The organism is Phycisphaerae bacterium (genome assembly GCA_012729815.1).
In the GTDB taxonomy this organism is placed as follows: domain Bacteria; phylum Planctomycetota; class Phycisphaerae; order JAAYCJ01; family JAAYCJ01; genus JAAYCJ01.
Genome location: JAAYCJ010000089.1, coordinates 1 through 42,114, shown reverse-complemented (window position 1 = coordinate 42,114; position 42,114 = coordinate 1). Strand labels below are relative to the sequence as shown.

At 62.9% G+C, this 42,114-nt stretch carries 30 protein-coding genes and 1 pseudogene; 12 read left to right on the top strand and 19 right to left on the bottom strand.

Features of this window, described 5'->3' with window-relative positions:
- The 12 genes from GXY33_06855 to GXY33_06800 form a co-directional block, all read right to left on the bottom strand.
- On the bottom strand, window positions 1-715 hold a 715-nt coding region (locus GXY33_06855), incomplete at its 3' end, for a class I SAM-dependent methyltransferase (protein NLX04845.1).
- Between the two features lie 21 nt (window positions 716-736).
- Entirely contained in the window at window positions 737-1,195 is a 459-nt protein-coding gene (locus tag GXY33_06850) for an NUDIX hydrolase (protein ID NLX04844.1), read from the bottom strand.
- Window positions 1,196-1,323: 128 nt separating this feature from the next.
- A complete protein-coding gene (gene amrS / locus GXY33_06845) occupies window positions 1,324-2,352 on the bottom strand; it encodes an AmmeMemoRadiSam system radical SAM enzyme (GenBank protein NLX04843.1) in 1,029 nt (342 codons plus the stop codon).
- Between the two features lie 78 nt (window positions 2,353-2,430).
- A complete protein-coding gene (locus tag GXY33_06840; protein ID NLX04842.1) occupies window positions 2,431-3,543 on the bottom strand; it encodes a hypothetical protein in 1,113 nt (370 codons plus the stop codon).
- Window positions 3,540-5,033, bottom strand: a complete 1,494-nt coding sequence (locus GXY33_06835) for a hypothetical protein (protein NLX04841.1) — start codon at window positions 5,031-5,033, stop codon at window positions 3,540-3,542. The genes GXY33_06840 and GXY33_06835 overlap by 4 nt, the downstream gene beginning before the upstream one ends.
- A 128-nt stretch (window positions 5,034-5,161) precedes the next feature.
- A complete protein-coding gene (locus tag GXY33_06830) occupies window positions 5,162-6,439 on the bottom strand; it encodes a hypothetical protein (protein ID NLX04840.1) in 1,278 nt (425 codons plus the stop codon).
- Window positions 6,436-8,181 (bottom strand): TolC family protein, encoded by a 1,746-nt coding sequence (locus tag GXY33_06825; GenBank protein ID NLX04839.1) that lies wholly within the window; start codon window positions 8,179-8,181, stop codon window positions 6,436-6,438. The genes GXY33_06830 and GXY33_06825 overlap by 4 nt, the downstream gene beginning before the upstream one ends.
- A gap of 213 nt (window positions 8,182-8,394) precedes the next feature.
- A complete protein-coding gene (locus GXY33_06820) occupies window positions 8,395-10,653 on the bottom strand; it encodes a polysaccharide biosynthesis tyrosine autokinase (GenBank protein NLX04838.1) in 2,259 nt (752 codons plus the stop codon).
- Between the two features lie 112 nt (window positions 10,654-10,765).
- A complete protein-coding gene (locus GXY33_06815; GenBank protein ID NLX04837.1) occupies window positions 10,766-15,697 on the bottom strand; it encodes a tetratricopeptide repeat protein in 4,932 nt (1,643 codons plus the stop codon).
- 102 nt (window positions 15,698-15,799) lie between these two features.
- Window positions 15,800-16,576 (bottom strand): exosortase-associated EpsI family protein, encoded by a 777-nt coding sequence (locus GXY33_06810; GenBank protein NLX04836.1) that lies wholly within the window; start codon window positions 16,574-16,576, stop codon window positions 15,800-15,802.
- Window positions 16,569-17,573: an exosortase/archaeosortase family protein gene (locus tag GXY33_06805; GenBank protein NLX04835.1), complete on the bottom strand. Its 1,005-nt coding sequence runs from the start codon at window positions 17,571-17,573 to the stop codon at window positions 16,569-16,571. The genes GXY33_06810 and GXY33_06805 overlap by 8 nt, the downstream gene beginning before the upstream one ends.
- A gap of 5 nt (window positions 17,574-17,578) precedes the next feature.
- Complete coding sequence (locus GXY33_06800) at window positions 17,579-19,054, bottom strand: hypothetical protein (GenBank protein ID NLX04834.1); 1,476 nt, start codon at window positions 19,052-19,054, stop codon at window positions 17,579-17,581.
- 396 nt (window positions 19,055-19,450) lie between these two features.
- Between GXY33_06800 and GXY33_06795 the strand changes: the two genes are divergently transcribed.
- Both GXY33_06795 and GXY33_06790 read left to right on the top strand, forming a co-directional pair.
- Window positions 19,451-20,143, top strand: coding sequence for a hypothetical protein (locus GXY33_06795; GenBank protein ID NLX04833.1), 693 nt, complete (start codon window positions 19,451-19,453; stop codon window positions 20,141-20,143).
- A 332-nt stretch (window positions 20,144-20,475) separates the two neighbouring features.
- Entirely contained in the window at window positions 20,476-20,781 is a 306-nt protein-coding gene (locus GXY33_06790; protein NLX04832.1) for a hypothetical protein, read from the top strand.
- 9 nt (window positions 20,782-20,790) lie between these two features.
- Here the strand turns inward: GXY33_06790 and GXY33_06785 are convergent, their stop codons facing one another.
- Together GXY33_06785 and GXY33_06780 are read right to left on the bottom strand one after the other, a co-directional pair.
- The gene (locus tag GXY33_06785; protein ID NLX04831.1) at window positions 20,791-22,218 is read right to left on the bottom strand and encodes a HAMP domain-containing histidine kinase; all 1,428 of its coding nucleotides are present in this window, start codon (window positions 22,216-22,218) and stop codon (window positions 20,791-20,793) included.
- Window positions 22,219-22,305: 87 nt separating this feature from the next.
- Entirely contained in the window at window positions 22,306-23,238 is a 933-nt protein-coding gene (locus GXY33_06780; protein NLX04830.1) for a prolyl oligopeptidase family serine peptidase, read from the bottom strand.
- A gap of 197 nt (window positions 23,239-23,435) precedes the next feature.
- Here GXY33_06780 and GXY33_06775 point away from each other — a divergent pair, with 197 nt between their 5' ends.
- Window positions 23,436-23,606, top strand: coding sequence for a hypothetical protein (locus tag GXY33_06775; GenBank protein NLX04829.1), 171 nt, complete (start codon window positions 23,436-23,438; stop codon window positions 23,604-23,606).
- Window positions 23,607-23,663: 57 nt separating this feature from the next.
- On the opposite strand, the gene GXY33_06770 is transcribed toward GXY33_06775, so the two are convergent.
- Together GXY33_06770 and GXY33_06765 are read right to left on the bottom strand one after the other, a co-directional pair.
- Window positions 23,664-25,478, bottom strand: coding sequence for a response regulator (locus GXY33_06770; protein NLX04828.1), 1,815 nt, complete (start codon window positions 25,476-25,478; stop codon window positions 23,664-23,666).
- 13 nt (window positions 25,479-25,491) lie between these two features.
- Window positions 25,492-26,412 (bottom strand): HDOD domain-containing protein, encoded by a 921-nt coding sequence (locus GXY33_06765; GenBank protein ID NLX04827.1) that lies wholly within the window; start codon window positions 26,410-26,412, stop codon window positions 25,492-25,494.
- 401 nt (window positions 26,413-26,813) lie between these two features.
- Here GXY33_06765 and GXY33_06760 point away from each other — a divergent pair, with 401 nt between their 5' ends.
- A complete protein-coding gene (locus tag GXY33_06760) occupies window positions 26,814-28,952 on the top strand; it encodes a hypothetical protein (GenBank protein NLX04826.1) in 2,139 nt (712 codons plus the stop codon).
- A gap of 21 nt (window positions 28,953-28,973) precedes the next feature.
- Here GXY33_06760 and wbaP read toward each other — a convergent pair whose 3' ends face one another.
- A complete protein-coding gene (gene wbaP / locus GXY33_06755; protein NLX04825.1) occupies window positions 28,974-30,383 on the bottom strand; it encodes an undecaprenyl-phosphate galactose phosphotransferase WbaP in 1,410 nt (469 codons plus the stop codon).
- 228 nt (window positions 30,384-30,611) lie between these two features.
- On the opposite strand from wbaP, the gene GXY33_06750 reads away from it, so the two are divergent.
- The 6 genes and pseudogenes from GXY33_06750 to GXY33_06725 all read left to right on the top strand — a co-directional run bounded on the left by GXY33_06750 (window position 30,612) and on the right by GXY33_06725 (window position 37,825).
- Window positions 30,612-32,006, top strand: a complete 1,395-nt coding sequence (locus tag GXY33_06750; protein NLX04824.1) for a sugar ABC transporter substrate-binding protein — start codon at window positions 30,612-30,614, stop codon at window positions 32,004-32,006.
- Window positions 32,003-33,373 (top strand): ABC transporter permease subunit, encoded by a 1,371-nt coding sequence (locus tag GXY33_06745; protein NLX04823.1) that lies wholly within the window; start codon window positions 32,003-32,005, stop codon window positions 33,371-33,373. Before GXY33_06750 ends, GXY33_06745 begins: the two co-directional genes overlap by 4 nt.
- A gap of 494 nt (window positions 33,374-33,867) precedes the next feature.
- Entirely contained in the window at window positions 33,868-34,899 is a 1,032-nt protein-coding gene (locus tag GXY33_06740) for a DUF1559 domain-containing protein (GenBank protein NLX04822.1), read from the top strand.
- A gap of 42 nt (window positions 34,900-34,941) precedes the next feature.
- A complete protein-coding gene (locus GXY33_06735; GenBank protein NLX04821.1) occupies window positions 34,942-35,850 on the top strand; it encodes a prepilin-type N-terminal cleavage/methylation domain-containing protein in 909 nt (302 codons plus the stop codon).
- Between the two features lie 61 nt (window positions 35,851-35,911).
- Window positions 35,912-36,055 (top strand): annotated as a pseudogene (locus GXY33_06730) (prepilin-type N-terminal cleavage/methylation domain-containing protein).
- Between the two features lie 822 nt (window positions 36,056-36,877).
- Complete coding sequence (locus GXY33_06725) at window positions 36,878-37,825, top strand: prepilin-type N-terminal cleavage/methylation domain-containing protein (GenBank protein NLX04820.1); 948 nt, start codon at window positions 36,878-36,880, stop codon at window positions 37,823-37,825.
- A gap of 100 nt (window positions 37,826-37,925) precedes the next feature.
- On the opposite strand, the gene GXY33_06720 is transcribed toward GXY33_06725, so the two are convergent.
- Together GXY33_06720 and wecB are read right to left on the bottom strand one after the other, a co-directional pair.
- Window positions 37,926-38,888, bottom strand: coding sequence for an NAD-dependent epimerase/dehydratase family protein (locus tag GXY33_06720; protein NLX04819.1), 963 nt, complete (start codon window positions 38,886-38,888; stop codon window positions 37,926-37,928).
- Window positions 38,889-38,924: 36 nt separating this feature from the next.
- Entirely contained in the window at window positions 38,925-40,022 is a 1,098-nt protein-coding gene (gene wecB / locus GXY33_06715) for a UDP-N-acetylglucosamine 2-epimerase (non-hydrolyzing) (GenBank protein ID NLX04818.1), read from the bottom strand.
- A gap of 185 nt (window positions 40,023-40,207) precedes the next feature.
- Here wecB and GXY33_06710 point away from each other — a divergent pair, with 185 nt between their 5' ends.
- Together GXY33_06710 and GXY33_06705 are read left to right on the top strand one after the other, a co-directional pair.
- Window positions 40,208-41,314 carry a DegT/DnrJ/EryC1/StrS family aminotransferase gene (locus GXY33_06710; protein NLX04817.1) on the top strand — a complete coding sequence of 369 codons (1,107 nt, stop codon included), beginning with the start codon at window positions 40,208-40,210 and terminating at the stop codon, window positions 41,312-41,314.
- 162 nt (window positions 41,315-41,476) lie between these two features.
- A partial coding sequence (locus GXY33_06705) for a UDP-glucose/GDP-mannose dehydrogenase family protein (GenBank protein ID NLX04816.1) occupies window positions 41,477-42,114 on the top strand: 638 nt, incomplete at its 3' end.

Here is a 42,114-nt window from a genome sequence, read left to right as displayed (position 1 = left end):
TCTTCTCGTCGTCGCGGAATACGTTCACAACGTTAAATCCGGCCCTCTCCAGCAAAAGCTGCAGTTCGTACCGGAACGTGTATCGGGTGTCCATCGGGATCGTCCGCTCGCGGACCAGCGAACCGTCGGCTGCGTATTCCTGGAACTTCCGCTGGCAGTGCTGTATCTGCCTGACCGGGTCGTGCGAGACAAAGCGGTCACTGCGAACGACGTGGCGGCCGCTGGGCAGGTCGTATTCCGTCGTCACCGCAAACGGCGCATCCGGCTCCTGCGTCAGCGCGGCAAACGACGGAGCGTAGACGTCGACGATGAAGCACCCGCCCAACCGCAGGTGCCGCCACGAGCAACTCAGGCACCCGATCTTGGCCGGCTGATCGAACAGGTGCATGAAGGAGCGGTAGGGGACGTAGATCAGGTCGTAGTCCTTGCACGGCAGATCAAACCGGGCCATGTCGCAGCGGAAGAGCTCCGTTCGATCCAGCAGCCCTCGCACCGCAAGCTTCTCGCGGCAGACCGAAAGCATGTTCTCGGAGAAGTCCAAGCCGTCGATCCGCACGCCCTCCTCGGCAAGCGGCACCAGAAGCCGACCGGTCCCGCACGCCAGTTCCAGCACCCGCGGCCCGTACGCTGCGGCGCACTCGCGGTAAAACGCAAGGTCAAGGCTGCCGCCCTGCTCGTAGTCATAGTACTCAGCGTAATCTTCGTAGTGTGCCATTGCCATGTCCTATCGGTAAGCTTACACCCTCTCCCTTTCTGCAAGCAACTCCAGCAGGCCATCCGGATACAACGGTGGCGTCTGCGGGCCTATGGTGGCAGTGTCGAGCCAGATTGCGCTGAACTGCGATCCGTCGTCCTCGGTTCCGGTGAAGCGGTCGATTTCGTACAGGCTCCGATCGAGAAACTCAGCGTCGTAGACGAAGATGATCTCATGCTTCGGCCGGCCTTCGAAAGTGAAACGTTCTTCCAGAACGCCGAGCAGGTTCGGATCGGCGATCTCCGCTCCGAGTTCCTCCTTCATCTCCCGGCGAAGGGCCGCCGCGCTCAGTTCTCCGAACTCGATGCGCCCGCCGGGCGGCCGGTAGAACGCCTGGTCGGTCGTGGGATCGGAGTATTCGCCGACCAGGATGCGGCTCCCATTCCGAAAGACACAGATGGCGACAGGCCGGATGTACCCGGTCAACGGATCGTCGGACATGAGCAGTGTTCTCCCGCAACCGCAACACTACCGCAGGCGAATAGCCGCGCCGCCTGACCAATGGAGATCATATACTACCCGATGAGTCCCGTGACCGCAAGGGTGTCGATGTCGCACTTGCAGTAGGCCTACATCTCCACCCCATCGATCGGCGTCCCGCACGCGTGGCATTGGCCGTCCCGCGTGCGCTTCTGGCGGACGGAGAAGCCGATGCGGTCGATGACCTTTTCGCCGCAGTTCGGGCAGTAGGTGCTTTCGGAGGCGTGGCCGAGCGTGTTGCCGCCGTAGACGTAGCGAAGGCCCGCGTCCTTGCCGATGGCGATGGCGTTTTCGATCGTCTCCATCGGCGTGGGAGGCGACTGGTCGTACTGGTACTCGGGCCGATAGCGGCTGACGTGCCACGGCACCTGCGGTCCCAGTTCGCCCGCAATGAACCCGGCGATGTCGCGCAACTCCTGGTCGCTGTCGTTCTGGCCCGGAATGACCAGCGTGGTCACCTCGAGCCAGATGCGGCTCCGGGCCAGCCAGCGGAGCGACTCGAGCACAGGCTTAAGATGCCCGCCACAGCGGTCGCGATAGAACTTCTCGGTAAAGCCCTTCAGATCGACGTTGATCGCGTCGAGCCACGGCTCAATCGCCTCCAATGCCTTGACCGTGATATAGCCGTTGGAGACGAAGCAGTTCTTGAGGCCCTCGTCGTGGGCGATGCGGCTGGTGTCGTAGGCCAGTTCATAGTAGATCGTCGGTTCGGTGTAGGTGTACGAGATCGACCGGCAGCCGGCGCGGTCGGCGTACGCGACAATCGTCTGCGGCCCGGCCGGCTGACCGTCGATCCGGCCCTTGTCGCGCGGCATCTGTGAGATCTGCCAGTTCTGGCAGAAGTCGCACTGCAGGTTACAGCCGGGACAGGCGATCGAGAAACTCATGCTGCCGGGCATGAAGTGGAACAGCGGCTTCTTCTCGATCGGATCGACATTGGTCGCGATGACGTGGTGATAGTTGAGCGAGAAAAGCTCGCCGTCGATGTTCTGCCGGACGCGGCAGCGGCCCAGATCGCCGGGCTCGATGCGGCAGTGCCACGGACACAGGTAGCAGTGAACCCTCGACTCTTCAAGCTTCTCCCAGTGCATCGCCGGTTGTACGTCTTGCCGGGCCATGAACGCGCCTCCCGTTTTCCCACCCGAGTGACCGGAACGGCCGGTGCGGCGCTCAAACCGCGCGTCGGCCGCGGAGCATCAACGCCCATTATACGCGTTGACCGCGTCGGTCATAGCGCAAATGTTGGCTTCCGGGACGTCATAGAACAGGTAATCGGAGGCGGCGACGATATGCTTATGGCCCTCAACCGCTTGCAGAATCTCCAGCGTCTTCTCTCGCACCACCTCCGGCGAAGCCGAAAGCAGCACGTCCAGGCCCAGATTGCCGCGCGTGCAGATGGCCGGGTCGATGATCGTCCGGGCGTCGCGAAGCGACTCGACGTTGCCCACCGGCGGCGGGCTGAGCGTCTCGAATAGGTCGATGCCCATCCGATTGTAGAAACCCATGCTCAAGAACGGCTCGATCCGTGAGCAGATGTGGCTGTAGACGGCCAGGCCGTGAACGCGGGCCATCGCGGACGCCCGCTGCGAATAGGGGATCAGGTAGTCCTCGTAGAAGCGGGGCGAGATCATTTCTGAACCCGGTCCGCCAAGGAAAATGAAGTCCGCTCCGCCCGCGGCGACCGCGGCAAACAGCCGCTCGTCGAGCTTCAGAATCTTGTCCATCAGGCGGCGGAAGGTCTCTGGACAATCGTGGGCGATCAAAACGGTGTTGACGTTATCCGGAAAGCAGAGCAGCTCGTACGGCTGGACGCTCCATTGGACCGAAAGGGCGGCACGGTCGGCGATTTCCTCAACCGTCCACCGAACGCCCGCAGTCACTGCCGCCAGGTCGGCTGCCAAAGCAGCGTCGATGTAGTGTTCGAGGGCGGGCAGATCGTCAGGCGTTTCCACTGGGTACTTCGGTTGAAAGAAGCCCTTACGCTTCTCTTCGATGCCTTTGCGGACCAGGGTGCCGACGGGCGTCTCCAGCACCTCGTGAGTCTCGATCCGATCGTCCGACTCCTGCCGGTCGACCTGCCGCCACGCCAGCTTGTCGTCGCAACACCCGAGATCGGGCAGCCCCACGTTGATCAGCGGCACGATGTCGAATCGCTCGACTGCGGCAATCGTATCGCCAAGGGTGGTCTGCGAAATCCACTCCTTGCCCGCCAAACGCGTGTCGAACCCGGCCCCGCCACCGATTTGCGGCGAGCAGATGGGCGGGCCGCCGTGGCGGACGTGGTCGAGAAAACGCTGCCGTTTGGTCATGGCGTTGTCGTCTCCCCCGGATACTCCTCCGGCCGCATCGGCGGGAAGACCTCCAGCAGATCGGCGATCCGGACCGCCGGAGGCAGCGGGCGGATCGTGCTCATAACAAGGGTGACGCTATCGAGTTGCCGTAGCGATCCGTGTGTGCTGGCGACATTGACGCTTTCGGCCAGGTCCTCGGCTCCGCAGAACCAGCCGTCCTTGACCGTCAGGATCAGGTTCGGCGGGTTCCGGACCAGACCGTGAAACGCGGTGTAGACTCGGTTGAGCGGATCGGGATACTTGTGGTCGACGGTGGCCAGGAACAGGGCCTCATCGTCGATCGCTCCGTCAGGCCCAACCTTGCCGGCCGCCGCGAGTTGCTCGACGATCGGCGCAAGTTCCAGTGGGTCGCCTTGTTGCGTCTGATAGACGTAACCGGTAGCGGTCCTGGTGATCCGTGCCGAGCCGTCGCGGTTGCGAACGGTGACCCACGTGGAGTCCGCAGGATCGACATACGCGGCCAGGGCAATCGGTTCCAGCGGCAGCATGGCGTCTGCCACCGCGGCTGGACGGGTGGTGTAGATCGCGCTGTACGTCACCAGGCCGAACTCGATCGCGACCACGTCGTTCGGGTCCTTCAGCCTATCGGTCGGATTGAACCCCACCGTCTCCAACGCGTCTTCCATCTCGAAATGCGTCGCCGCGGTCAGATTGTGGCCGTGGTCGGCGGCGATGGTGAACCGGCAGCGGCCGCGACGCTGGTACATGATCTTCTCGCAGAGCCGATCGACCTTCTTGAGGGCTTTGACAAGCCCTTCGGCCCCTTTGCGCGTGCCGACGGTGGCGGTGCCAAGGCAGTAGGCGGTCACCGTGCCGTCACGCCGGCGGTTGAACGTCCGCTCGATGCCGCCAAGCTCCTGATCGAGCAGCCAGCCCGGACTGACGTAGCCGACCGCGTCGAGGATCATCGAAACCCGGTAGTCGAGGAACTTCTGCCATGGGGCATTGGTCTCCGAGAGGTACGCCAGCTTGCCGCCCTCCACCTTGCCCTTCTCCGGATTGTACCAGAGGGCCTCGAAGCCCAGCGGCTCTCCGGGCGTATACATCTGCGAAAATGCCAGGTCCGTCATCGACGGAAAACAGGAGACCAGACGGCTCGGCGGATGGAACAGCCGGAAACCGCCCTCGTCGTAGAGCTGCTTGACCAGCGAATAGGGAATCCCGTCGAGCAGGATCACGTAGTGCGGGCACTGGTCGTCCGAGCAAGAATCGGCCAACTCGATCCGAATCTCCGGCTGGCCGTCACGGTCGTCGTCGTAGCCAAGGGCCACCACCCGTCCCGACGGATCCAGGTACTGGAAATAGTCGCACTGGTCGTTCGTCTTCACGTCCCAGCATCGGTAGTCCTGGGTGAACTCGGTGGGTGCGGACTTCGGAAAAGCGGCGCACCCGCCTGCCAGCAGCAGCGGCATCGCCGCGGCGATCCACCACGATTTCGTCCACTTCATGGCACAGCCCTTTCGTTTCGGCGTTTGGTAATAATACGCCTGGCAGCGCGCGGAGATCTCCAATTAGGAACCAATATCAGGTTCATCGGCATTCGATCAATGAGATTTGCACCCTTTCCAGCGGACTCTTATCTGCCGCGAACGGCTTTGGCGGGTGAACCGGCGAACCGCAGCAGTGCCCACGCCCCCGAGGCCAGCAGGATCGCCATCGCAATACGGAGGCCAAATCCGCTGGACAGATGGACGCTGGAGGCAATCAACAGCGCCGGCAGGACCACGGTGGCCAGCAGGGCGGAGGGCGCCGCCAGACCCGACCACTGACGCCGGCGGGCGAGCAGGGCAATCAGCAGCACCACCAGGCCGGCTGCGATCAGCCACACCGGCAGGTAGGGGGCCACCACATCGTAGAGAACGTTAGGCATCCGCAGGACGTAGGCGAGAGCGAGGGAAAGAAGGTTGACCAGGAACAGGAGCCCCATCGTCCGGGAGTCGCGGCGAACCGCGATCCAGAGGCTCACTCCCGCCACGACGCTTCCTCCCGCCGCCAGCATCGCAAAGCGGCCCGGCCCGTCATCCAACTCGCTGACCGTCCGCAACTGCGGCCAGACGGCCAGCTTGAACAGCAGCAGACTGGCGAACGCCAGCGTCATAACCCCGGCGTGCACGGCCAGTCCGACCAGACGGGCGGCCGTGGTCAGCGGACGCCCGCGGACGATCTGCTGTTGCCACACGCCGGCCAGCCATGTCCACAGGAAGGCCCACACGCCCAGCACCAGAAGGGCCAGGTTCAGGATGGTCGCGATGCGCAGGCTCTCGCCCCCGGTGATCGCCAGAAGCCCGCTGAGGGGAGCCAGGCTGATCAGGGCGAGGCCCGAAAACGCGGCATCGGCGCGAAAACCGTGGTCCACGACGACCAGCAGAGCCACGCCCATCAGTAGCGTGGCGACCGCCGAGGCGGCGGAGGTGACGTGGCAGAGGGCAAAGAACAGGACCAGCAGCGATAGGGCGGTCATGCTGCTCGTCAGGCCCGGAGCCACCGCAAAACGCCTCGTCAGCACCTCCGGCCGGGTCAGCCACGTCCGTCTCTGCTCCCGTCGGTGGTGAAGGTAGGGCAGGTAGGCGAACAGGAGGCTCACCATCGCGATCACCAGAGCGGAAGTGCTGAGCACCTGGCCCACCGGAAGGTACATCGCCAGCCACGTTCCGACACCGCACCCCAGCCAGTAGACGGCGGTGACGCGAAAACCTTCCTTCTGACGCCCGAACAGCAGCCAGATCCCCGCCGCGACGGCGAGCATCGTCACCGCCACCAGAGGCAGCCGGCCGCCAAACTGCTCCTTCCAGACAAACTCCTCGAGCAGCGGGGCCAGGAAATCTTCCGCTTCCAGAGCGGCCAGTGCGATCATTCGAGTTCCGGACAAAGGGATACGTTGTAGTGCTGGAGCAATGTGCCCTTGGTACGCTCCAGCTCCACGAGGGCCACGTTGTGATTGACCAGCGCGGCCAGCAGGGCCTGGCGGGCCTGGGCCAGAGTCTCCTGGGCCCGAAGCTGCAGGTCGAGATACTCGGGCGACAGGCGGACCCGCCGGGCCACGATCGCGTCCAGGTTCTCTTCGGCGGCCACCACCGACGCCGAGGTCGGAGGTATCTGGTCGTAGGAAGTCTGAAGCTCGCGGACCGCCACGTCGACCTCCAGAATCACGCCCTCGATCACTTCCTTGAGCGCGGCAATCGCCTGGTCACGCTGCAGCACCGCCTTGCGCTGCTCAGCCCGGGCGGCGCGGTTGCCGATGGGGTATTCGAAGGAGATGCCCACGAAGTAGTCCTGGAAGTGGCTGGTGGACATTTCGTCGAAGGCGTTGCCCGGATTGCCCGCCAGCCCGTTGATCGTATACCGGGCGGTCAGGTCCAGTTTGGGAAGTGCCTGATTCTTGCGAACGGCGACGTTGATGCGCGCGTTCTCGATGGTCAGCTTCCGCTGCTCGATCTCCGAGCGGTTCTGGAGGGCCACCTGCACCTGGGCGATCCGGTCCATCGCGATGGGACCGACCGTCGGGAAGTCCACCGGAACAATCTCGATGTCCTCGCCGAGGTTCAGATCCGGATAGTTGATCAACTGCTTGAGCTGGTCCTCCAGGTCGCGGACCCGGTTCTTGATCTGCACGTACTCGGCCTGGCGGGTGCCCAGCAGGGCCTGCGTCCGAGTGATCTGAACCGCGTAGACGTCGAACATCTTGCGTTTCTCGAGGAAGTCAAGCGTCTCCTCGGTCTGGTCGACCAGACTCTTCTGGATCACCACGTTGCGACGGGCCTGGACGAGTTGCCAGTAGGTCTTCTCGACGTTGGAAAGCTGCTCGCGGGCCGCCTGCTCAAGATCGAACTTGGCGATCAGCGTGTTGTTCTCAGCCAGTTCGATATTGGCCCGGTTGACGTCGAGCCCGAAACCGCGGAGCAACGGCTGGCGGAGTTCCAGTGCGAAGCTGCTCGTGTAGCTGGGATTGAGCGTGTAGTACGACAGCGACGTGTCATAGCGGACCAGATTCCACGCCCCGGTGATGGCGGCGCCGGTGGGCAGCGGTTTGGTGATCCCCGTGGTCATCGTGTGCTGCTCGACGCTGCTGCCGATGAGTTGCGACGGGGTCGGCTGATTCTGCTTCGTGTACTCCCCCTCTAGAAAATAGGAGGCGTCGAAAACAGCCTCCGCGGCGAGAACGTCCATCGCGCTGATCGCCGGCCCAAAGCCCTGGGTGCGGATGCGGAAACTGTGCGCAGCCGCGAGGGCCACCGCGTCGCGAAGCGAGAGCAGCACCCGTTGAGGTCGGGCGATATCCGAGATCTCCGCCTCAACGGGGTCCGGAACGTACTGCTTGAGCCGGTCCATGTCCTGGATCACCACCTCCTGCTCCGGGCCCGATGGGGCCGGCTCGGTGGCCGCCAGTTCCTCCTGGGCGGCCAGGGCGGCCCGCGCCACCACCGCGTCGGTATCGATCACGGCGCTGGTGACCCCGCCGCGAACGGCGGGCACGATCGGTACGCCCTGTTCGAACGAGGCGCCGCTCAACAGGCAACTGGGAAGCGCGCAGAGCAGCGCGGCGGCGAGCATCGGACGAGAGGCACAAAGAAACCGTCCGGAGGCAGTCTGTTTCATTGCGTAGATCCTGAGTCCTGGTTTGGCCTGTGGTTCTGCCGTCATGGGCAATCGCAATCCAAGCTAACCTCCCGATTATAGGGGTGGCTCCGGACCTGTCAAATATTTAACGAAGTGAAGTAACGCCGGGCAGGCAGGGGGCCACGCCGGTTCGGAAACGCCCAAAGACTATGCCTCGTGGCGGAATCGGCGGGTCGGAGCCGCAGGCCGGGGTCACTCGGACTTGACTTCCTCGGCTTCCGGCTGTTCCTCACCATCCTTTTCGAGCAGCCCTTCCGGAGCATGGTACTCGTAGTAGGTGCGGTACATCTGGCGGAAGTACCCGCCCCGGGTGATGCGCACGTCGTTCAGGACGATCCCGCTGAGACGGGCGTTGACCCGGCGAAGCTGCTCGCGGGCCCGGAGAATTGCGCCGCGGGCCGTGTGCCCGGCCCGGATGGTGAGAATGGCGGTGTCCACCGCGGTGGCCAGCACCAGGGCGTCGCTGACCACCAGCAGGGGGGGGCCGTCGAGGATGATCGTCTGGTATCGGCCCTTGAGCTCCTGGAGCAGGCCCTTGAGGTGGTCGTTGCCCAGCAATTCGGCCGGGTTCGGCGGCAGGGGGCCCGCCGGCAGAACGTCCAGGTTGTCGTGCTGAGTAGGCCGGATCAGGTTGCTGGCACTGGCCCGTCCGACCAGGATGTCGCTGAGTCCCTGCTGACCGTCCGAGAGGCCGAACGCCTCCGCTGCGCTCGGACGCCGGAAGTTGGCGTCGATCAGGAGAACCTTCTGCCCGGCCAAGGCCAGCGAAGTGGCCAGATTGACCGCGATGCAGGTCTTGCCCTCCTCCGGCGAACAACTGGTAACCAGCACCGTCCGCTGCTGCTCGGGCGGACCCGCGAAGAGGAAGTTCGTCCGTAACTGACGGAAACTCTCAGCCAGGATCGAGTGCGGCGACTCGATCAGAAGCTTGTTCATGTCCTCCGGCGACGCCTCGTCATCCTCCTGCGAGGGCACCTGTCCCAGCAAGGGCAGATGGAGCTGGCGAACCACGTCGGCCGGCGTTTTGACCGTCGAGCTGAGGAACTCCAGGAGGAATGCGAAACCCACTCCCAGCATCAGCCCCAGCATAAGCCCGGCCGGCAGGTTCACCTTGAAGCTGGGCGAGCTTCGTTCCAGAGGCCTTTCAGCCCTGGAGATGCTGACCCGGACCAGTTCCGGGTCTTCCTGCTGTATCCGCAGCCGCATGATGTGGTCGTTGACGGTGGCCAGTTGCTCCTCGAGATTCTGGATATCCCGCTCATCCGCCCGGTATTTGGCCATGTGGGCTTCCAGGTCGTCCAGTTCGTGCTTGGCCTCCACCATGCGGTTCTGGAGCGAGATGACTTCCCGCGTGATGCCGTCCAACTCCACCTGCGTGCGTTCGCTCATCTGGCGGAAGTTCTCGGCGAGGAGTTCGGACTTCCGGGCATTGAGCTGGCGCTCGATCGTCTGAATCTGCCGCTCAAGCTGAAGCGTGAGGCCGTGCTTGGGTCGGTATTCCCGCGCGGTCTCAAGATTCAGTCTGGCGTCCGCCAACTGCGCCGTGTACGTCCGCACCAGCGGGTCGAAATCCACCGCCTGACGCATCTCGGGCGTATCGGCCATGCTGGTCTGCGCGCCGGGCCGGTGGTACATGTCATACAGCGACTGGGCCTGCTCCTGCCCGGTCAGCCGCTCCTCAAGCAGCTCGTTCAGCGAGGCGACCTTTGCCCCGACGTCCGCCTGACGCCGCTCGATCACCGGGATGTTGTATGAGGCGCGGTCCCGCGCCAGCGCAGCCTTCTTGAGGCTGATCTCCGAGAGAAGTTCCTGCGCCCTGCGCTGGTACAGAGCCAAGTCCGTGCGGCTCCGGCCCTGTGACGCGTCGCTAACCCTGCGAAGGTACTGGTCCAGAATGGCATTGACGATCTGGGCGCTTTCGCCATCGTGCCGCCACGCGAAGCCGACGTTAATGAACCATGTGTCCCGGATGGGGGTGGCGGCGAGACGCTCATCCATGTCCAGCAGGGCCTTGGGAACGTCGTTGCCGAACGATTGGTACCACGAGGTGCCGCGAACCACTGGATCCTCCAGGGCCTTGTTCAGGATTCCCATGGCCTTGATCATCCGGGCCTGGGTGTTGATGTGCTGCTCCATGATGTCCTTGTTGGGAAGCTGCCCCTGCTTCTCCATCGGCGCCGGAGGGTTCGGACTCTTGACCTCTACCAGTGCGGTGGCCCGGTAGGTCGGATAGTACTTGGCCCAGAAATACGTCCCGACGCCCGAACCGACGAAAACGAGGATGGCAACGATGACGATCAGCCAGATGCGCTTCTTGAGCATCCGGATGATGTCCTGCGGCGTGAATGCCTGTTGAGGCATCGGTGGTCCCGAGGGCCGCATGCCCGGTGAGAGCGGGACCTGGACCATCGGCGGCATCGGCGTTCCCGGAACTGTGGTTATCTGCGACATCGCTCTCCCTCGTTCTTCAGTCTTCCCGCCGGCCGGCATCCCTATGCCCCGTCCGTCCCGGTTGCCCGATAACGTTGGGGCCCGGAATGCCGGTGCCGATCAGGTTACCATGTCAAATGCTCTTGAGGGCGTCCCGAATACGCCCCTCGAGAACCTTGTCCTCGCCCACCATGGCCAACGCCTGGCGGAACTGAACCTGGGCCTCGTGACGCCGGCCCTGTTCCAGCAGGATCTGTCCCAGGTGGAAACGGCTCGCCGCCGAGGCCTTGATCCATATGCTCTTGGCCAGGTACACCATGGCCTTTTCCTTCTGACCGATCCGTTCGAGGATTCGGCCATAGGTATCCAGTAGATCGGCATTATTCGGGGCGCCTCGATATGCTTGCTCAATCAACTGCACTCCCTCATCGCCCCGATCAACAAATTCTACGTAAATATAAGCAATATTGTTCAGGGCCGCCGTCGAGTCCGGGTCCAGCTCCCTGGCCTTGTTCAGCGCCTCAAGCGCTTCGCTGTAGGCCTTGTTGTCGGTCAACTCCTGACCGGCAATGTACCAGACCAGAAGCTGCCGTTGCGCATCCTGTTCCTGGGCAACCACTTCCTGACACAGACGATAGGCCTTCTCCGGCTGTTTGGCCGCGAAACAGGCGGTGGCGAGGGCGAGTTTGACTCCTGAAACGGCATCGTCCGACTGACCGAGCAGTGACTCGATTCGGGTGATCGCCGTTGGCGCATCCATAACCTTCAGCAGGCAGTTTCGAGTGATGTGCCATACCGCCGGAGGAGTGCTCTGCAAAAGACGCAGCGCCTCCACGAGGGCCTGGGTGCCGGCTTCCTCCTGGTTCAGCTTGAACAGGGCGGCCGACATCCATGCCAGAACCTGCGGATCCGCCGTCTGACCTTGGGTCAACACCTCGCGGGCAACGCTGACGGTCTGCTCGGGCTGACCGGCTTGCAGCAGGGCCTCCAGATACGTGTTCAGGATGGTGGCCGCCATGGGTGACTTGCTCTGAGCCGCCTTTGTCCACGCCTGCTGGAGCACTTCCGCCGCCCGTCCGAACCGCTCCTCCCGCATGTGAAGCAGGCCCTGCTCGTAAGGCCAGCCCCAATAGGAACCGTGCAGACTGCCCGCCCAGACCAGGAGTTCCTCGTACGGCTGCGGATCCATGGCCGAAGCAAGCGCCGGCAGCAGAGAGTCTCGAATCGCCTCCAGCAGGGCCGGCTGTTCCGCCAGGCCGGGCGTCTCGATGATCTTGCGAGCTTCCTGCACCGCATCCGCCGTGCGGTCCAACTCGCAGTACAGCTTGATCAGGCTGACCCGGCCGTCCAGGCCGAAACCGGCCGGATTGATCGAGGCATGCTTCTCCAGATCAGCCATCGCCTCGTCGAGCTTCCACATGTAAATGTACGCATTGGCCCGTTCCTGAAGCGCCTGAGTGTTTCCGGGTGTCTTTTCCAGAATCTGCGAGAGGGTGGCGACCGCCTCGGTCATCCGACCCTGATTGATCGCCAGCCGCGCCTGGAGCAAGCCGCCTCGGGGATCCTCCGGGTGGAGCGAGGCGAACTGATCGGCCTGCTTCCCGGCTTCTTCCCACTCCCGGTTCTCCATCAGCACTTCAATCAAAAGGACCCTCGCGTTGGACTTCTCGGTTTCCGGAGCATCGGACTGGACAGCCTTGAATGCCCACTCAACCGCCTTGGCAAGCTGCTTGTGCCGGGCATGGAACACCGCCAGGTTCAGGCGGGTCTTCAGGGCGTCCTCCACCTCGACCGTCTTTGAGAACGCCTCCTCCGCCTGGTCCGGCTTCTGCGTTGCCTCGTAGAAGTACCCGACCAGCGAATACCCATCCGCGTTCCCGGATTCCGCCAGCTTCTGTGCCTGCTGCCGGAGATAGCTCTCCACGTTCGCCACGCGATCGTGGCGGGAGGCGAACTGCAGATAGGCATCGGTCAGACTGGTCGCCTGTGCCTGACTCAGGGCGCCTTGATAGCACTCCTCGGCCTTGTCCAGGTCGCGGACCTCCTCGCGGTTCTCGTAGATCCACGCCAGACGGATTAGATTCTGCAGATCGTCCGGTTTCTCCTGCCGCCTCTCGATACGCCGTGTCAACACGGTCTGGGCGTCGAGACGGGCATCGTCCTGCATCGCCTGCTGGACCTTCGCCTGATCGGTCAGCCACTGGGCCTTCTGTTGCAGCCACGGGTCCCACCGAAGCTGGCTCCAGCCCCGCTGAACCGTCCCGGCGAAAGCCTGGACCAACTGCGGGTTGACCGTGGCCGGATTGCGGGCGATCGCGTCCCACTGCAGCAGCGACTGGGCGCGCAGGGCGTACGGGTTGGTCGGACTCAGCTCCAGCGCCTTGCCGATCTGCTCCCGCGCGTCGGCCGCACGCTCCAGCACGAAATACGCCTCGCCGAGCATGGCGCGAATCACCGCCTCTTGAGGAAGCTCGGCCACCGCCAGTTCCAGCGAACGGGCGGCCTCGGAGAACTTCGTTTTCGCCTCATCGTTCTTCTGCTCGACCAGCAACTCCCATCCCCGGGCATTGGCCAACTGCCCCTCATAGTAGGCGCCGCCGACCGTGTCGAGGTTCTCGACCTTCGCCAGATCCACGCATTTCTGCGCGCCCGCCCAGTCCTTGGTGGCCACCGCGAAACGGAAACACACCGCGTTGGCCCGCTTGGGATCGATCTCGCTGGCCTGGGCCAGGTGCTTCTTGGCCTCTTCCATGTTGTTCTGCCGCAGGTACTGGTCGAAAAGCTTGACCGCGCGGACGTAGGGGTCGCTCTCTCCCTCGACCAGCTTCATCTCCTCCATGAGCCGGGCCTCCCTGTCTTCGCGGTCCATCTCAGCGGCCCGCGAAGCCCGCGCCTCATCGTCTTCGATGCTCAACAATTCCATTCGACGCTGCAGCAGGCGGTCATCAGGGTACTTCTCCAAGGCGGTCTGGAGCACCTGTTTGGCCTGGTCGACCCGCCGCGTCTGAAAGTAGAGACTCGACAATATCGCCGCGGCGTCCTTGTGGTCCGGGTGCTCGCGAAGGATGGTGTTCAGGAGACTCTCCGCCTCCTGGACACGCCCGCGCATGGCGAGAATCTGAGCCTTCTGCACCTGCCAGTCCAGATCCGCTCCGGCCTCGACCATCGCCTCGGCGACCGCATCCGCCTCGTCCAGACGGTCCAGTCTCGCCAGAGCCTCCAGTTTGAACGCCAGCCCCTTTTGCCGCTGATCCCGGCTCAGTTTCGGAAGTGAAAGAAGCTGCTCGGCCAGCGAAAGCACGCGGACCGGATCATCCAGCCGCAGATAGACGGTGGCGGCCAGGGTCAGGGCGTCCTCCGAACTGGGGTTCATCTGCAAGGCTTGATCCACCGCCGTTTTGGCCGCCCCGGTCTGGTTTCGCTGCAGATGCAACTGGGCCAGGATCAACTTGATCCACCCGGCATTCTCGTTGGCGAGACGATCGGCCTCCTCGAAACATTTGATCGCCTCCAGGACGTTCTGATCGAGCAGGGCCTTGCGACCCTTGAGCTGGTGAATCCGGTAGTCTTCGGTTCCCGTCTGAAGCTGAATCTCGTCAATGTACCGATCCAGCATGGCCGCGTCGCCCTCCGCCTGGCGGGCGAAAAGCAGATCCGTCATCGTCATCATCAATTGCGTCCGCAGCATGCGGTTCCGCCACCCGTCCGGCCCCGTCAACTGCGGAGGCATCTGGTTGAGACGCCGGTCGAGCATCTCCACCGCCAGATCCAGCTTCGCCCCGGCGCTCTCGGCCTCCCCGGCCGTCGCCTGCTGCCGCAGAATGGCCGCGGCCAGCAGATACGGGGCGTACTGGTTGGGATCCAGATCGATGCAGTCCTGTACCAACCGGTAGGCTTCCTCGTTCGCGTCGTCCTGAATCTTGAACTGGGCCAGGGCCAGAAGGGCTTCCCGCTTGTCCGTCTCGGACTGGGCCAGTGTCAGCGCCTTCTTGAGGTTGTCCTGAGCTGCCGCCTGGTGCTTGTCGGCGGCGGTTTGGTGATCCTCCAGATGACGCTTCCAGCGGGGAAGCGACTGCTGAGTTCCACGAAGATTCGTCTGGAGCGTCTGCCGGGCTGCGCGTTTCTGCTCGTCGGTCAGGTTGCTCTGCTGGTCGAGGCGGGCCAACTCCTGCTCCGAGATGACCTGAACGTTCTGCCCCTGTTGAATCCGCGTCTGACAGAACATGGCCAGCGTCGTCTCCAATCGAGCGCAGGTCCGGCTGTGGTACATGCCCAAAAGGCGATGCATGGCCGAATCGGCCGCCAGCGCCTCGATGTGATCGGCAAAGACCTTCTCGCCGGCGGCGAAATGCTCCCGCATACGGGCCACCTGCTGGGTGTACTCGTCCGGCAGGATATTCGGGGCCGAGGCGAATTTCACGTTCTCCTCCGCCTCGTCCGAGACCATGGCCGCCAGCGCCTCGACATAGTCCGGCTTCGGATCCAGCGAGACGGCGAGCTTGATCGCCTCCTCCGCCTTGGACCGAAACTCCGTGTTCTCACCCCGCCGTGCGTAGAGCCCCAGACCCCGGCAAAACTCCGCCAACGCCCGTGTCTCACGAAGCTCCGGATCCGACTCGCTGTCCGCCGGCAGCATGGCCAGCAGCTTGTCCGCCTCGTCCTGGAGAGAGCTCATCATCGCCACGTTGGACGATCGGCCAAACATCTCGTAGGACATCTTGACCAGACGTTTCTGGCCTTCGATGAACGTGGGATCGGTGATCACCGACTGTCCCAGAGCGGCTCGGGCACGGGCGACCTCACCGGCTTGGTAGTAGGCGTCCGAAACCTTCAGCAGCCACTTCGGATCGTTGTCGCTGTACTTGAACGCCCGACCATACTTCGAAGCGGCTTCCAGATAATCGCCCGAAGCCATCAGCTCATCGGCCCGCTGCGCGTAGAGGTCCGGATTCCTCTCCGCCGCGGCATACTTCAGGAGCAACCCCATGATCAGCGTCAACATCATTATGGTGCCCACGGTCAGAAACGCCACCATCCGCTTGTTCAATCGCCGTACCGTCGCCATCCCGAGGCTTCTCCTTAATCAGTAAAACTGCTGACCCGGCAATGATAATTGTCTTTTGGAAACTCTCAACACGAATCCATACGCTGCCTCTGCCACCCCGGTTCATCGCCGGTCGGTGGCCTGCTCCCAGTCGGGCCAGTGCTCATCGACCAGAATGGGCACCGCCTGGGCGTAGAACTTCTGTGCCAGTTCCTTGGCCTGCTCGGCTGTGGGTTGCTTCGCTCCGCTGAAAGCCAACTCGACCTTGCTGAAATAGGCATACTTGGTCCGCAGGTCGGCCAGCCGCAGGCGAACCGCCGTCCGCTCGCAGGCATAGCCGCCGTTCACCGCGAAGAAATAGAGCACCGGCCGCTGCAGAACGGCGAAGGTGTCGGTCCGCTCCAGGACCAGCAGACGCACCGGAAGCCGGTCCTCGTCAGCCCCGATACCGGGCACGATCATCTCGAAATTCTCGGTGTTCTTCGTCTGGTGCCCAGCTCCCACATAGCACACGTCGGGCACGTGAGGCACCTGGTCGGGGTCGCCCGTGTAGTACGTCACGAAAAAGTGGACGTATCGGCCCGGCGCCTGCTCGTCGCCGATCGACGTATCCTCAAAGATCAGTTGCACGTAGTCTTGGGTTCCCAGTTCCGCTTCCATCTCCGGCTTGAGCTCGACTCGCTGCACGAACTTGTACGAGCCCATCTTCGTCGCGTCGAACTCCGCCAGGCTTTTGCGAAGGGGAATGGGCAGCTTGCGAAAGTGCAACTGCAATCTCTCGGCGGCGGCGTGAACGCTGACCGCGGCCGCGGCCAGCACGATCGCGCCCGCCAGGAACCCGCGATCCTTCAGCAGGCCCTGAATAATGCCTCTCGGGGGGTCAATGGAAAGTCTATTCATCGATCGCCGTCTCCTCGATCCCCTCCTCGATGTACAGGCTGTTCAACAGGCCCGCAATGCCCCAGTACATCAAGAACGCTACCGGCAGCATTGCCAGTCCGAGGGCCTCATGGAAGGTTCCCTCCGCGTATTTCGGGTCGACCATGATGTACAGAACGCCCGTGACCGTTACCCGCGTGAAATTGCAGAACAGGGCGATCGGCAGGGTCGAGGCCACCAGCACCAGGCGGTGCCAGGTGGGGCGGTCCGAAAGGTACGCCATGGCCACCCCCAACGCCACAAAGGCCATCATCAACCGCATGCCCGCGCATGCCTCAGCCACGTTCAACTGGTGCATCTGGCCCTGATAGAATGCCTCGACAACCACCCCGTGCGCCTCCGCCTCGATCCCCGGAATCATGTTCAGCACGAGGGCCGATACGTCCGAAGCCCACTGCCGCATCGGCATGGTCAACGCCACGTACATCCGTGTCGGCAAGGGAACCGCAAAGAACAGGTACAGGATCGGCAGCCACACGATCTTGAGCACGGACCATCCGCAGTTCAGCAGCACCAGGCCCAGCATCGTGCCCAACACCGCCAACTGCTGGGGGTAACCCATCTTCAGCGGATAGATGCTGGCCATAAGGCCGATGATGGACGCCACAACCAGCGCCAGGCCCAGCCAGTTCGTGCGGAAGTCGGCCTGGGCCAGCCGATCGCGACGCTGGTGCAGAAAGTACAGACTGAACAGCGGGATCAGAAAACCGTGGGACCAGTCCGGGTCGTCCATCCACGTGTGCACCATCCGGATGAGCTGGTGGCGATAGAGCATGGCCAGGAAGAAGCTCAGCACGGCGATCTTGATCCAACCGGCGGCGGTGATCACCTCAAACCAACCCGGCGTCGTGTCACGACGTCGAACCCGACGCTGACGGCGCCGTCCCGCGACAGCGGGTCCCGTCTCAGCCGCACCAGCCGGATATTCCGAAGAACTGCTATCCGTAGTTGTAACCATGAACGCTAGAGTCCAAATCCAAAGCGAGTCCGTTGTTCTGATCGGCGGCGATCCGTCGGGTTCGTCTGACCCTCGAACGAGTCGATGTCCGCGAAGTTGCGGTCATAGATGAAACCGAACCCGTAGGTCGCCCGGAAGGCGTTCCGCAGCACCGCCAGGAACGGCATCACCGGGTTCGTCCCTACGTTGATGATGTCGTCGGGCTTCAGAAAAACGTCCTGTTCCATGCCCGCGAAGATACGGTCCAGGTTGACCTGAACGATCTGTTCCTGATCGGGACCGATACGCCGGATCAACTCAAGCCGCGTCGGGTCGGCCAGCGGACTGAGCCCCCCGGCGGCTGCGATCGCCTGCCGAAGGCTGACGTCACGGCCGTTGAGGCCGTAGACCCCGGGGCGGTAGATGTTGCCCATGACGTAATACTCGCCCACAAGCGGGGCGGGCACCCAGATCGTGTCCTTGTCCCGTATCACCACGTTGTACCGCGGGTCGCCTTCCTGCAGCCGTTCCAGCGGAATGGCCAGGACACGCTGCGAAGGCATCTGGGCAACCAGCCGCTCCCATATCTCTTCCTCCGGGGTCAGCGGCAACTCCGCCTCGGGCTCCATTCGAGGCTCTCTCTCCAGGGGCGACTCGACAGCCGGTGCGGTCGCCGACTCGGCCGGCAGGGTCGCAGCCGGCGCCGACGCGACGAACTTCCACTCGCCGTTAACCCACACCCAATGACCGGTGGGCGCCTCGGGCTGGGTCTGCGCCACGCTGCTGAAGGCCGGAGGGGGCTGCGGCTCGCTCCGGGGTGCCGGAACCGGCGGCTCGGGCTTTATCTCGGGTTCGGATCGAAAAACGTAGACCGTCTTGATCGTGGGCTCCCGCACATTGAACGAATCCTGGACGGTGACCCCGCCCGCCGCGGCAAGGGCGTCGATGAGACGGTAATCGGGACGCGGGATAACCTCGCTGCGCGGAACACGCACCGCGCCGAGGATGTTGTACGTCCGCCCCCGGGCCTCCCTGACTAATACCGCAACCTCCGGTTGGGTAAGGATTTGTTGCTCAATCAGGATCTGTTTGAGGTGCTCCTCAAGTTCGAGGGCGGTTAGCCCTGCCGCCCGGATCCGATCCTTGACCTGCGGAATGGTAATGAAGCCGCCGTTGGATATCTGCCGCGTCTGATACCACGGCTGACCGGGAAACATCAGTTCGTAGACGTTCAGGTCGACGAAATCCGCCGCCTGGAGGACATAGTCCGTGGCGGGCACGACTAGATCGTCCGGCGTGGGCTCGCCGCCTTGGAGATAGAGCTCCGGCTCGTCGGCGATGCTGATGCTCCGCCGGAGTTCCTGCGTGACCGCCGGACCCCGAAAACGACCGACCTGGCTGGGGTCCAGCCAGCCGTTGAGCATCGCGTTGCATCCAAGGGACGAACACATCAGCAGGCCGATCAGAGGGAACGCGACTGCGGCAATCTGCCTCTTGAGCACCGATGAATCTCCTGTATTTCGCCGACTGGGTCCAGCCGGGGGGCGGCTCGGAAACCTGCCCATCATACCACAACTACTCACCCTAAATTCTCCCGACAACCCAGGTTACGCTGTCACACTGGCTCGCCTATGGACAGGTGTTAGTTTTATCGGTCTCGCGGAGTGCACGCTTTAGCTCGTTGATGTCCAAGCAGTGATTTTTACAGCGGGTGCAAGGCAACTTCTCGGAACTGCCGCGGAACGCCGACCCGGTCACACTCAGCCCCCCAACTCCACAGACAGGAATAAATCCGAGTTGGAGCGGCGCGGCGGACGATGCCTGCGGTCGTCCGAAATTTTTGCCAAAGCCCGGCTGCTCTCCCATACGAAAATAGAAAGTGGGAGGTTCGTTGTATTATGGACATTATCATCATCGGCGCAGGCGGACATGGTCGCGTGGTCCTGGACATCGTGCGGGCGGCGGGACTCTATCGGCCCGTGGGCTTCATTGACGCCAATCCGCTGCTCCAGGGAGAACGCATCGATGGCCTGAGAGTTATCGGCGATCCGTCGAACCTCGGTCTGCTCAAGGAGCGAGGCATCGAGGGGGCCATCGTGGCGATAGGTGACAATGCCACCCGGCGACGGTACGCCAAGGCAGTTGATCAGTGTGGCATGACCTTAATCAATGCAATTCACCCTTCGGCGAACGTTGCCTCAACCTGCACGGTCGGTAGAAACGTCGTCGTGGCGGCGGGGGCCGTAGCCTGTGCCCACTGCCAGATCGGAGACTCGGCGATCCTGAACACCGCCTGCATCGTGGATCACGAATCGATCGTGGGCCATTCCGCTCACGTCTGTCCCGGGGCCCGTCTGGCCGGCCGGGTGATCGTCGAGCCGGGGGCCTTCGTAGGGATCGGGGCGACCGTGATCCAGATGGTCCGGATCGGGGCCGACGCCGTCGTGGGGGCGGGGGCGGTGGTGATCCAGGATGTGCCCGCATCATCCACCGTGGTCGGTGTGCCGGCCCGGATTATCAAACGTCGGCCGTCCGAAGCCGTGAAATTCCCCCTCCAACCGGCGGAAGAACTCCAGGAAGCGACAGTCTAGTCCAGTCGGCCAACAGCGGTCGATGATTGCGCTCTCGCCTATCCCCCGCGGAAATCCGACGGCCTGACCTTCCCCGATGCGCAATCAGCTGCATTTCGAAAGATTTTGTATAGTTATGCAGGGCCGTTCCCCGTTCGGACAGCGGCACCGCCATCCGGCCGTCGGCAATCCAAAAGCGGCGATGCCGGTTGCCGTAATTAACTCGGGCGGCTATACTTGCATTTTACGTTGCGGCAGAAGCAATCCGTCCCGCCTGTGGCGGCAGTCCGCACTAAACGGCCCGAAACCAGCGGTCGATAAGGAGTGGGTACACGTTTACCGGGAGCAGCCGGATGAATTTGAAGAAGCGTCAGGAGTGGGAGAAGATTCGGGAGCAGGGCATGTGGCGGTTCGTCCTGCGCGAGTTTGTGGTCCGGATGGGCCTGTGCGTCGGCGTCTTAACCGCAGCCGGGCGGACCATCCTGACCGACGGTCTGCTGCCGACGCAGAACGTGCTGACCAATCTGGGCCTCGATCTGGCCCTTTGCGTGCCGGTCTTTGCCGCGGTGGGTCTGGCCTATGGGCTCGGCGAGTGGTGCAAGAACGATCAATTGTACACGCTTTCCTGTCCCGAGAATAACCAGCGACGAGGGTTCTAGCGCCAGCCGTCAGGAGGTTTTGGCCGCTTCCTGAGCCGCCGCGATCGTCATCTGAATCGGCTGGCTCAGAGGCAGCTCCACGATGAACGTGGCGCCTCGTCCCGCTTCGCTTTCAAAACGCACGTCTCCGCCAAGCCGTCGGGCCACCGCCTGCACGATGCTCAGCCCAAGTCCGCTGCCGTTGACCTCCCGCTTCTTGGCGTTGCCAGCCCGGAAAAACTCGCGGAAGAGATCCTTCTGGTCTTCCTCGGGAATCCCGATACCGGAGTCGCGGACGGCCAGCACGTATCGTCCGCTGCGAACCCGTCCCTCAACCCGCACCTCGCCCGCGTCGGTGTATTTGATGGCGTTGGAAACCAGGTTCTCCACGATGTCCGGAATGTCCCGCGGATGGGCCAGGACGGTCGGTTGCCCGTCGGGCAGAGCAAGCTGCAGGGCCAGGCCCTTCTCTGCCGCCTGGGCCTCAAACATCCGGCAGACGTCCGCGATGGCCCGATTCAGCTCGATCGGAGCGGGCTGTTCGTGACGGTCCAGCCCCTCGCGAATATGAGTCAGGCGAAGCAGATCGTCCACCAGCGCCATCAGCCCTCGGCATCGCCGGTCGATGCGGTTCACCAGCTCGGGCATCTTGACCAGGCACTGCTGGCTGTCAGCCGGTTCGGCGTAGGCGTGCGCCAGGCTGATGATGGCCGACAGCGGCGAGCGAAGCTGATGGGCGATTACGCGAAGGAATCTCGACTTCTCACGATCCTGCTGACGCAGCGCCTCGTTGGCCGTCTCCAATTCCTCCAGAACGTGCCGCAAGTCGCGGCTGACGCTGCTGGTGAAATACGCGATCAGGTAAAACGTGACGGCCAGCGACAGGACCACCGAGACGATGAAGAACCCGTTGCCCACCAGGCCCTCCGCCGCCGTCTCGAGCGGATAGCCCCTCAGCGGCAGGCGAAGGGCGGGCCACAGCGCCCCGACCAGACCCAGCAGGACGAGCAGCAGCGAGGCAAAGCTCGCCACCGCGAAGGCCTCGACCCGGCTGAGCGTGATCCCCGCGATCGCGATGTGGAACAACATGAACACGCACAGCGGATTCAGCAATCCGCCCGACAGATCCAGGATAACCGCCAGGCACGCCAGGTCGGCCACGATCTGGATGTGGATCAGACGCTTGATCGTCGTGAACGCCCGGTGCGGATCGCTCTGAAGCCACCGGCGGACCCGCGGCAGCCGGCGGTAGAGCATAAAATTGTACAACGCGATCAGCCCCGTCACCGTCAGGATCAGCGTCTGGGCGGCAGGGACCAACTCGACCCGGAAAAAACGATCCACCACCAGCACGGTCACCAGCACCCCGACCACCGCCAACCAACGCAGACGGATCAGCCAGATCACCTCGCCCATCGCCGCATCCACCCCGGCCAGATTGGAGGCTCTTCGCTTCATTCGATGGACCCCGTGAGCCAATTGCCGTATGTATCAAGAATAACCGCAACGCTGCCGGTTGTCCACTGGGAGCTTGGGCGAATCCGCTCAGGTCGCCAGCCGCACGCTCAGCGACGGATCCAGATTGTACTCGATCCGGGCCGTTCCCGCCTGACCGTCGCCCACCCAAAACGCGAACCGCCGCGTCACCACGTACCCGGGCACGACCAGCCGACCGGAAGACGGCAGGCTGATGTCCTCGTGACGATCCAGCATCCGAGGCACGAACACCTCCTCCGCCGCGATCAGATCGGGATTGGTTTCCGGATAACCGTGAATCCAGCGGTGTTTGTCCCCTTCGCGACTGACGTGGCAGTGAACGCTTTCGTTACCCGCGTGGCGAGCGGCTTCGGCGAACCGCTCGTTCATCGAACCCGGACAGTCCCGCTCGCCCTCATCCCAGAAAATGTGGACTTCGGTCCGGACGCAATTGCCCGCCGCCAGGACCGAGTTGCGGGCCTGGTACTTCTCGGGCAAGGCGTCCGGGCCGCCGCCGATCCACTTCTCCATCGTCCGGCAGCAATCGACCCGCGCGCGGCTGCGATGCCAGAACGCGTAATCGGCGATCCCGAAAAAAGCCGCTGCGACCTGAAACCGGTCGGGAAACTTCGTGATCGCCGAGAACACGTTGCCCCCTCCGCCACTGTAGCCGACAATGCTGCAGCGGTTCCGATCGACGCCATCGCCAAGCCGGTCGGCCGTGGCATCGAGGGCGTCCATGATGTCATGAATTTCGACCGCTCCGGAGTCCGGCGCCCCAGCCGACTCGCCCCGGCCCCGCATATCCACCGCCACCGCACATAACCCTTTGCTCGCCAGTCGTTTGGCGGTCTCCAGGACGTTCTGCCGCGTCCCGTGAAAGCCCGCCATCACCGCCGCCATCGGCACATTTCTGTCCGCCTTGGGTCGGAAAACCTCCGCGAAAAGCGGTCCCGTCCCATCCACCCGTGAACGAAACTCAATGATTGTTGATTCCGTCATTACCGTAAACCTCAATAAGGCAAGGAGTTATGGTGGCCATTCGAGGCCGCCGGATTATTGTAGTCGCCGCTAATCAAAATCTCACCCAAAACTCGACCGATGTTCTTGAAACGCATGTACATTCACAAGGGCTTGGCACGGATGTCTGACGTGCGTAGAATAGTCATAAGTGGCAAACCGGGCAGAAAGGACGTTCGATGGCTGGATTGGTGCTGGTAGGCATGGTGGTCGGCATTTCGGCGGTGGCGGGAATCCTGATGTACCGTTCGGCCAAGGGCGAGATCGGCTGCGCGTGCGGCTGCAAAGGCTCCGGCGACCATGAAGCCTGCGAGCACGAGCACGCCGGCCACAAACACGACCGCGATTAAGGCCTGGTTCCACCGATGCGATTGCCGCTCGGATCGGCGGCATTTCCCCTGGCGACTCTATCCATCCGCAGCGGTCGCTGAACGCCCTGAAGCGAGCACCTCATCGATGGCCGAACACAGCTCCGCGACCTTGAAAGGCTTGGAGACGTAGCCGTCCATCCCCGCCTCCAGAAACCGCTCGCGGTCCCCTTTGACGGCGGAGGCGGTCACGGCCAGGATCGGAAGGTGCTCCGCGGTGCCTTCTTCACGCTCGCGTATGGCCGCGGTGGCTTCCTGACCGTCCATCTCCGGCATGTGGTTGTCCATCAGGACCAGGTCGAATGGCTCCTTCGCCAGGGCCGCCAACGCCTCGCGACCGTTGCCGACAACGACCACCATATGCCCCATCCGCTGGAGAATACCCCGGATCAGTCTCTGGTTGATCGGGTTGTCCTCCGCCACCAGGATGTGCAGCGGGCGGACGGCGGGTGTGAACGTCGGACGTTTCGCCTCGCCCGTCGGCCCGTCGGCCAACGCAACCGACGGCTGAGCGTCCAGGTGTTTCGACGCCTGGTCCGATAGCTCGAACGGAAGGCGGAAGTAAAAGGTGCTGCCGGTTCCCGAGCGGCTTTCCAACTGCATGCGTCCGCCCATCTTCTGCACGAGTTGGCTGCACAGCGTCAATCCCAGCCCCGTTCCTCCGTATTTGCGGGTCGTGCTCGTGTCCGCCTGCTCGAACGGATGGAACACGCGCTCCTGCTGGTCTTCCGGAATGCCGATGCCCGTGTCCTGGACCCCCAAACGCAAAACCGCCTTGCCTCGCTCCAGCGACTCAAGTTCCACAAACAGCCGTATCCATCCCTCCGTCGTGAACTTCATGGCGTTGCCGATCAGATTGGTCAGCACCTGCCGCAAACGGTTCGGGTCCCCCCGAACGTACCGCGGAACGCCGGGAGCGATCGCGCAGTCCAGCCGCAGGCCTCGCTCGTCGGCGGCCGGAACGAACGGCTTGACGACGTGTTCCAGCGTTTGAACCAGGTCGAAACTGATGTGCTCGATCTCGATCTTGCCCGCCTCGATCTTCGAGAAATCGAGGATGTCATTGACGATATTCAGCAGCGCTTTGCCCGACTCCTGAAGCGTGGCGGCGAACTCCTCCTGCTCCGGCGTCAGTTCCGTATCCTGGAGCAACTGGATCATGCCGATGATCCCGTTGAGGGGAGTGCGAATCTCATGGGACATGTTGGCCAGGAATCGGCTCTTGGCCACGCTCGCCGTTTCCGCCGCCTCCTTCGCCCGGACCAGGTCCTGTTCCGTTTCCTCCATCCGCCGCAGGTGCTCCTGGTGTTCCTGCGTCCGCTGCTCGTGCTCTTCAATCGCGGCGCGGAACGTCCGTTCCAGCGATTGCCGCATCGCCCGGTGCGCCGCCGACAGTTGCCTCAGACGCGCCTCGCATTCGTCATTTCCCTGGCGGACCCGGTGCTGATCGCACGCCAGCCGTCCGCAGGCCAGCAGGGCGCTCCGCAGAGCGGCCAGGCCGATGCCATCGGCCTCCTGCCGTTCGCAGAGGCCACCAAGGAGCAGACCGTCATCCTCGGCCGCCAGTCGTACGACGAACGCCGTCATGGACGCCTTGCCCGCGCCAAAGGGAAAGACGACAAAGCCCGCGTCGGCCAACGGCCTCGTCAAACTTTCAGCCAGTGCCGCCGGCAATTCGAAGTCCTCTGCCGACCAATAGGCCGCCAGGACGCCACCGGTTCGATCGGTCAGGACGATCGCCCGAGGACCGAACCCCTCCAGCATCGCAAAAACCGGTTCGAGTTCCTGCGAGGGCGACATGGGATCCGGATTGACGGAGAAGAGAGTCTCGATCTGTGCCAGGAATTCGTCCATCTGTCTGATTGCCTTACAGTGTGAATAAGTCGCTTCGCCGTCGAATCTCCCGATCCAGGTCTTGGCCCAGCACCACCAGGTCCTCCTTCCCGAACCCCAACGCCCGGATGGCGAAAACCGCGGGCCGAACCAGATTGACTCCCACCGACGTGATGTGCTTCAGCGAGCAGATGTAGTTGGCCAGCTCCACGCAGTGAAGAATCGTCGCGTCCTCGCCCTGGTACGCGCGCGACTGGTGGTGATGGCCGATCGCCGCCTGCACGCACGGCGAGAACTTCCACTGCTCGCCGACCAGCGTGCCAAGGGTCGGATGGTCGAACTCCAGAAAACGAAGCTCATTCTCCGCCAGCGTCTTCTCGACGTCCAGGCCGTCCATCATTCTCCTGAATTGCGAAGGCAGATGCTCGTCTTCCAGAATGATCCCGAAGTCGTGCAGCAGGCCCGCCAGGTACGCGTCCTCGAAATTCGGCAGCTCCTTGCGCATGGCGATCATCCGGGCGCAGACGCCCACGGAAACCATGTGATTCCAGAGACCCGCCTGCGTGTACTGCCCCACGTCCCCTCGGGCGGAAAACAACTGCCGCACCGACGCGGTCATCGCCAGGTTGCGGATTTCATTGAAGCCCAGGTAGCTGATCGCCTGCAGCAGATTGGTGATTCTCACCCGCGGGCAGTACGCAGCCGAGTTGACCGTCCGGAGCACCCGGGCGCTGATGGCCGGATCGGCCTCCAGCACCGCCTTCAGATCCGCCGCGCCCGAACTCGGATCGTTGGCGATCTCGTTGACCCGGATCGCCACGTACGGAAGCGTCGAGACGTCCCGGATCTTCTCCGCGATCGAAAGCGCTGCCGCCGACCGTTCGTCGGCGCCCTGCCCGTCGCTGGAAAGGGACTCTTCGGGATGAACTGCCGCTGCTCCCTTCATGCGAGACATTCCGCCGCCTCCCCACGTTACCTTTGCCCGACCGCTGAATGACCCAAGTTGTGCCCTCGGGCCATAACCTGAATATCGGCATTTGAGTGTTTAATTTTAACAAACGATTGGCGATCTGACCCCTGCTGTGTGCGGCAATTCGACAATAACACAGGGCTGCGCCACTCCACGGATAGGGCAATCACCTGGGGACGGCTGAAAATGGCAGGACATTTGACTGGACAATAGTGCTCCTGATACGCTCAAAAGGTAGACGTTGCGCCATGGGGCTGACCGCCCCTCTGAAGCAAGGAGTGGTCCGCCGATGGCCGAAGCGTCACGTCAAGAAGGCTTGGCGCCGGCTTGGCATCTTGCATACAGAAGTATCGGCCAAATATTCCGAGCTCCGAGCGAGTCCTGACATGAACAACGACCGGCAAAGCCCTTTCACGCCGGATGAGCACACCGTCGCGCTCTATCATTTCGACGAAGGCGCGGGCAACGAAGCACACGACGCCTGCGGCGACCCGGCCCTGACGTTGCGGGCCAGGCACGCCCTCTGGGGTCAGCGCCCGGGCTTTGGCGCCACCGCGCGCTTTGCCCGCCGGACCGATGACGCTAACGTCTTGGTCGGCCCGGTGGGCAACGACAAGCTGCATTTGCGACTCTGCCCGGACCAGTGGACGATCGAGGCCTGGGTGCGGTACACCGGGACGCCGGGCCAGGACGAAGGGAACACCTACGCGAGCATTTGCGCCACGGACGAGGAAGGCCTGAGCCTGCCGGAGGGAGTTCGCGGCGGCTGGACCTTCGCCCTGCTGACCGCCGAACACGGCGAGGGGCTTCGGCCGTGGGGGCGATTCATCGGGCCGTTCTATCGTCCCGGCGGCTCGGTCCAGACCGCCGCCCGGGTCAGCCGCGCCGCCGACGGCTATCGAGGCGAGACGCTCGACGCCATCGCCGACCAGCAGTGGCATCACGTGGCTTGGCAGTTCCGCTACGCCGATCAGCAGCACTTCCTTTTTCTTGACGGACGGCTGATCTGGAAGCTCCAGCGGCCGGGAGGGCGCGAGGTCGTCAATGAGCTGCGAGGAACCTGCATCCCGTTCCTCGTGGGCGGCTTCCTGCACTCGCAGGACCCGCCGTTCTACCTGGGCTACGGCAACTTCCAGGGCGAGATCGACGAGCTGCGAATATCGAGCGTCATGCGCTATCCGGTCGCCGACCGGCTGACCATCGTGCGACGCCGCCTGCCCGAAGCCGTCCTCAATGGCGATTACTCAGTTCGCTTGCTGGCGGATGGCCCGACCCAGCCGGTCGCCTGGCAAATCGCGCACGGCAGCCTGCCCAAAGGGGTCGCGCTCGATACCGGCGATGGAACCGTCCGAGGCGTTCCGTCCGAACTGGCCGATCCGACGCCGGTGCGTATCCGGGCCGTTGATGCCGCCGGCCATGCCGACGAGCACGAATTCTCTCTGCACGTCCGCCGTGGTGAAATCCGTGACGCCGGCCTGCCGCTGGCCTTTGTGGGCTTGGACTACCGGCATCAGTTCGAGTCCCGTTTCCTGGTCGAGCCGGTGCGGTGGAGCTTGAAGGGCGAACCGCTTCCCAGCGGCTTTTCGTTCGACCCGCGAACCGGCATGATCAGCGGAAGCCCTGCGGCGGAGAGCCTGGTCGACCTGGAGGTTCTGGCCCTGGACGCCCGCGGACAGACGGTAAGCAAAACCCTGACGCTGCGGACGGTTTCGGCTGCGCTTCGCCGTATCGAGCCGGATGAGCACACCGTCGTCCTGTACGACTGGCAGGGCCCCAGCGGCAAGTTCTTCCGCGACGTGATGGGTGATGAGTCACTGACCCTGACCTGGACCAACATGTTCGGCGACATCCGCTACCCGCGGCCCGGATGGGGCCGCTACCCCGTCTGCGAGGGCGGTGGCGAGTGGGGTTTTGTCGGTCCTCAGCACAGCGAAAAGCTGGACCTGCGGACCTGCGGCCGCCAGTGGACGGTCGAAGCGTGGGTCCGCCGCGGCGGGCCGATCAACCGCTACGGCCAGCCGTTCGACTTCGGGCACATCTGCGGCACCTTTGACAACACCCGGCGAGGCGTCTGGGAACTGTACCTGGCCTACGACGGTTCGAGCGATGGGGCGATGGCCCCGGGCGCCCACTTCGTCGACGCCAGCGGCGATCAGACCTGGATGGACCTCCACCCGTGGAAACGCCCGGAAGGGACCGTCCTGGAGCGGATTCCCGGCGGGCACATCAAAGACCGGCGGTACCTGGGCATCCGCGACACGCAGTGGCACCACGTCGCCTGGCAATACGCCTTCGCCGAAAACGAGCACCAGTTATTCCTGGACGGCATGCTGATCTGGCGGCTGGCCGACCCGCAGGGCCGCCGCCCGGTCAACACCCGGCAACACGACGCCCAGTTCAGCGTCGCCTCGCGACTGAACGGATACGCCCGCTACGGCGGCCACTTCAACTGGCTGGGCTGGGGCAATTTCTTCGGCCAGATCGGCGAAATCCGGATCTCCAACGTCCGCCGGTACGGGAACTGACGACGCCGCGGCGGATCAGCCTCAGTACGCCCCTTCCGCTCGGCAGACCGCCACGCACGTCTTGGCCATCAGGATGATGTCCAGCCACAGGGACCAGTTCAGCACGTACCACGACTCGAGCTTGACCCGCTGATCGAACGACAGGTTGTTCCGCCCGCTCGACTGCCAGAGCCCGCAGATGCCCGGCTTGGCCATGAAGATGATCTCCGAGACGTCCTCGAAGTCCTTGATCTCGCTGACCATGTACGGCCGCGGGCCGACCATGCTCATCTCGCCCTTGAACACGCTGTAAATCTGCGGCAGCTCGTCCAGCGACCATTTGCGCAGAAACCCGCCGATCGGCGTCAGTCGCGGATCGTGGCGCTTGAGCTTTCGGAACTCCTTCCACTCCGCCGCCGCCGCCGGGTCCTTTTCCAGGTGCTCAGCCAGCCGCCGGTCGCCGTCGGTGTACATCGTCCGAAATTTATAAATCCGGATGACCTTCCCGTTCTTGCCGGGACGGTACTGCATGAAGAATGCCCCGCCCGCAGACGTCATCCGCACCGCGATGGTCGTCGCCAGATAAATCGGCGAAAGCACCGCCAGCGCGATCCCGGAGACGATCAGGTCGAACGTTCGCTTGACCACGCGGGCGGAAAGCGACTTGAGATTGTTGCGGATGTTCAGCAAAAAGAGCTGCTCCATGAACAGCGACCGCAACTCCGTGTTCAGCAGCGCCACCCCCTTGAGGTCCGGCACGATCAGCACGTTCCGCACGCTCCGCTGCACCTCGCTGGCGATCTGGGCGATCCGGGACGACGCCGCGGTCGGAATCGCCACGATGATCGTCGAGACGTTCACCATCGAGACGAACTTGCGGAAATGCCGGATCGGCCCGAAAACCTTGTAGTCGCCGTAGTCGGTCCGGATCAACTGGCCCGCCTTCTCCGGATCGTCATCGAGAAATCCCACCACCTGATAGCCCAGGTTGTTCTCACGCTCAAGCCCCCGAAGCGTCTCGAGCCCCGCGTCCCCAGCCCCCAGAATCAGCACCCGCTCGTTCCACAGCCCGATCCGATGCAGCAGCTTCTTGCCGTAAAACCGAATCGCCGGGAACGTGACCATCGAAAACAACCACGTGATGGTCAGCAGCAGCCGCGATACCGTCGAACTCATCTTGCCCAGGCTGATCACCGCCAGAATAATCAAAAACGCCAGCAGCGCCGCCTTCAGCAGCAGCCTCGCCTCTTCCCAATACGGAACCCGCTTGGCGTAAAGCCCTTCGTACTGAATGGCCGCGATGAAGGCCACGGCAAGCCACCAGAAGTCCAGGTGGTGCCAGTAGATCCACGTGTTCGCCTCGGGTTGCCCCATGACGATCCGGACCAGAAACTCCGCCCGAACCAGAATCGCCAGCAGCAGTGCCAGGTAAAAGGCCGTCAGGTCGATCAAAATGAGCGCAAAATATTGAAGAAACTTAAGAAACATCCGTCACCAGTTTCGTTATCGCTCGGCCTCAGGAACGGCTTGGACGCCATCAGCCCGATTATAGTCCACCCCCAAACGGCGTCAACAGCGCCGCGCGGCCACGGCATTTGAAAATTTGAAAACGCACGCCGCCGCCGATACGATACCAGTCGGCGGCAAAACGTACAGAAATTGTGCAACAGTTGCACCCGTATGCGAAGAATTTTCCTGCTCATACTGGTCATCCTGCTGGCCGGCTCATTTGTGGCCTGGCGGCTCAAGCCCGCTGATCGCCTCGATGGCCGGACCCGCCTGGTCTGGGTGACCGACGGGAGTCCCGCCCGCTGCGATCAGGTGGCGATCTTTAACCGTTTGCATCCCGGGGTCTCACTGACCACCGATCCGGGCAACCTCTACATGGAGAAAATCATCGTCCAGTCACTGGCCGGCGTCGGCCCCGACGTGTTTGATGTGGCCGGACGGTACGTGCTGTACGGGTTTGTCGAAGCGGACATTGCCCTGGACTTAACGGATATCGCCGCGGAAGAAGGGTTTGGGCCGGAGGCGACCTGGGTGAGTGTGGTCGATGCGATGCGGATCAACGGCCGGCAGTACAGCTTTCCCGCAGCGGTCAACGCCGACGTTATCTTTTATAACAAGGCCATTTTCGACCGCTACGGCGTGCCGTATCCGCCGAAAGAGTGGACGTGGGAAGAGTTTGTGGACACCGGCCGCCGCCTGACCCGCCGGTCGTCCGACGGCCGCGGCTACGAGTGCCTCGGCGTGATGGGCATCCACTGGTACGAGCTCGTACTCCAAGCCGGTGGAACAATGTACAGCCGCGATGGTACGCTGTGCAGCCTCGACTCGCCGGAGGCCCTGGAGGCGATCCGTTTTTACTACGATTTGAGTCACACGCACCACATTCTGCCAACCCCGGATGACGAGGCGATGATCAGCGGGGCCGGGGGCGAACGGGCCAACTTCCTGAGCCTCTTCGGCACCGAGCGGCTGGCCATGGTGCGGGCTGGGCGATGGGCGATGGCGGCGTTTCGAGACTATCCGGAGCTGCGCGGCAAGATCGGCGTGGTTCACCTCCCGCATCGCCGGCGGAAAGTCAGCGTCATCTGGGCTCGAACCTGCGCGATTAACCGGTACAGCCGCCATCGCGACGAAGCCGTTAAGTTGCTGCGATTCCTGGCCTCCGAGCCGTACAGTCTGGCTGTTTTGGAGTCGGGCGATTCGCTGCCTCCGCGCCCCGAGTTCGCCGAGCGGCCCGAGTTCCTGGTCGACCCGCAGCGTCCGGAAGAGGGTTTCAACGCCGTCTTCGCCGAAGCGGTTGCCCGCGGACAGGTACCGGAAGTCTCCCCGCTGGTCAATCCGCTTTCGGCCCTCGAACCGGTGCATGAGCAGATCGACCTGATGCACAGCGGCGTCAAGACGCCCGAGGAGGCGTTCGTCGCGGCTGCGGCCCAGGTAAATCGTATGATCTACGCGAATCTGCGGGATTACGAGGTGTATCGGCGGCGCTATCAGCAGATCACCGGGCGCGAGTTTGATCCCGAAGATCCCCAGTGGCGGCCCTATCGCCGGGACGAGGGTCGATGAAGATGGCCACAGCCAAATCCGGTCGCCGCAGGATGTTGCGGGAGGACACAGCCGCCGCGGTTGCGTTTTTGGCTCCAAGCCTGTTCGGCTTTCTCGCCTTCGTGCTGATCCCGGTGCTCTTTTCGCTGGTCATGGCGTTTACGAACTGGGATCTGACCTATCGCGAGCCGTTCGCCTTCGTGGGGTTGGACAATTTCCGATCGTTGCTCTGGGGCGAAGAGTCCCTGCAGTTCTGGAAATACTTCCTGAATACGCTTTATCTGATGATGGGATTGCCGGTGAGCATCGCCGGGTCGCTGGCGTTGGCGCTGCTGATCCATCGGCCGATCCGGATCGGCTGGGGTCGCGCCGGCCGATTTTGGATGGGTCTGGTGTGTCTGGCGGTGGGGGCGGTCGTGGCCTGGCTTCTGGCTTGGATGGGCTTGGCGGACACAGCGTTCTGGGTGGCGGTGGTGGCTTTGGTGGCGGGCCTTGGGGCGTGGGCGGGGGCTGTGTTCTTCCGGACGATGTTTTATCTTCCGCACGTGACGGCTGGGGTGGCGATGTTCATCCTGTGGAAGAACCTCTACAACCCGGATTTCGGCTTGATTAACGGAATCCTGAGGAATTTTATCGGAATTTCTGTCCGGACTGCACGTTCATTGCCGGCGGTGGTGTCTTTGTCTATGGAAGGGCTGATTGCGGTCGCCATGCTCTGGGCGATAGTCCGGATCTGGCGGCGGGCGATCAGCGAAAGCGAAGGAATGTCAGTATGGGTGCTTTTGAGGTCCATCCTGCTCACGCTTGCCGCGGTCATGGCCGCAGGCCTGTTGGCGGCGGCGTTGTGGTTGCTGCCGGCTGCGGGGCGGGTGGAGTTGCCGGGATGGCTTTTGAGCGTGGAGAATTTGTGGGGGTTGAGTCCCGAGCGGATCGCGTTGGACCAGCGGTTTTTCGGGTTGGGCGCGCGGGATGCGTTGGTGTTCATGGGGATATGGATGGCGGTGGGGGGGACGAACATGCTGTTGTACCTGGCCGGTCTGGGCCAGGTGCCCGAGGAGTTGTACGACGCCGCCGCGGTCGACGGGGCGGGGCGGTGGCCGACTTTCCGGCACGTGACGTGGCCGGCCTTGGCCCCGACGACGTTTCTGGTGCTGGTGATTTCGCTGGCGGCTGGGTTTCAGGGCGGTTTCGAGCAGGCGCGGGTGATGACGGGGGGCGGACCGGCGGGCACGACGGTGACGCTGGGGTATTACATCTATCTGACCGGGTTTCAGGAGTTTCGGTTGGGGATGGCGTCGGCGATCTCGTGGCTGATGTTCGCGGTGGTTTTCGGGATGACTCTGCTGGCGTGGCGGCACGGCCGCTCGGTTCTGGACGAGCGGGCATAGAATCAATTGGTTCCGATGGCGATCGGGCCTGTTGCCGGCCGGTTGGCGAGAAAGTTTATCATGTAAACACAAAACTCAAAAAGTCTGTAAAAAGCCTTGACAGGGTTGCCGGTCAGCGTATCATGAGTGTAGCCGGGACATGTTTATGGCTCTTTGGTAACAGGTGGTCGGTTGGGAGCGTGTCCTTACAAGAGCTGCGTTATCGTTCATTTATTCCTGCATTATCTCCGCTCTCATTTTCTATCATTCCGGGACAGGGACCACTCAACGATCACCCGCCTGACGAGAGACCCCAGAGGGCCGAGTCCACGGCCGAACATCCAGGAATGGATGGTCGACGGTGTCAATCGGTTGGAAACCAGGCGTCTCGCACACAACGATGGTACTTGCCGAACGCCATGCGTGCGCCGGACGCTCGCAGTGCGCCAGCCATGAGACATAGTCGGTAACGCTGCGGAATTAATCGCATACGTCATTGTAGAAGGAGCTTTTCAATGAGAGCCAGACAGAAAGCATTCACGCTGATCGAGCTTCTGGTGGTGGTGGCGATCATCGCGCTGCTGGTGGCGATGCTGTTGCCGTCACTGGCCAAGGCGAGGGAACTGGCCCGGCGTTCCCAGTGCGGATCGAATCTCAAGCAGATTCACACCGCGTTGCACGAATACGCCGGGGACAACCGCGGGTTGTATTCGCGAATCCAGCCCGGCGATGACGATGGGTTCAGCATTGCCACCGAAAACTCGCTGACGGCCGCCGGAGGCAACCCGAGCGGCAATCTGCTTAACCAGCTAGACCTTGCGGTGGATCCGGTCTCGTCGTCGGCTGGCTTCTTTCTCGGGACGGACAGCCGGTCCTGGACGTCGAGCCTCTGGCTGCTGGTCAGGGGCCAGTTCGCCGAACCAGACTTGTTTGCCTGCCCGAGCGATCAGGGTGGAGGGCAGAGGGCGAACATGGTCGACGGCGACGAGGATGACCCTGACGCCGTGACGGGTCCGGAGTACTTCACCGCGTTTCCGTTCGGCGCCTATCGCACCGGGCCGGTGACGGGCCGGATTTCGTACTCGTACATCAACCCGTGGCGTGAGGCGAGCTTCCGGGGCGCCTGGTCGCCGGAGGCGGACATGCGGATGGTGATCGGCGGCGATCAGAACAACGGGTCGGACCCGACGGTCCGCAACGGAGCTGAGTTGCCGACCTACGAGCAGCTCAATGGCACGGTCAACTCGAGGAATCACGCCGGCGAAGGTCAGAACATCCAGTACGGCGACGGCCACGTCGAGTGGGAGATGAGCCCGTACGTGGGGGTCAACGGCGACAACGTCTACACGTCGCTGTGGGACGTAACGGGCACGGGCGTCAGCGGCGCCGGTCCCGATACCGCACCGCAGGATTTCGGCGGGGTGCGGAACGTGAACAACCGGGACGGGACGTACTACGATTGCGTGCTGCTTCCCTCGGACAACAATATCCTGACCGCGAGCGGCGCGGAGTGGACGGTCCAGGTGAATCTGCGGGGCGAGGATTAGGATTGCTGCGAGAGGCGCTTTTAACAAGCCGAAGTGGTTGATATGGAGGATACCATCGTGAAATCGAGACGAGGATTTACGTTGATCGAGCTTCTGGTCGTGGTGGCGATCATCGCGTTGTTGATCGCGCTGTTGCTGCCGGCGCTGGCGAGGGCGAGGGAGCTTGCCCGGCGCAGCGTGTGCGGGTCGAACCTCCGTCAGATTGGCCTGGCCACCGCTACCTACGGCGAGACATCGCAGACTGGTGGGAAGTTCCCGGCGATACCGGCGGACTTGACACAGGAATTCCAGGGTACGGATCACGACACCCCGGCCGATAGTGTCTGGCGGCTGATCGCCGATCCCTACAAGGCGAGCACTTATCCGAGCACTCGGTTTCCGATCATGTCGGCGTGCATGTGGCGGCTGAACTCTTTGGGCCTGACCACGCCGGCGATTTACCTGTGCCCCTCCTCCGGACGGACGCAGATCGGCAACGACGCGGGCGGTTCGCCAAAGAGCTTCAGCGACTTTGCGTGCGACTTCGACAGCGGTGCGGGCCCGATGATTTCCTATTCCTTCCATAATCCGTTCGCGAGCTGGGCGTCGAGCGGTATTGGGGGCTTGCGGTCCGGTTTTGTGATCGGAGGCGACGAGAACAACGGGCCGAACGTCGTGGTGGCTGGTAGTGCGGACCAGGCGACGGCACGGAGCCGAAACCACGGAGGCTCCAGTGCTGAGGGCATGAACCTCCTGAAGACCGACGCCAGTGTGGCCTGGAGCGGGAGCGCCCACGGCGGGATCGAAGGCGACAACGTGTACACGTCGCTGCGCAAGACTGACGGCACATCTTATGACAACCCGATGGCGGCACCCGGGCGGCTGGACGTTACTCCGGGCAAGGCGGAGGATACGGTGTTGTTGCCGGTGATGCAGGAGGTCTACTTGACCTGGGAAGACCTGACGCAGTAGCGTGACGGGTGAAATATCAGGAGACGATGCATACGATGCACACAGATATGGAGGAAGTCCGATGAGACGGAAAACAGGCTTTACGTTGATCGAGTTGCTGGTGGTGATCGCGATCATCGCGTTGCTGATCGCCATCCTGCTTCCGGCGCTGTCGAAGGCGAGAGAGGCGGCCAAGCGGTCCGCGTGCAAGAACAACCTCAGCCAGACGTTCAAGTCGATGATCCTGTACGCCAACGTCAATGGCGGGGTCTTTCCGACGGTGGTGTTCGATACGGCCGGAGAGCTGAAGATTCTGGGCGATGATGTAGCCCCAGGCGATACACAGGACGGGCATGAGAGCCCGTTTAATCTGGCAATTGACGAGAACACCGACGGCCGGAGCGTCTCGCAGAACCTCTGGCTGCTCTGCCGGCAGGACTACACGCAGCCGGGGTTGTTCGTCTGCCCGAGTTCATCGCAGGCCGGCGCGGGCGTGGTGGTGACCGATAAGGACAAGGTCAGTTCCGGCGCCGGGTGCTTCCTCGACTTCGTCTGGACGGGTTCGCCCGCGTGCATGTCGTACTCGTTCATTCAGCCGTGGACGCCGTTTGGCCGGGGGCGGACCAGCGGCGAGCAGTGGGCGGTGGACGCCGACCCACGGTTCGTGATCGGGGCCGATGCGAACAACAACGTCTACCCGTACGCCTCGACGGACGGCGGCTACCCGGACGCCGCCACCCTGCGAGACAGCGTGAACAGTACGAACCATACCAGGGAGATGCAGAACATTGTCTTTGGCGACGGGCACGTGGAAGGCAAGGACAACCCGTACGCCGGAGTCAGCAACGATAATATCTACACATCGAAGCTTGCTGGGGGCACAGGTGATGCCTACGGCGGTTATCTGGATGTCCGGCCTCTGAAACCGGGCAGTTCGAACGCTACGTTGGCTGATACGGTGCTGGTCCCGGTCGAAGACGGCAAGCTGTCCAGTTGGGCCATAGACCCGATTGCCGCCCAGCCGTAGCGCCGTGGCAACGGATATGTCATGCAGAACACACAGGAGGAAATAGCCGTGAGAAAAAGGAACGCTTTTACGCTGATCGAGTTGCTGGTGGTGGTGGCGATCATCGCAATGCTGGTGGGCATGCTGATGCCGGTGATGTCGCGAGCCCGAGAGTCCGCGCGGCGCAGCATGTGCGCGAGCAATCTGCGCCAGGTCGGGCAGACGTGCATCCAGTACGCCCAGTCGAACCGGGAGAAGTTTCCGCACGTCCAACGGCCGACTGCGATGATAGTCGGGACCAACATCACTCCGGAGACAGCTCGGTATAGGAATCTCGTGGATGAAAGTGCGGAAGATCCCTTTAGCCCACCCGCTGGGCAGACGTTTCTCAAGCCCATGTCGGCCAATCTCTGGCTGCTGTGCCGGATGGCGTACAATCCGATCGACCCGAAGCTGTTTCTGTGTCCGTCGGTGACAACCAAGGCGGGGCGCGAGGATCCGTTCGATGACGGGGGTCGCCGCGACCCGACGTTTTTTTCCGATTTCTACACGGATCCTCAAGTCGGTCCGATGATCACGTATTCGTTCCACAATCCGTGGGACCCGGGCAACCGGTGGAGCGACGTGGCCAAGCCGGGATTCGTGATCGGTGGCGATGAGAATAACGGCGACAGCCCTGAGGGTGCAGACAAGACCTTGGCCAACAGCACCAACCACGATGGCGAGGGCCAGAATGTTCTGCGGGTTGACGCCAGCGCGACGTTCGAAAAGGACCGGCACGTAGGGCTGAACAAGGATAACATCTATACCTCGTACTGGGTGGACAAGGGCAGTACCGGTACGGCTCCGTCAGGCACTCCGACGGCGTCCCAGGGGTCGCCGGAGACCTATCATGGAGTCCTGGCCGCCCGGCCGTCGGACGGGTATTTCGACACGGTTCTATTGCCGGTGCAGCATGATATCATGGAAACCTGGAACGCTACGCCGTAGCCAACGAGCAAGTCGACAACAGGAAAAAGAACAGGGCCCGGCGCTCATAGGGGCGCGGGCCCTTTTCCTTTTCTTTGGCGCCTTTTCGATGGCGTGCGGATCAGGCTTGCTTCATCGACGCGATCACGCTGTCGATGATGGATTGCAGGTCGTGGCGCGGGGCGTAGCCGATTTTGCGGCGGACCTTTTCGAGGCAGGGGACGCGTCGGAGCATGTCGTCGAACGGACGGCCGAACGCCTCCTGGTAGGTGATGAACTTCTTGGTCGATGACGAGCCGGCCATTTCGATGATCCGGTCGGCGAGGTCCTCGATGGAGATTTCCTGGTCGCTGCCGATGTTGTAGACCTGTCCGGCGGCGTCGGGGGTTTCCATGAGCTTGACCACCGCGTCGGTGACGTCGTCGACATGGCAGAAGCAGCGGGTCTGCTTGCCGTCGCCGTGGATTTCGATGGGCTCGTTGCGGAGGGCCCGCTCGACGAATCGCGGGACGACCATGCCGTACTGGCCGGTCTGTCGCGGTCCGACGGTGTTAAAGAACCGGCCGATGACCACGGGCAGGCGGAACTGGTAGTAGTAGGCGAGGCCGAGGAACTCATCGATGGCCTTGCTGCAGGCGTAGGCCCAGCGGCTGAAGCGGGTGGAGCCGAGGACGGTGTCGTCGTCCTCGCGGAAGGGGATGTTGTCGCTCTTGCCGTAGACCTCGCTGGTGCTGGCGATGAAGATGGGGCGGCGGAACTTGTTGGCGATGCCGAGGGCCATTTCCGAGCCGTGGATGTTGGTTTCGATGGTCCGGACGGGTTGCTCGACGATCAGGCGGACGCCGACGGCGGCGGCGAGGTGGTAGACCACGTCGGCCTTTTCGATCAGCAGGTGCATGATCTGCTCGTTGCGGACGGTGTCCATGACGAAGTCGAAGTCGGGCCGTTCGAGCAGGTGCTTGATGTTAACCATCGAGCCGGTGGACAGGTCGTCGATGGCGGTGACCTTGTAGCCGCGGTTCAGGAGTTTCTCGGCCAGATGGGATCCGATGAATCCGGCTCCGCCGGTGATCAGGGCATTCATGTGTCTCGCTCCTCTCGATCGCCCAAAGGCGGTCGACTATGTGTGATTTTCGATGACCTTGGTAATTCTCGCGGCCGCGTTGCCGTCCCAGAGTTTCGGTTTGCGGTCCGCGGGAGGCGGGCTATCGTTAAGCTGCCGCCACGCCGCAAGGATGGTTTGTTTGCCGGGAACGACGAGGCGATTGGTGCCGTCGGTGATGGTGGCGGGCCGCTCGGTGTTTTCGCGGAGGGTCAGGCAGGGCACGCCGAGGATGGTCGTCTCTTCCTGCATGCCGCCCGAGTCGGTGATGACGGCGGCGGCGTCGTTCATGAGCTTGAGGCATTCGAGGTAGCCGAAGGGTTCCTGGAGGCGGATGTCGGGATGGGCCTCGAGGCGGTCCTGGAGGCCGAAGGAGGCGACGTTTTTTCGCGTCCGCGGGTGGATGGCGAAGATCAGGGGCAGTTCGGTCGAGATCTGTCCGAGGGCATCGAGGAGGTCGCGGAGTTTGGCTGGGTCGTCCACGTTGGAGGGCCGGTGGAGGGTCAGGAAGACATACTGTCGTTTCTGGAGGTTGAGGCGGTCGAGGATGTCGGATTCGTCGGCGCGTTGCCGGTGGCGCATGAGGGTGTCGATCATCACGTTGCCGACCAGGTGGATTTTGGGCTCGGCGACGCCTTCGTGGCGTAGGTTTTCGACGCCGGAGGGCTCGCTGACGAAGAGGAGGTCGCTGATGGCGTCGGTCAGGACGCGGTTGATCTCTTCGGGCATGGTGCGGTCGAAGCTGCGGAGTCCGGCTTCGACGTGGATGACCTTGACGCCGAGCTTGGTGGCCACCAGGGCGCAGGCGATGGTGGAGTTAACGTCGCCGACGACCAGGACGTAGTCCGGCTTGTGCTCGATGACGACCGGTTCGAAGCGTTCCATGATGCGGGCGGTCTGGGCGGCGTGGGAGCCTGAGCCGACTTCGAGGTTGATGTCCGGTTCGGGGATTCCGAGCTGACGGAAGAACAGCTCGCTCATCTTTTCATCGTAGTGCTGGCCGGTGTGGAGGAGGATCGGCTCGATCCTGGGCGAGTCGTTGAAGGCCGCCATCAGGGGGGCGATCTTCATGAAGTTCGGCCGGGCGCCGCAGACATTGATGATTTTTATGGGCATCGCAATCCTCGCCTGGTACAGGGTCGCTACGGGCCGCGCGACGCGGTTGGGCGGGCGCGGCAAAGCCCTGAATTTATCCGTGCGAGTGCGGAAAGTAAAGCCTGCTTATCGGTCGGGAGTTGACGGCTGTGCGGCGTGGTGGGTATAAGGACGGTTCGGCTTAGCGGTCGAGGAAAGGACGTTTCATGGACCCGATTCCGCTTCTGGACCTGAAGGCTCAGTATCAGACACTCAAGGACGGGATGATTCCGGCGATTTGCGAGGTGCTGGAGTCGCAGATCTGCATCGGCGGGCCGAAGGTGGCTGAGTTGGAGAAGGCGGTGGCCGCCATGTGCGATTGCCGTTTCGCGGTCGGAGTCTCCAGCGGGACCGATGCCCTGTTGAGCAGCCTGATGAGCCTGGAGGTCGGACCGGGCGATGAGGTGATCACGACGCCGTTTACGTTCTTCGCGACGGCTGGCGGGGTCGCCCGTGTCGGGGCCAGGCCGGTGTTTGTGGACATCGAGCCGGAGACGTTCAATATCAACGTGACGAAGATCGAGGCGGCGGTTACGTCGGCGACCAGGGCGATCATCCCCGTGCACCTGTTCGGGCAGATGGTCGACATGGACCCGCTGATGGCGATTGGGGGGCGCTATAAACTGGCGGTGATTGAGGATGCCGCACAATCTATCATTGCTACTTATAGAGGGAAGAAGGCGGGCAGCATTGGCACGGTGGGGTGTCTGAGCTTCTTTCCGAGCAAGAATCTTGGCAGCGTTGGCGATGCGGGCATGGTGGTGACCAACGATGAGGCGTTGCATCAGCGGCTGACGATCATGCGGAATCACGGCATGGAGCCCAAGTACTTTCATCACTATGTGGGCGGGAATTTCCGGCTGGATGCGATCCAGGCGGCGGCGTTGCTGATCAAGCTGCCGCATCTGGAGGCGTGGTCGGAGGCCCGGCGGGTGAAGGCGGCGTATTACGACGAGCGGTTTGCCGGTACGGCGGTGACCACGACGCCGGTAAAGCCTGATCGGGTAAGCGTTTGTAACTACTATACGATTCGGGTGGCCAATCGCGACCAGGTGGTGGCTCACCTGCGGGAGCGGAAGATCGGCTGTGAGATCTACTATCCGGTACCGCTGCACCTTCAGCGGTGTTTCGAGTATCTGGGCCATAAGGAAGGTGACTTCCCGGAGTCCGAGCGGGCGGCGCGTGAGGTGATGTCGCTGCCGATCTACCCCGAGCTGACCTCGGCGATGCAGGACCGGGTGGTGGAGGCGGTCCTTGAGGCGGCTGCGGGCTGAACGCATCTGGGTGGTGTGAAGGGAGGGCGGATTCGGCGTCATGGGACCAAGTTGGGCTGATCGTCGCAAGGGGAAGGGCCGATAATCTTTCAGTAGGGGAGGGGTAAGCGCCTGTGGCGATGGGGGATACAATTGAGGTGGTCCGTACGGCAGGAGTAGCGGATGAAGATTACGGTGGTCGGCTGCGGTTATGTGGGCCTGGTGACCGGGGCGTGTCTGGCTGAGACGGGCAATCACGTGGTGTGCGTGGACAAGGATGGTGGGCGGGTTGAGATGCTTCGGCGGGGCAAGTTGCCGCTGTATGAGCTGGGGCTGGACGATCTGGTGGTCCACAACCTGGAGGCGGGGCGGCTGGAATTTGTGACCGACCTGGCGGCGGCGGTCCGGCGGAGCGAGTTGATCTTTATCGCGGTTGGGACGCCGCCGAATCCGGATGGTTCGGCGGACCTGTCGGCGGTGTGGGCGGTGGCTGATGGCATCGCTGAGGCGTTGGATCATGCCTGTATCGTGGTGGTCAAGAGCACGGTGCCGGTGGGGACGTCGGCGAAGGTGGCCGAGCGGATTGGGGCAAAGACCAGCCAGAGTTTCCAGATTGCCAATAATCCGGAATTTTTACGGGAAGGGCTGGCTATCGACGATTTCAACCGGCCGGACCGGGTGGTTGTGGGGGTCGATCGGCCGGAGACGGGCGAGGTGTTGCGCGAGTTGTACCTGCCCTTCCTGCGGACGAATAACCCCTTTATTGTCACGGATTTGCAGACCAGCGAGTTGATCAAGTACGTTTCGAACGCCATGCTGGC

Bases quoted from the DNA above. Each gene is read 5' to 3' on its own strand.
- GXY33_06850 (NLX04844.1), bottom strand. From the start codon at position 1,195: ATGTCCGACGATCCGTTGACCGGGTACATCCGGCCTGTCGCCATCTGT.
- amrS (NLX04843.1), bottom strand. From the start codon at position 2,352: ATGGCCCGGCAAGACGTACAACCGGCGATGCACTGGGAGAAGCTTGAA.
- GXY33_06840 (NLX04842.1), bottom strand. From the start codon at position 3,543: ATGACCAAACGGCAGCGTTTTCTCGACCACGTCCGCCACGGCGGCCCG.
- GXY33_06835 (NLX04841.1), bottom strand. From the start codon at position 5,033: ATGAAGTGGACGAAATCGTGGTGGATCGCCGCGGCGATGCCGCTGCTG.
- GXY33_06830 (NLX04840.1), bottom strand. From the start codon at position 6,439: ATGATCGCACTGGCCGCTCTGGAAGCGGAAGATTTCCTGGCCCCGCTG.
- GXY33_06825 (NLX04839.1), bottom strand. From the start codon at position 8,181: ATGAAACAGACTGCCTCCGGACGGTTTCTTTGTGCCTCTCGTCCGATG.
- GXY33_06820 (NLX04838.1), bottom strand. From the start codon at position 10,653: ATGTCGCAGATAACCACAGTTCCGGGAACGCCGATGCCGCCGATGGTC.
- GXY33_06815 (NLX04837.1), bottom strand. From the start codon at position 15,697: ATGGCGACGGTACGGCGATTGAACAAGCGGATGGTGGCGTTTCTGACC.
- GXY33_06810 (NLX04836.1), bottom strand. From the start codon at position 16,576: ATGAATAGACTTTCCATTGACCCCCCGAGAGGCATTATTCAGGGCCTG.
- GXY33_06805 (NLX04835.1), bottom strand. From the start codon at position 17,573: ATGGTTACAACTACGGATAGCAGTTCTTCGGAATATCCGGCTGGTGCG.
- GXY33_06795 (NLX04833.1), top strand. From the start codon at position 19,451: ATGGACATTATCATCATCGGCGCAGGCGGACATGGTCGCGTGGTCCTG.
- GXY33_06790 (NLX04832.1), top strand. From the start codon at position 20,476: ATGAATTTGAAGAAGCGTCAGGAGTGGGAGAAGATTCGGGAGCAGGGC.
- GXY33_06785 (NLX04831.1), bottom strand. From the start codon at position 22,218: ATGAAGCGAAGAGCCTCCAATCTGGCCGGGGTGGATGCGGCGATGGGC.
- GXY33_06780 (NLX04830.1), bottom strand. From the start codon at position 23,238: ATGACGGAATCAACAATCATTGAGTTTCGTTCACGGGTGGATGGGACG.
- GXY33_06775 (NLX04829.1), top strand. From the start codon at position 23,436: ATGGCTGGATTGGTGCTGGTAGGCATGGTGGTCGGCATTTCGGCGGTG.
- GXY33_06770 (NLX04828.1), bottom strand. From the start codon at position 25,478: ATGGACGAATTCCTGGCACAGATCGAGACTCTCTTCTCCGTCAATCCG.
- GXY33_06765 (NLX04827.1), bottom strand. From the start codon at position 26,412: ATGTCTCGCATGAAGGGAGCAGCGGCAGTTCATCCCGAAGAGTCCCTT.
- GXY33_06760 (NLX04826.1), top strand. From the start codon at position 26,814: ATGAACAACGACCGGCAAAGCCCTTTCACGCCGGATGAGCACACCGTC.
- GXY33_06750 (NLX04824.1), top strand. From the start codon at position 30,612: ATGCGAAGAATTTTCCTGCTCATACTGGTCATCCTGCTGGCCGGCTCA.
- GXY33_06745 (NLX04823.1), top strand. From the start codon at position 32,003: ATGAAGATGGCCACAGCCAAATCCGGTCGCCGCAGGATGTTGCGGGAG.
- GXY33_06740 (NLX04822.1), top strand. From the start codon at position 33,868: ATGAGAGCCAGACAGAAAGCATTCACGCTGATCGAGCTTCTGGTGGTG.
- GXY33_06735 (NLX04821.1), top strand. From the start codon at position 34,942: ATGGAGGATACCATCGTGAAATCGAGACGAGGATTTACGTTGATCGAG.
- GXY33_06725 (NLX04820.1), top strand. From the start codon at position 36,878: ATGCAGAACACACAGGAGGAAATAGCCGTGAGAAAAAGGAACGCTTTT.
- GXY33_06720 (NLX04819.1), bottom strand. From the start codon at position 38,888: ATGAATGCCCTGATCACCGGCGGAGCCGGATTCATCGGATCCCATCTG.
- wecB (NLX04818.1), bottom strand. From the start codon at position 40,022: ATGCCCATAAAAATCATCAATGTCTGCGGCGCCCGGCCGAACTTCATG.
- GXY33_06710 (NLX04817.1), top strand. From the start codon at position 40,208: ATGGACCCGATTCCGCTTCTGGACCTGAAGGCTCAGTATCAGACACTC.